We start from the raw sequence: 55,855 nt of genomic DNA, 5'->3' as shown, positions 1-55,855 counted from the left end.
CTCCCGCCCCGCGGTGACCCTCCGCGCCGGGCTGATGTCCGCGGCCTCCCGTCTGGGGCCGGGGCTCGTCCTGCGCGCGTTCGACGGCATCGCCGACTGGGAGCCGCCGCGGCGCACGTATGCTGCCGGGACCAGGGAAGGACAGCGGACACGGCCGTGACAAGGCCCTGGTCGAAGCGACAGGGAGAACCTCGTGAAGGTCGGCTGCATCGGACTCGGCGACATCGCGCAGAAGGCGTATCTGCCGGTACTGACGACCCTGCCCGGTGTGGAGCTGCACCTGCAGACCCGCACCCCGGCCACGCTGGCCGCCGTGGCCGGGGCCCACCGGATCCCCGCGGCGCAGTGCCACGAGGATCTCGACTCGCTCCTGGCCCAGGGTCTGGACGCCGCCTTCGTGCACGCGCCGACCGCCGCGCACGCGGAGATCGTCGGGCGGCTGCTGGAAGCGGGCGTCCCCACCTATGTCGACAAGCCGCTCTCCTACGAACTCGCCGAATCCGAGCGGCTGGTGGCCCTCGCCGAGGAGCGTGGGATCACCCTCGCGGTCGGCTTCAACCGCAGGCTCGCCCCGTCGTACGCGCAGTGCGCGGAGCACCCGCGCGAGCTGATCCTCCTGCAGAAGAACCGGGTGGGACTGCCCGAGGACCCGCGCACCATGGTCCTCGACGACTTCATCCACGTCGTCGACACTTTGCGCTTCCTCGTCCCCGGGCCCGTGTCGAACGTCGTCGTGCGCGCGCGGATCGTCGAAGGGCTGATGCACCACGTGGTGCTCCAGCTGTCGGGCGACGGGTTCACCGCCATCGGCATGATGAACCGGCTCAACGGGTCGACCGAGGAGATCCTCGAGGTCTCGGGGCAGGACAGCAAGCGGCAGGTGCTCAACCTCTCGGACGTCGTCGACCACAAGGGCCAGCCGACCCTGCGGCGACGCGGGGACTGGGTCCCGGTCGCCCGTCAGCGCGGGATCGAACAGAGCGTGCTGTCCTTCCTGGACGCGGTCCGGGCGGGAGAGGTGCTCAGCGCCCGGGACGCTCTGGAGACCCACCGGCTGTGCGAGCGGGTCCTCCGGGACGCGTCGGAGCAGGCGTCCTGAGGGCCCGCAGGCCTGCGGCCCCGAAGAAGACGGCCAGCACGGCCAACGCGCCGTACACCGGCCAGGCGCCCAGCCGGACGTAGAGGGTGGTCCCCCGGGCGAGCGGTACGTCGAAGACGGAGGCCTCACTCGCGTCCGTCCCGAGAGGCGCTCCCACCCGCTCGCCGTGCGGGCCGTACACCGCGCTGACGCCCGTGAGCGTGGCGTGCACCATCGGGCGGCCCGACTCGGCGGCCCGCAGCGCCCCCAGCGAGGCGTGCTGCTCCGGGGCCCAACTGTGCTGGAACGTCGAGGTGGACGACTGGGCGACGAGCACCTGGGCACCCTCCTTCGCCAGGTGCCTGCTCATGTCCGGGAACGCCGACTCGAAGCAGACCAGGGGGCCCACCCGCAGCCCGTCCGGGAGATCCATCACCACCGGGCTGCTGCCCCGCAGCCGGTCCTCGCCCGCCGCCTTGCCCACCGACGTCGCCCATCCGAGCAGGGATCGCGCCGGGACGTACTCACCGAACGGCACCAGGCGCATCTTGTCGTAGCGGTCACCGGTCGGGCCGTCCGGGCCCACCAGGACCGCCGACTTGAAGATCCCGGAGCGGTCAGGACCGTCCGTGCGCCGCGCGTCCATGTTGACCAGCACGTCGGCTCCGACCAGACGCGACAGCGCGGTGATCCGGTCCGCAGTCCGGGGGCTCCGGGACAGATCCACGCCCACACTGCTCTCGCCCCACACGACCAGGTCCACGTCCTGGCCCGCCAGACCTCGGGTCAGCTCCTCGCTCCGCGCGAAGCGGCGCTCGACGCTGCCGGGTCCGTCGACCACGCCGGGCTGCACGACGGCGATACGCACCGAGCCGGTCTCCTCGGGCCGCGGCGCCCACACCGCCGTCGCGCCGACACCCACCGCGCCCACCACCAGGCACACGGCCACGGCCCGGCGGGCCGCCGGTACGCCGATCAGCAGGGCTACCAGGGTGTTCACGGCCACCACACCGAGGCTGACCAGCCATACACCGCCGACGGAGGCGGTACGCAACGCGAGCGGGACGTCCCACTGGCTCGCCCCCAGCAGCCCCCAGGGCCCGCCGAGGCCTTCCCAGGAGCGGACGAGCTCGATCATCAGCCATCCGGACGGCACCACGGCGACGGCGACGACGGAGAGCGGGACGGACGGTGATCCGCCGAGCAGCCGGGCCACCAGGACGCCCCAGGGCGCCCACAGAAGTCCGAGGAGTGCCGCGAGCAGGAGGATGAACACGTGCAGACTCGGCATCAGCCAGTGGTGCACGGCGAGCATGAAGCCCGTTCCTCCGAGCCAGCCGTCGACGGCCGCGCGCCGCGCCGTGCCCGACGACCGGATCAGCAGAAGCCAGGGCACCAGGGCGACGTACGCGAACCACCGGAGCGACGGGGCGGGAAACGCGAGGGCCGGCAGCGCGCCCGCGCACAGCGCCGCTGCGCCGCGCCCGGTCCGGGATGCCAGCAGCCGTTCGTACGGCCGTGCGCCGCCGTCCTCGGCCGCGTCGTCGGGAATCCGCCCGCCCCGCATCGGCATGCGTGTCCTCCTCGCCGGTCGTCCGCCTGATCCCAGTGTGGTCCAGAAGATCAGGAGCGCACAGGGGGCGTGCCGCGGCCACCGGGCGCGTGCCTCCGGATCCGGCGCCGGCTCAACCGGCGTCCGTGGGCGCGCACCGCCAGGTCTCGTGCGCGATGAGCCTCCGGATCCGCCAGCCCGTGTCCGTCCGCCTCAGCTCGAACTCGTACCGGCCGCCGGTGAGGAAGACCGGAGCGGCCGCGCCGTCGTCGGCGGGCGCCGGGCCCGTGGGGCGCAGGTAGTCGGCCCGCACCCGCGCGTGGTCCCCCGGATAGCCGCCCAGGTCCTCGAGGTCCAGCCGCCGGTTGACGACCAGGTGCTGACGGACCGGGAGCAGCCGCAGGCTCTCCGCCAGCCACCGCACCCCCTCGGCGGCGGAGGACTCGGCCCCGCCCGCCCCGCGGTGGTCGGCACGTCCGTCGGGCGTGAACAGGGCGGTGCAGGCATCCCACGCGCCCTCGTCCACCGCCACGGCGTAGTCGGTGATCACTGCATCGATGGAGAGCCGGTCCATCACGGTCGCGAGAGCCACACGCTGTGTCATCGCCCAAGTCTCCGCCGGTGGAACCGGCACGCCAAGGGCCGCGCACGGTCCGCGGCTCCCGGTCCCGGCCTCAGGTGGGTACGACGGCCACCGGGCCGAGGGCGTGCGTCACCGTCGTCAGCGCGACGGGGGAGAGGCCGAGACCGAGGGACTCGCCGCCCCTGCGCCGGCCGACGACCGTCAGGGCGGCGGTGGCCGACGCCGTGACCAGCGTGCGTGACGCCGAGCCCCGGACCGGTTCGCGCACGACCTCGACCCCCGGATACGTCTCGCGCCGGCCCGCGGTGAGTTCGGCGAGGGCCCGGTCGGCCGCGTCCGCCGCCGCCCCGCTGTCGAACACCGGGCCGCCGGACAGCATCGACGAGAACATCGTCCATCCGTGCACGAGCCTCAGCCGCGCCCCCGGCCTGGAGGCCGCGGCCTCGAAGGCGAAATCGAGGACCTCTCCACCGCTGTCGTCGGCGGCCACCCCGACGACGACGTCCGGGAAGGCGTCCGCCCGCTCCGCCTCGCTCTCGTCCGTCCGGCCGGTGTGGACGACGACGACCGGACACCGCGCCATCGACGCCGTTGCCAGGCTGTTGGAGCCGATCATCAGCGAGCGGAATCCGCCGAGGCCGCGGGATCCGACGACCACCGTCGAGGCGTCACGGCTGAGGGAGGTCAGCGCCGCCGAGGGGAAGTCCAGCGGCGCCAGGGTCGAGGTGGGCAGCCCCGGGGCGGCCCGGGAGGCCCGGAGTACGGCCTGCGCGAGCAGCTCCTCGGACGAGCGCACCCCCTCCTGCTCGGCCCGCCGGGCCTGCGGCCGGACATGCACGACCAGCAGCGGCAGACCGCGGCGCACGGCCTCCCCGACGGCCCAGTCGAGCGCCTCCCAACTGTGCGCGGAACCGTCCACCCCGGCGATCACGGGAAGGTCTCGGGCGGTCATACGGGCCTCCAGGGCGGTCGGTGGACTTCCCCGGCCGGGGAAGGATGCCCGGAATGGCGATTATCGCCCGATTGCGCATCCGTGGCCCGCGGGCCTCACCGGCGTACGCAGGCCGCTGTGCAGGGGACGTAACCACGCTTGATCGTCCGGCGTGACACCCGGGAAACGGACGTTTCGTACCGTCGCGGTGTCAGCGTTCCCCCAGGAGAGGCCGTCCATGACCGTGCCGAATGCGCAGCCGGACACTCCCGACCGGGTGCGGACGGTCTGCTCGTACTGCGGTGTCGGCTGCGGCATGGTCCTCGACATCGGCGGGGGACCCGACGGGCGGCGCACCGTCCTGAAGGCCACGGGCGACAAGGAGCACCCCGCGAACCGCGGGAGGCTCTGCACCAAGGGGGCGACGAGCGCCGACATGCTCGCCGCTCCCGGCCGGCTGACGACGGCCCTGGTGCGGGCCGACCGCAGCGAGGAGCCGGTGCCGTCGCCCATGGACGCCGCCGTCAAGGAGACCGCGCGCAGGCTGCGGGCGGTCGTCGACGAGCACGGGCCCGACGCGCTCGCCCTCTACGTCTCGGGGCAGATGACGCTGGAGGCGCAGTACCTCGCCAACAAGCTGGCCAAGGGCTTCGTCCGCACCAGCTGGATCGAGTCGAACTCCCGGCTCTGCATGGCGAGCGCGGGCAGCGGCTACAAGCTCTCGCTCGGAGCGGACGGACCGCCCGGGTCGTACGAGGACTTCGAGCACGCCGACACCTTCTTCGTCGTCGGCTCGAACATGGCGGACTGCCACCCCATCCTCTTCCTCCGCCTCATGGAGCGGGTGAAGGCCGGTGCCAGGCTCATCGTGGTCGACCCCCGGCGCAACGCCACCGCGGAGAAGGCCGACCTCTTCCTGCAGATACGTCCCGGCACCGACCTGGCGTTGCTCAACGGCCTGATGCACCTCCTCGTGGAGAACGGCCACACCGACCCCGACTTCATCGCGGAGCACACCGAGGGCTGGGAGGCGATGCCCGACTTCCTGCGGGACTACACCCCCGCCGCGGTCGCCCGGACCACCGGCATCCCGGAGGCGGACATCCGCCTGGCCGCCCGCTGGATCGGTGAGGCCGGGGAGTGGATGAGCTGCTGGACCATGGGACTCAACCAGAGCACCCACGGCACGTGGAACACCAACGCCCTGATCAACCTCCACCTGGCCACCGGAGCCGTCTGCCGCCCGGGCAGCGGCCCCTTCTCGCTCACCGGCCAGCCCAACGCCATGGGTGGCCGCGAGATGGGCTACATGGGCCCTGGCCTGCCCGGCCAGCGCGGCCTGCAGTCCGACGACGACCGCGCCTTCGTCGAGGAGCTGTGGGACCTCGCGCCCGGGACCCTGCGCACGGACGCGGCGGGCGCCGGGACCGTCGACATGTTCCGGCGGATGTCCGAGGGCGAGATCAAGGCCTGCTGGATCATCTGCACCAACCCGGTGGCGTCCGTGGCCAACCGGCGCACCGTCATCGAGGGACTCGAGGCGGCGGAGTTCGTCGTCACCCAGGACGTGTTCGCCGACACCGAGACCAACGCGTACGCCGATGTCGCCCTGCCCGCCGCGCTCTGGGGCGAGGCCGAAGGCGTCATGATCAACTCGGAGCGGAACCTCACGCTGGCACGGCAGGCCGCCGATCCGCCGGGGGAGGCCTGGCCGGACTGGCGGATCATCGCGCGGATCGCCTGCGAGATGGGGTACGAAGAGGCCTTCGGCTACGGCAGCGCCGAGGAGATCTTCGAGGAGATCAAGCGGGCCCACAATCCCAAGACCGGCTACGACCTGCGCGGAGTCAGCTACGAGCGACTGCGGCGCACCCCCGTCCAGTGGCCCAGCGCCTCCCCCGAGGGTCCCGACCGCAACCCGGTGCGCTACCTCAACGACGGCGTCAGCCAGACCCTGACCGTGCGGCCCGACGGGAGCGTGCCCCGGCTGTCCTTCCCCACGGCGAGCGGCCGAGCGGTGTTCTTCGCCCGCCCGCACCTGCCGGCGGCCGAGATGCCCGACGAGGACTTCCCCTTCGTGCTCAACACCGGCCGGCTGCAGCACCAGTGGCACACCCTGACGAAGACCGGGAAGGTCGCCAAGCTCAACAAGCTGAACCCCGGCCCCTTCGTGGAGATCAACCCGCAGGACGCGGCGGCCCTCTCGATCGCGGAGGGCGACTCCGTCGAGGTCGCCTCACGCCGCGGCCGGGCCGTGCTCCCGGCCGTCGTGACCGACCGGGTGCGTGCCGGGGACTGCTTCGCTCCGTTCCACTGGAACGACCTCTTCGGTGAGTACCTGAGCGTGAACGCCGTCACCAACGACGCGGTCGACCCGGTCTCCTTCCAGCCCGAGTTCAAGGTCTGCGCCGTGACGCTGCAGAAGGTCGCCGCGGTCGTACCCGCACCGGCCCCGGCCGTCCCGGCGCTCTCCGGCGCCCCCGCCGTCCCGGCACTCGCGGTAGCGCCCGCCGCCCTCGCCGGGGTGTTCGGGATCGCGGACACCGCCCCGCCCGTCCTGGCGGAACACGAGCGGCGCTATCTGTCCGGCTTCCTCGCGGGGATCGGCACGGGGACCGGCGGCACGCCCGTACTCCCGGCACACGCGCCGTTCGCGCCGGACCACGCCCTCTGGGTCAACGGGGTACTGGCCGGCATGTTCTCCCGTCTTACGGCGGACGGGGTCGGGGAGCCGGCGGGGACCGCACCGGCCTCCGACGCGGCCTCCTCCGCGCCCGCCGGCCGGCAAGTCGTGGTCCTCTGGGCGTCCCAGACCGGCAACGCCGAGGAGGTCGCCGCGGCGGCGGCGCGCCGGCTGACCGACGAAGGGCGCACGGCGACGCTCCTAGGGATGGACGACAGCCCTCTGGAGAACATCCCGCGCACCGCCGACCTGCTCGTCGTCACCAGCACCTTCGGCGACGGGGACGCGCCGGACAACGGCTCCGGGTTCTGGGAGTCGCTCAACGCGCCCGACACGCCCCGGCTGGACGGCGTGCGGTACGCCGTGCTGGCCCTCGGCGACTCCTCGTACGACGACTTCTGCGGGCACGGCAGGCGGCTCGACGAACGCTTCGGGGAGCTGGGCGCCGTGCGGCTCGTCCCCCGTACGGACTGCGAACCGGACTACGAGGAGCCGGCCGGGCAGTGGCTCGACGAGGTGTTCGCGGCCCTGGGCACCACGGCCGGGCCGACGGCCCCGCCCGTCGCCGTCCCCGGACCCGTCCCACCGTCCGCCTCCGCCCCCTCCACCACGGGCCGTTCGGCCAGGACGGCGACCGGACGCCTCGTGGGCAACAAGCTGCTCAGTCTCCCCGGAGCGGCCAAGGAGGTGCGGCAGTTCACCTTCGACACGCGGGACAGTCCTGTGCCCCTCACCTACGAGGCGGGTGACGCACTCGGTGTGGAGGCCCTCAACTGCCCCGCACTCGTCGCGGAATGGCTGGCCGTCACAGGACTGGACCCCGCGGACCCCGTCGATGTGCCGAGCGCCGGCACCGTGCCCCTGGGCGAAGCCCTCCACCGCCACCTGGACATCGCCCGGATCACCCCCGCGCTCCTGCGCCTGGTCGCCGAGCGCACCCATGACCGGACCCTCAAGAAGCTGCTGCGCCCGGACAACAAGGGCGAACTCGCGCAGTGGACCTGGGGCAGGCAGGCGGTCGACGTCATCGCCGAACATTCCGCCCGGGCCACCGCCGCCGAGTGGACCGAGGCCCTCACCCGTCTCCGGCCCAGGCTCTACTCCATATCCTCCAGCCCTCGCACCGACCCCGGCCTCGTGCGGCTCACGGTCTCCGTCGTCCGCTACGAGAACCGTCACGGCGCCGTCCGTAAGGGGGTGGCCTCCACCTTCCTCGCCGACGCGGAGGAGGGCCACCCCGTCCCCGTCTTCGTCCAGCACGCCCCGCACTTCCGCCCGCCGGCCGATCCGTCGATCCCCATGGTGATGGTCGGCCCCGGCACCGGAGTCGCCCCGTTCGTCGGGTTCCTCGACGAACGGAGGGCTCTCGGCCACCGGGCAGCCAACTGGCTGTTCTTCGGCGAGCAGCGCAGGGCGAGCGACTTCTACTACCAGGAGGAGCTCGACTCACTGCGCCGTGAAGGCACCCTGACCCGCCTGGACACCGCGTTCTCCCGGGACCAGCGGGCCAAGGTCTACGTCCAGGACCGGATGCGGGAGCACGGAGCCCAGCTGTGGTCCTGGCTCCAGGAGGGCGCCCACTTCTACGTCTGCGGCGACGCCTCCCGGATGGCGAAGGACGTGGACCGGACCCTGCGCGACATCGCCGTGGCCCACGGAGGACTCCAGGAGGACGCCGCCGCCGCGTACGTCAAGCAGTTGGCCGCGGACAAGCGGTACGTACGCGACGTGTACTGAGCTCAGCTCCCGGAGACGGCGGAGGCGAAGGCCGGGAGGTACGCGGACGCGTGCCCCTCGGCCGTCGGATGGACGTTCGTGCTGCTGATCCAGGCGTCACCGGTGCAGATCTCGTGCCCGGCGAAGGCCGGCCGGCCGTCCGCGAAGGCGAATCCGGCCGCCCGGGCACGGTCCGCGATGGTCTCGTTGAGCAGGTCCGAGCCGTCGTTGATCGCCGAGCGCTTGGCGGAGCTGAGCCCGCCGAGGCAGAGGCCGCCCTCCTTGTAGAGGTGCGGGTAGCCGATGATCACGACCTCGGCACGGGGCGCGCGGGCGCGGACGGTCGCGTAGAGGCCGTCCAGCTCACCCGGCAGCTCGTTCACCACGTACTCCCCGGCCGTCTTCAGGGCCCGCTCGCAGGCCGACTGGGTGGAGTACTGACAGCTGAGCATGGTCGAGGCGAACCCGGAGTCGTTGCCCCCGATGCTCAGGCTCACCAGGGTGGTCTCCTCGCCCAGTTCCCCCACCTGGCTGCTCAGCACGTCGGGGATCTTCGCACCGCCGCACGCGGCGAAGGCGAACGAGGCCGGGTCGTTGGCATCGGCCCAGAGCGCGGGATAGGCGTTGCGGCTCCGCGTGCACGCGACGTCGGAGTAGCTGCCGGCGCCGGTGCCGGAGGCGTACGAGTCACCGAGGGCCACGTAGTTCACCTCGGACACCGCCGCGGCCGGAGCGGCGGAGGCGGGGACGGCGACCGAGGCGAGGGCGAGGGCCAGTACTGCGGCACAGGCCGTGCGGGGCAGGGACATGGGGTTCTCCGTGAGGTGGGAGCGAAGGGAGCGCGGGAGTGACGAGCGGTGGTCCACGGCCGTCGTGTGAGACCGACGGCCGTGGACCACGCCCAACCTCCCGCGCCCACGCCCGCACGTCATCGGCGAAATGACTGACTCCCGGACCAGGACGGTCCGGGAGTCAGGCGAGGCAGGGTCCTTCTCAGCCCGCGGACTCGCCCGCGTGGGGGCTCAGCACACCGGCGCCGACCAGGATGAACAGCACGATGCCCAGGATCACGCGGTAGATCACGAACGGCATGAAGCTCTTCGTGGTGATGAACTTCATGAACCACGCGATGACCGCGTACCCGACCCCGAACGCGATGACCGTGGCGAAGATCGTCGGGCCCCAGGAGACGTGTCCCTCGCCCGCGTCCTTCAGCTCGAACGCTCCCGATGCCAGCACCGCAGGGATCGCCAGGAGGAAGGAGTAGCGGGCCGCCGCCTCGCGGGTGTACCCCATGAGCAGACCACCGCTGATCGTGGCACCCGAGCGGGAGACACCCGGGATCAGGGCCATCGCCTGGCAGAACCCGAAGATCAGACCGTCCCTGACACCCAGTTCCTTGAGTGACTTGCGCTCCTTGATCGCCCGGTGCTTGCCGCCGGTCTCGTCGCGGGCGGCGAGCCGGTCCGCGACGCCGAGGACGATGCCCATGACGATCAGCGTCGTCGCGATCAGACGGAGGTCGCGGAAAGGACCCTCGATCTGGTCCTTGAAGGTCACACCGAGGACGCCGATGGGAATCGAGCCGATGATGACCAGCCACCCCATCTGGGCGTCGTGGTCGCCGCGCATCGAGGAATTGGTCAGCGACCGGAACCAGGCCGAGATGATCCGGGCGATGTCCTTGCGGAAGTAGATGAGGACCGCGGCCTCCGTGCCGATCTGCGTGATCGCGGTGAACGCGGCGCCCGGGTCGTGCCAGCCCGCGAACGCCGCGGTCAGCCGCAGATGCGCGCTGGAGGAGATCGGCAGGAACTCGGTCAGTCCCTGAACGAGGCCCAGGACGAATGATTCGAACCAGCTCATGGGGCTTAGGCCATCCCGGAGGTACTCATGCAACGGCCGACGGACGCGAAGGCCGTCGGCAGCGTGCGGATGCGGTCAGAAAGGGAGACGGGACGCCACGGCCCCGGACATCCTCTGTCGGTTGCGCGCAGCGTATCGCCTGCAGGTGAACGGGGTGCCGCCTGCCCCTGGCTACGCCGCGCCGCCCGCCCCGCCCAGCCGGTGCCGCCTGCGCCAGGCCACCAGGGCCGCTCCCGCGCCGGACAGCACGATGAAGCCCATCGCCGCCAGGAACACCGGCGAGGTCGGCGAGGAGGCCGAGCTCCCCGCGATGACGTACGCGGCCGTGTTCGGGATCGAGCCGAGCCCGGTGGCCAGGAGGAACGGCGGGTAGCCCATGCGGGAGGTCGCCGCGCAGTAGTTGGCCGCGGCGAACGGCACCCCGGGGAAGAGCCGCAGCGCGAGCATGGACCTGAAACCGTGCCGGCTCAGCAGTCCGTCCGCCGCTTTCAGGTACTTGCCGCGCAACAGCGTCCGGAGCGCGTCCTGCCCCAGCACCCTGCCGAGCAGGAAGGAGACACCCGCACCGAGGACGGTGCCGGCCAGCGCCGCCGCGAGACCGGCCTGGGCGCCGAACAGCGCACCGGCCGCCAGATTGAGCAGCGGGCGCGGCACGAAGGCCACGGTGCACACACCGTAGGCGAGCCCGAACAGCATCGCGGCGCCGGAACCCGTGAGTTGGGACGGCCAGCCGGAGGCGAGGAGCCGTTGTGGTTCGAACAGCAGCATGGTGACGGCGGCGGCCAGCAGGACCACCACGAGCAGGGAGAACCGGGACCAGGGGGAGAGCAGCGCCCTCGTACAGCGCACTGCGAGGCCACCGGAGGGCCGTGTTGCGGAGACGGGGTCGAACATCTGGGGAGCGTAACCGAAACAGGTGTGTGATCGCCGTAATGTGCGGGTTGGGGCGACGAGTCACTCGTCACGTGGCCGCTCCTGCGGCGAGCGGCGCAGAGCCAGTTGTTGTCACGGCCGCACACCCGTGCCCGTCCGTCGTGCTGCGATCGTCCGCGCCGCCACGGGAACAGGATGTGAGCAGCGGCGTGGCCCCCGAGTACCGCGAACAGGCCTGCTCGCAGGGCGGATCGATCGTTCGCCGGCCCTCCTCGTCGCCAACTGCTCCCCGGCGACGGTCGGCCGGTCCTGGGGTTTGCCGCCGCGTATCGACCGCGCCCGAATCCTCCCGTCCGCAGGCCGGTAGGCGCCGCCCGAAAACCATTCGACGCCGCCGCACCGCTCCGCCATGATCAGGGCATGTTCCGGTACGCCTTCCTCGCAGCGCAGTCCGCAGTCGCGGACACGCCGAAGGCTGCCGTGAGCCCTGCGACCGCACCCGCAGCAGCAGCTACCGACGCAGCGTTCACCGCTGCCGCGGCGCCCTTCGGCGGCGCCCGAAGCTGACCCTCCCCCGACAGTCCGGCGGACCCCGCAAGGGGAGGGTCGGCGGGGCCCTGGGGTCTTCTCTCTCAGCTTCGAACACCAAGGAACGAGCCATGCCCAAGACGGCATACGTGCGCACCAAGCCCCACCTGAACATCGGCACCATGGGCCACGTCGACCACGGCAAGACCACCCTGACCGCCGCCATCACCAAGGTGCTGAGCGACCGCGGCAGCGGCACCTTCGTGCCGTTCGACCGGATCGACCGGGCCCCCGAGGAGGCGCAGCGCGGCATCACCATCAACATCGCGCACGTCGAGTACGAGACCGACACCCGCCACTACGCGCACGTCGACATGCCCGGACACGCCGACTACATCAAGAACATGGTCACCGGGGCGGCGCAGCTCGACGGGGCGATCCTCGTCGTGTCCGCGCTCGACGGCATCATGCCGCAGACCGCGGAGCACGTCCTGCTGGCCCGTCAGGTCGGCGTCGACCACATCGTCGTCGCCCTCAACAAGGCCGACGCGGGTGACCCCGAGCTGACCGACCTGGTCGAGCTGGAGGTCCGCGAGCTGCTCACCGCGCACGGTTACGGAGGCGACACCGTCCCCGTCGTACGGGTCTCGGGGCTCGGCGCGCTGCAGGGCGACCCACGCTGGACCGCGTCCGTGGAGGGTCTGCTGGACGCCGTCGACACGTACGTACCGATGCCGGTGCGCTACACCGACGCGCCGTTCCTCCTGTCCGTGGAGAACGTGCTCACCATCACGGGCCGCGGGACCGTCGTCACCGGAGCCGTGGAGCGCGGCACCGTGCGCGTCGGGGACCGCGTCTCGGTGCTCGGCGCGGACGTCGAGACGGTCGTCACCGGCCTGGAGACCTTCGGGAAGCCGATGGAGTCCGCCGAGGCCGGCGACAACGTCGCGCTGCTGCTGCGAGGGGTCGAGCGCGACCGTGTCCGCCGCGGTCACGTGGTCGCGGCGCCCGGCAGCGTCACGCCGAGCAGGCGTTTCACCGCGCAGGTGTACGTCCTCCCGGCTCGGGAAGGGGGCCGGAGCACCCCGGTCACCACCGGGTACCGGCCGCAGTTCTACATCCGTACGGCGGACGTCGTCGGGGACGTCGACCTCGGCGAGGCGGCGGTGGCCCGGCCCGGCGACACGGTCACCATGACCGTCGAGCTCGGCCGTGACGTGCCGCTGGAGTCCGGCCTCGGCTTCGCGATCCGCGAAGGCGGCCGCACGGTCGGCGCCGGCACGGTCACCGGCCTGCTCTGACGGCGGTGCGCGGCCCGCCCTCCCGACCCCGGGAAGGCGGGCCGCGTCCTCTCGGGCAGACTGGTGCACATGGCAGACACAGCTCTCGTACTGGGTGCCGGAGGCATCACCGGCACCGCATGGGAAAGCGGCATCCTGCACGGACTCGCCAAGGCGGGCGTCGACCTCTCCACCGCGGATCTGATCGTCGGGAGCTCCGCGGGTGCCCTCGTCGGGGCGCGGCTCGCCTTCGGACCAGCAGGCATCAGTGACCTCTACGAGCGACAGCTCGCCACCCCGGAGAGCGAGAAGGGGACGGCGGGCCGACTCGGCCCCGTCACCATCCTCCGCTACGCCAGAGCGGTGCTCTCCTCCCGTACGCCCGACGAGTACGGCAGGAGACTGGGGGCCCTGGCCCGTGAGAGCCGGCCCGCCGCGACGGCGGAGGAACGCCGGGAAATGATCGCGAGCTGGCTTCCGTCGTCCGAATGGCCCGAACGGCACCTGCTGGTCACGGCCGTGGACGCGTCCACCGGCGCGCTGCACACCTTCGACAGGACGGGGACGGTCCCGCTCGCAGACGCGGTCACCGCCAGCTGCGCGGTTCCCGCGGTCTGGCCCGTCGTCAGCGCTGGCGGCGGCAGCTGGATCGACGGAGGTGTGCATTCCCCGGCCAACGCCCACCTCGCCTCCGGATACGGACGCGTCGTCGTGATCGCACCCACCGCCAGTGGCAACAAGGTCATCGCCTCGCCCCGTGCGCAGGCCGCCGAGCTGGAGGCGGCGGGCGCCCGCGTCGAGGTCATCACCCCGGACGCGGCCACCAGGAAGGCCATCGGCCGCAACTCTTTGGACCCGGCACGCCGGGCCGCGGCGGCCAGGGCGGGACTCGCGCAGTCCGCCGCGCACACCGAAGCCGTCGCCGCGGTGTGGAACGGCTGACCGGGCGGGAGGAGGGCCGGACGCCCGTCACAATGGGGGAGTGAACGAGCCGATACCCGTCATCCGCGACACCGACCGCGGCACCGCCAGGCTGCTGCCCGACGTGGACCGGGACCGGGCCTGGCTGCTCACGGTCGACGGCGCCCCGCAGTCGTACGTCGACCTCGACGAGCCCGGCCACCTCGAATTCGAGTACGTACGGCGCCTCGGCCACGTGGTGGACCGGGCGGGCGCCCCGGGGGAGCCGCTGGACGCGGTGCACCTCGGCGGAGGCGCGCTCACGCTGCCGCGTTACGTCGCGGCGACCCGCCCCGGCTCACGGCAGGACGTGGCGGAGGCGGACCGGGGGCTCGTCGAGCTCGTCGGCGAGCACCTGCCGCTGCCGGAGGGAGCCGGCATCACCGTGCACGCCATCGACGCCCGGGGATGGCTCGAAGAGGCACCGGAGGACTCCGCCGATCTCCTGATCGCCGATGTCTTCGGCGGCGCACGGGTGCCCGCGCACCTGGCCTCCGTCGAGTACGCGCGGGCCGCGGGGCGGGTCCTGCGGGCGGACGGCGTCTACGCGGCCAACCTGGCCGACGGTGCGCCCTTCACTTTCCTGCGGTCGCAACTGGCCAACTTCGCCGAGGTGTTCGACGAGGTCGCGCTCATCGCCGAACCGGCCGTCCTGCGCGGGCGGCGCTTCGGCAACGCCGTGCTGCTCGCCTCCCGTGCCCCGCTGGACATCGCGCCGCTGACCAGGCTGTGTGCCGCCGACGTGTTCCCCGCCCGGGTCGAGCACGGTCCGGCACTCGCCCGGCTCATCGGCGGTGCGAGGCCTGTCCGGGACAGCGAGGCCGTGGCCTCACCCGAGCCCCCCGACGGCGCCTTCAGCATCGGCTGACTCCCGCGACGGCTCCGGGACGCTGATCTTCTTCACCGCGGTGCGGCGCGTCAGATTGCGTACGTCGGGGACGAACAGCACGCCCGCCGTCACCAGGACGATCAGGGCCGCACAGCCCCACAGGGCCTCGCTGCGGCCGACGAGCGACTCGACAGGACCGGCCGCCGCCGTGGCCAGCGGCACCATCGCGACGGATCCGAACCAGTCGTACGCCGACACCCGCGACAGCTTCTCCTCGGGGATCTCCTGATGCAGGGCCGTCATCCAGGAGACGCCGAACACCTCGATGGCGATCCCCGTCACGAACATCACCGCGCAGAGACCGGCCACCGGCAGCGGGATCGCCAGTCCCGCCGACGGCAGGGCCAGCGGGAACACGCAGAGCGTCCCCGCCAACAGCAGTCGCCGCGGCTTCCACCGCATCATCAGCAGGGCCCCGCCCAGGGTGCCGACCCCGAACGCCGCCAGGGCGAAGCCCCAGGGGCGGGCACCTCCGAGCTCGTCCCGCGCCACCAGCGGCCCGTACACCGCCTCGGCGGCGCCGACGACGGCGACCACCACGGAGAACTGCAGCACGACGGCCCAGAGCCAGGGGCGCCCGACGACCTCGCGCCAGCCGTCCCGGAGATCGGCGAGCAGCCCGCCGCCCGGAAGGCGCGCAGGGATGTGGCCCACGTCGAGGAAGGCCCGGAGCGCGCCCGCGACGGCGAAGGCCGCCGCGTCGACCGCCAGCACCCAGCCCGGGTCCATGGCGGCGATCATGGCGCCGCCGAGCGCCGCGCCGCCGATGGCGGCGCCGTGCATGGACATGCGGAAGAAGGCGAAGGCGCGGGCAGCCTGCTCCCCGCTGACGCTGGACATCAGCATGCCTTCGGAGGCCGGGCCGAAGAAGGCCTGGCCGATGCCGCAGAGCCCCGTGAGCAGCATCATGTGCCACAGCCGGGCCTCGCCGGTCAGGACCAGCCAGGCGAACGCGGCCTGGGAGAGGCAGTTGAGCGTGTTCGCGGCCACCATCACCCGGTGACGCGGCAGCCGGTCCGCGACCGCGCCGCCGATCAGCAGGAAGAGCACGAGCGGGGCGGTTCGCGCGGCGGCGACGAGACCGACGTCGCCGCCGTCGCCCCCCGACTCCAGGACCGCGAACGCCGCCGCGATCAGGGCACCGTTGGTGCCCAGGCTGGTGATGATCGCGGCGGCGGTCAGCAGACCGAAATTACGGCCCGCCGGAAGGGAGCGGTGGCCGGGGGAGGAGGATGTGGAGGCGGAGGTCACCAAGGGACTATCCCCGCCGCGACCCCCTCCCGCCAAATGGGCGGTCCGGCCGCGTACGGCGCGGGCTCAGGAAGCGGTCTCCGTGCCCTCCGCCAGGCGTACCGTGCTGAGGATCTTCTGGATGGTGGCGTCCGGGAGTTCGTCGTCGACGCCGGCGTTGGCGTAGAGGATCCAGGACGCGTACTCGTCCTTGGCGTTCTTGAAGGTGAACGCGATGGACTTGCCGTCGGTGTCGCACTTGCCCTTGTTGGCGAGCCCCGTGGCGGTGGCCGTGACGACGCTGCCCGACAGACCCGACTCGGTCGTGTAGGCCTTGGGCTTGCCGACCTTGACCTTGTCCTTGGGGTCCTCCTGCGCATAGGCGGCCCAGACCCAGTTGGCGGCCTCGTTCGTGGCCGCCTCGTTGGTGTTCTTGGCGCCCTGACCGCCCTTCGTGCCGACACCGGCCAGGCCGGTGTCCTCCTTGGAGCCGTCCTTGTCCTCGTCGTCGACGCACCACTTGCTCTTGAGGTGCGCGGGTGCGGAGAAGCCGACGGCGGGAGGGCCCGTGGGGTCCTTCACGTCCTCGAAGCCCGAGAACACACCCGTTCCGGCGACCTCCCAGTCGCCGGGCACGTCGAACTGCGTGCCCCACTTGGGATTGGTGACGACCTTCCACCCCGGAACCGTCGGCGCGGCTTCCTCGCCGCCCCGCGGGTTGGCCGCGGGGGAGGAGGTGGTGCCGGACGGCTTCGCGGTGGGCGACGCGGACGACTTGTCGTCGGCCACGGTCGAGCCGCCCTTGTCGTCCTTGTTCATCACGACGACACCCGTGACGACGGCCGCCACGACCACGGCGGTGGCCGCGACGACGGCCACGATCGTCGTCTTCCTCTTGTCGTCCTGCGGACCGCCGGGCCCGCCCGGCACGGCGTACTGCGGCACGGTGGGCTGCTGGTACGGGTTGGGCTGCGGGTAACCCGGCTGGCCCTGCTGCTGGTATCCCGGCTGCTGGTAGGGATTGGGCTGTTGGTACCCCGGCTGCTGGTACGGGTTCTGGTTCTGGTCCTGCGGGTTCTGCTCGCCCCCGGGCGGCTGCTGTCCTGGCCACATGGCCAGTAACCATAGAGGGGCAGGGCGCCCGCTGCTACGGCCGCCCCTGTGAGGGGATGGTCAAGGACGGCTACTCGCTAGTAACATCGCCGCCATGAGCACTGAAGAGATGACAGTCGGCGACATCCTGTCCGCGAGCGTCCCGATGGTCCGGACCCTCGGCATCACGTACCTGGAGACGACCGCGGAGCGTGCCGTCCTCTCGCTCCCGGACCGGGCGGACTACCACAACCACCTCGGCGGACCCCACGCCGGAGCGATGTTCACGCTGGCCGAGTCGGCGAGCGGCGCGATCGTCGTCGCCGCGTTCGGCGACCAGATGGCCCGCGCCGTCCCCCTGCCCGTCACCACGGAGATGGCCTTCAAGAAGGTGGCCATGGGCGAGCTCACCGCGACCGCGGTGCTGGGCCGCCCGGCAGCCGAGGTCGTCGCGGAACTGGACGAGGGCAAGCGCCCGGAATTCCCCGTCGGCGTCGAGATCCGCCGCGCGGACGGAGCGGTCACCAGCGAGATGACCGTCGTCTGGACGCTGCGTCCGAACCGCTGACCCCCTCCGGCCCCGCGTGCCCCGGACGGGGCCGCGCCGGTCGCGCCGGCCACCCGGCCCGGTAGGCTGCCCGCCGTGCACCACTCGTGGTGCGCGGCGGCAGATTTCTTACGGGAGGGACCGGCGTTGCACGTCCAGGAGTGGCTCGAGACCGTACCCGCGGTCAGCATTTACCTCCTGGTGGGGGTCGTCATCGGGCTCGAGAGCCTCGGTATTCCGCTGCCGGGCGAGATCATCCTCGTGAGTTCGGCGCTCCTCGCCTCCCAGCACGGTGACATCGACCCCGTGGTGCTCGGCGCCTGCGCGTCCGCCGGTGCGATCATCGGCGACTCGATCGGCTACGCCATCGGCCGCAGAGGAGGGCGCCCGCTGCTCTCCTGGCTCGGCCGGAGGTTCCCCAAGCACTTCGGGGCGCCCCAGATCGCGCTGGCGGAGCGGTCGTTCGAGAAGTGGGGCGTGTGGGCGGTCTTCTTCGGCCGCTTCGTCGCCCTGCTGCGCATCTTCGCGGGCCCCCTGGCCGGGGTGCTGCGCATGCCGTACTGGAAGTTCCTGATCGCCAACGTGTTCGGCGGGATCGTCTGGGCCGGCGGCACCACCGCCGTCATCTACACCGTGGGGGTCGTCGCCGAGGCGTGGCTCAAGCGCTTCTCGTGGCTGGGCCTGCTGGCCGCCGTGCTGATCGGCGTGACCTCGATGCTGGTTCTGAAGAACCGGGCCAAGAAGGCCGCGGAGCAGGCCGAGAGCTCCGTGCCGGCGCCCGAGCCGGACGCGGTCCCCGCAGCCGACTGACCCCCGCGCGGCCACCGCCGCGTGGCCCCCCGTGCGGCCACCGCCGCGCGGGACCGCGCACGCCATGGACGGCCCGGGGGTCAGCCCTCCTGGTGCGCCGCGCGGTGCGCCTTCGCCAGCTCGACGTAGCCCGCCGCGTTGAAGGCGATGCCCTCGCGCTCCTCGGCGGTCAGCTCCCGCTTGACCTTGGCCGGTACGCCGGCGACGAGGGAGCCCGGCGGCACCCGCATCCCCTGGGGTACGAGCGCCTGCGCCGCGATCAGCGAACCCGCACCGATGTGCGCGCCGTTGAGCACGGTGGCGCCCATGCCCACGAGGACGTCGTCCTCGATGACGCAGCCGTGCAGCACGGCGTTGTGGCCGACCGAGACCCTCGCGCCCACCGTCAGCGGGAAGCCGGGGTCGGTGTGGACGCTGCAGTTGTCCTGGATGTTGCTGTCGGGGCCCAGGGAGATCGGGCCGCAGTCGGCACGCAGCACGGCCTGGTACCAGACACTGGAGCCCGCGGCCATCGACACCTCGCCGATGACGACGGAGGTCGGCGCGAGGAAGGCGTCCGGATCGATGTCCGGCTCCTTGCCGCCGATGCCGGTGACCAACGCCTGCTCTGCCATCGCCTGCTCCTCCGGTGGGGTGTGGTGCGCACGGCACCCCTCTGCTCCGCACGAACCGTAATGGACGCCCCCGGCCGTCAGAACGGGTGGGGTGAACATCACAGCCCGGAGCGCCGACCGCTCCGGGAGGGCCGACTACCGTGAGCGGGTGCCGACGAACCGTACGTTCCTCTCCTCCCTGACCCGCCGGCGGCGTGGTGTCACCTCCCGCGCCGTCCACCGCGTCTGGGCCTGGGTGCAGGAGACCGGAGCCGTCACCGCACAGCACCCCGGGCCGCTCCGCTTCGGCCGGATCGGTGCGGGAACACGACTCGCCTTCCCCCAGGGAACGGTCTTCGGTGAGCCGTGGATCGAGCTGGGCGACCACTGCATCATCGGTGAGCAGGTGACGCTCACCGCCGGCCTGATGCCCGATCTGGACCTCGGGTCCGAGCCCATCCTGACCCTGGGCGACGGTGTGGTGCTGGGCCGGGGGAGCCATGTCATCGCCGACACATCGGTCTCGATCGGCTCGGACACCTACTGCGGGCCGTACGTGTACATCACCTCGACCAATCACAGCTACGACGACCCGGACGAACCGGTCGGCCGGCAGTGGCCGCGCATGGAGCCGGTCGTGATCGGTCCCGGATGCTGGATCGGTACCGGAGCGGTGATCCTGCCGGGGGCCAGGCTCGGCCGGAACGTGGTGGTCGCCGCCGGAGCCGTCGTACGAGGAGAGGTCGCCGACCACGCGGTCGTGGCGGGGGCGCCGGCCCGTGTGGTGCGCAGCTGGGATCCGGAGAAGGGCTGGCAGCCGCCGCTGCGCACCCCCGCGCCGGTGCCGATCCCGGACGGGGTGACGTCCGAGCAGCTGGCCGCGGTCGCCCTGCTGCTGGAGGACCCGGCCGAAAGGGCCTGAGGCCCGGCGGTCCCGGGCTTCAGCCCGTCGCCAGCAGGACCGTTCCGATCAGGGCCAGGCCCGCGCCCGCCGCCTGGAGTCCGCGCAGCCGCTCACCCAGCACACCGCGCGCCGCCAGCGCGGTCACCACCGGATAGAGCGAGGCCAGGACGGCGGCCACGGTGACCGGCCCCTGCTGGGCGGCGATCGAGTAGGTGCCGTTGGCCGCGACGTCGGCGAGCCCGACGAAGGCCAGAGCGGGCAGGGCGGCCCGTACGGTCCCGAGTCCGCCCTCCTCGGGCAGCGCCCGGCCGCCGCGCCGCACGGAGACGAACAGGGCCGTTCCGCCGACCGCGAGGTTCGTGACGCGCTGGACGAAGAGTGCGAGGAAGAGACCGGTCACGGTGGTGGAGGCCTCCGCGATGAGGGTCATCACCGCCCCGAATCCGAAGGCGGCCAGCAGGGTCAGGGCGATCGCCTGGCGCTGCACCGGCGCACCGCGCAGCTGTGGGCCTCCGGCCAGGACGATGCCAACGACGGCGACGGCCACCCCGGCGAACTGCAGCAGGCCCGGCCGCTCACCGACGAGCAGGCCCACTCCCACGGGGACCGCCACTCCGACGGAACCGAGGGGGGAGACCACGCCCATCGGCCCCAGGGCCAGCGCCTTGTAGAAACTGAGCATCGCGACCGGCCCGACGACGCCCGCCGCGACCGCGAACCAGAGCAGGCTTCCGGCCTCGCTCCAGCCGCCGGTCGCGATCACCACGACCCCGAGGACGACGACCGCGATGGCCTGCGACACGACGACGACCGTCAGGGCGGGCGTGCGCCGGGTGAGTAGCCCGCCACCGAAATCGGCCAGCCCCCAGAGCAGGCTCGTGGCCAGGGCGAACAGTGCGGTCATCGGGGGGCCTCGCAGTACAGTGCGGTGGTCGGGTGGGTGCACCACACCGTAGTGCAGTATTTTTGACTCTGTCATCCAGAATATTGGACGGAATGTGTCTGACCTCGATCAGCTGACCCAGTCGCTCGCCCGCAATCTCAAGCGCTGGCGGGGCGAGCGCGGCTTCACCCTGGACGCCTTGGCGGCCCGAGCAGGGGTCAGCCGGGGCATGATCATCCAGATCGAGCAGGCGCGGACGAATCCGAGTGTCGGCACCACCGTCAAACTCGCCGACGCCCTGGGTGTCAGCATCACCACGCTGCTCGACTACGAGCAGGGAACCCAGGTGCGTCTGGTGCCCGCGAGTCAGGCGGTGCGCATGTGGTCGACGGAGGCCGGCAGCTCGACCACCCTGCTGGTGGGCGCTGAGGCCAGGGGACCGATCGAGCTCTGGTCCTGGCACCTGATGCCCGGCGAGGGCAGCGCCTCCGACCCGCACCCCGAAGGAACGGTGGAGCTGCTTCACGTCACGGAGGGCGAACTGACCCTCGTCGTCGACGGTGAGACCCACATCGTTCCGGCCGGCGCCTCCGCGACCTTCGAGGCCCACGTGCCGCACGGCTACCGCAACGACGGCTCCGAGCCCGCGGCCCTGACCATGGCGGTGACGATCCCGCCGGTCCGCCGAGAGGGCAAGTGAGCTGCTCACGGCGGCTGTCAGCGTGAGCCGTATGCGCGCACCCCTGGGTCCTTTCGACGATGCCTCTCCCGCCGCCGACCGCTGGACCTCCTCCCCTCCTCCGTCGCCGAGGCCGTAACAGCGGGGTGGGGCGGAATCCCGGCCGAGTCGATCGTCCACGTCGACACCGACCCCGAGGTCGCCGACACGGCCGCCTCCGTCAGCCCTCGGTCCTGTGGGCCCTCAGCCATCCCCCGGCGAAGTCCACAGCCGCGCGGAGGGGGAAGAGACGACTCGGTGCCGACCCCACGTGGCCGGTGCGGACCTCCCGGCTCCGTGCACGGGCGAAGTCGTCCCCCAGAGCGCCGAAGTCACTGTCGTCGAGGGCGATGTCCTCGTACTCCCACCAGCGGGGTCCGTCCTCCGACGCCACCACGCAGCGGTAGAGGCGGCGGGGCGGGGAGGGGCGGCGGTACTCCGCCAGGTGGAAAGCGGTGCAGCTGTCGAAGCCCGTGCCCAGCTGGAGGACCTGCGCATCGGCCTCGTAGAGGCGGGCCAGAGGGGAGTCCTCGCCCAGATGGCAGTCCCGGCGGTGGCCGGTGAGCAGCTTCCCGGCCGCCGGGCCCAGCGCGGCGAACGAGGTCTGCGGGTGGCCGCTGCGTATCGCTCCCGGAGCCTGCCGCACGGTCTCTGCGAGCGCTCCCATCCCTGGGGCGGGGGACGTCACCGGGTCGAAGGCGGGCATCGCCGCCCGCATCGCCGCACGGGCCTTCTCGCTGAGCCCCCGGACCCGCTCCAGGTAGGAGCGCGAGGTGTCCGAATTCTCCGGGGTGAAGGCGGGGACGACGACGGTCCCCTCCGGGCCCAGTGCACGGCGCAGGGCCTCCGTCATGCACCAGGTGGAGGCCCCCGTGGCGCGCATGGACGCGTGCACCAGCAGGACGCCACCCCGGCGCACGCCGAGCTCGCAGAGCTGGGTGGCGGCGCGTTCACCGCCGAGGAGGAGAGGGTGTGTCACAGCACACATTCTCCCCGCCGAGGGCCCTCCGCGACACCACGCCCGCACGGCGGCGCACCGCGCGGGCAGCGGCCGTCGGCAGAACTCAGCGGCGGGGATCCAGGCGGGGGATCTCGATCGCCGGGCAGCGGTCCATCACCATGGAGAGGCCCGCCGCGCGCGTACGCTCGTACGCCGCCTCGTCGACCACCCCGAGCTGGAACCAGACCGCCTTCGCGCCGGCCGCCACCGCTTCGTCGGCGACAGCGCCCGCCAGGTCGCTGTTGACGAAGACATCCACCACGTCGACGGGGAAGGGTATGTCCGCCAGCGAGGCGTACCCCTGTTCGCCGTGGACCTGCTCGGCCTTGGGGTGGACGGGCACCACTCGCTTGCCGAAGCGCTTGAGGACCTCCGCGACCCCGTAGGCCGCGCGGGACCGGTTGTTCGACAGGCCGACCACCGCCCAGGTGTCACCCGTGTCCTGAAGGATCCCGCGCACCGTCTCATCGTCTGCGTACATGCCCTGACAACGGACGGCCCCGGCGGGCCATTCCCCACGGGAGGGTGAATGCGCCGGTCGTACCGGCACATAAGCTGGACCGATGCAGGAGCAGTACCGGACAGTCGCCGGCGCGGGCGTGCACGAGACCGAGGTCAGCCGATCGCGCTTCCTCTGCGCGCTCGCCCCCGCCGCCACCGAGCAGGAGGCGCAGGACTTCGTCGCGCGCGTCCGCAAGGAGCACCCCACCGCCAACCACAACTGCTTCGCCTACGTCATCGGCGCCGACGCCTCGGTGCAGAAGGCGAGCGACGACGGGGAGCCGGGCGGGACGGCCGGCGTCCCCATGCTGCAGATGCTCATGCGCCGGGAGGTGCGGTACGCCGTCGCCGTCGTCACGCGCTACTTCGGCGGGGTCAAGCTCGGCGCGGGCGGGCTGATCCGGGCGTACGGAGGAGCGGTCGGTGAGGCGCTGGACGCCCTGGGTACGACCACCCGCCGGCGGTTCCGGCTCGCCACGGTCACCGTGGACCACCAGCGGGCGGGCAAGCTGGAGAACGATCTGCGCGCCACCGGGACCGCCGTCCACGACGTGACCTACGCGGAGTCGGTGACCATCGCGATCGGGCTGCCGGACGCCGAGGTCGAGGGCTTCAGGGCCTGGCTGGCCGATGCCACGGCGGGCTCCGCGACGCTCGAACTGGGTGGCGAGGCGTACGGGGACGTCGGGGCCGGATGAGGGGTCCGGGGCCGCGCGGCACTAGCGTGGTCGGGCCTGCCGGGGAAAACCGGGGCGGGTGGGGTGGTGGACCGGTTCGGTCCCGGGGCGGAGGAAGTGGACCATGCAGACCGGAACTGTCGGAGTGATGTCGTGAGGATCCTGCACACCTCGGACTGGCACCTGGGGCGGTCGTTCCACCGCGTCCCGATGCTCGACGCCCAGGCCGCGTTCCTCGACCACCTGGTGCGGACCGTGCGGGAACACGAGGCCGACGTGGTCGTCGTGGCGGGCGACGTCTACGACCGGGCCGTACCACCGCTCTCCGCCGTCCAGCTGTTCGACGACGCGCTCCACCGGCTGGCCGACGCCGGTGTGCCGACCGTCATGATCTCCGGGAACCACGACTCCGCCCGCAGGCTCGGCGTCGGCGCGGGACTGATCGCGCGGGCGGGCATCCACCTCCGGACCGATCCGGACGACTGCGCCACCCCGGTCGTGCTGCACGACGCGGGCGGCGACGTGGCGTTCTACGGCCTGCCCTACCTGGAACCCGCCCTCGTCCGCGACAGCCTGGGCGCGTCGAAGGCCGGGCACGAAGCGGTCCTCACGGCGGCCATGGACCGGGTACGGGCCGATCTCGCCACCCGGCAGGACGGCACACGCTCCGTTGTCCTCGCCCACGCCTTCGTGGCGGGCGGCGAACCCAGCGACAGCGAACGCGACATCACCGTCGGCGGTGTCGCGGCCGTCCCCGCGGGAGTCTTCGACGGCGTCGACTACGTGGCCCTCGGCCATCTCCACGGCTGCCAGACGGTCACGGAACGCGTCCGCTATTCGGGCTCGCCGCTCGCGTACTCGTTCTCGGAGCACGCCCACCGCAAGACGATGTGGCTGATCGACCTCGGCCCCGACGGAGCCCTCGGCGCCGAGCGCGTCGACTGCCCCGCCCCGCGCCCGCTCGCCCGGCTCCGGGGACGCCTCGACGCACTGCTCGACGACCCGGCCCTCGAACGGCACCGCGGGTCCTGGGTGGAAGCCACCCTCACCGACCCCGCGCGCCCGGAGGAGCCGATGGCCCGCCTGCTCGAACGGTTCCCGCACACCCTCAGCCTGGTCTTCGAGCCCGAGCGTGCTCCGCAGGACCCCCTCGCGTCGTACGCCCAGCGGCTCAAGGGGCGTGACGACCAGCAGGTGGCGGAGGACTTCGTGGCCCATGTGCGCGGCGGAAGCGGCCCCAGCGCACAGGAGCGGAAGGTGCTGCGCGCCGCCTTCGACGACGTACGGGTCGGCGACGCGATCGACGAGGTGTCCCGTTGAGGCTGCACACCCTCACCCTGACCGCGTTCGGACCCTTCGGTGCCACCCAGGAGGTCGATTTCGACGCACTCTCCTCGGCCGGCATCTTCCTGCTGCACGGCCCGACCGGTGCGGGCAAGACGTCCGTCCTCGACGCCGTCTGCTACGGCCTGTACGGAGCGGTGCCCGGAGCCCGGCAGAGCCCCGGCACCTCGCTGCGCAGCGACCACGCCCCGGTGGATTTGCCGACCGAGGTGCGGCTGGAGCTGACCGTCGGGGGGCGCCGCCTCGAAGTGACCCGGCGGCCCGCGCAGCCCCGCCCCAAGAAGAGGGGCGGCGGCTTCACGACGGAGAAGGCGCAGAGCTGGTTGCGCGAGCACGACCCCGAGCACGGCTGGAAGGCGCTCAGCCGGTCCCACCAGGAGATCGGTGAGGAGATCGGCGGCCTCCTCGGGATGAGCCGGGAGCAGTTCTGCCAGGTGGTGCTGCTGCCGCAGGGCGACTTCGCACGGTTCCTCCGCGCCGACGCGGAGGCACGCGGAAGGCTGCTCGGCAGGCTCTTCGACACCCGTCGCTTCGCGGCCGTCGAGGAACGGCTCGCCGAACAGCGACGGGCGGCCGAAGCCCGGGTCAAGGCCGGGGACGAGCAGGTCCTCGCGCTCGCCCAGCGCATCGCGCAGGCGGCCGGTCCGGCGGCGGACGAGGTGGAGCTGCCCGAGACGCGGCCCGGGGAGCCCGGTCTCGCGGAGGGCGTCCTGCAATGGGCCGCCGTCGCGCGCAGCGGCGCCCTGGAGCGGCTCGACATCGCCCGCTGTGTCCTGGCCGGGGCGGAGGAGCGGAGCGCCGCCGCACGCCGGAGGCTCGAGGCCGAGCGTGAACTCGACCGGCTCCAGCAGCGTTACGAGGAGACCCGCCGTCGTGCCGCCGGGCTGGAGGACCGCCGCGCGGAACGCGACCGCTGCCACGAACAGCTGACCCGCGCGCGCAAGGCGGACCTGGTCGCCCCCGCGCTCGACCTGCGCGACGAGGCCGAGCGGTCCCACCGAGCGGCTGCCGGGGCCCGCGAGCGGTCCTGTGCCGCGCTGCCCCCGGAACTGGCCCAGGCGGGCTTCGAACAGCTCGCCGCGAGAGAACGGGGGCTCCGGGCGGAACTGGGCGGACTCGGCGCGGCACGTCGCGCCGAACGGCGCAGCAGGGAGATCGACGCCGAGCGGGCCGGCCTGGAGAGGCAGTCCCGCTCCGACGACGAACTGATCCTGGAGGCGACGGAATGGCTGGCCGGATGGGACGCCACCCACCGCCGCCTCAGGGAGCACGTCGAGGCGGGACAGGACGCGGCGACCCGCGCGGAGCAACTGGCCGGCCGGCTCGCCCCCGCCCGCAGGAGGCTGGAGGCGGCCCGTCGGCGCGACGCGCTCGCCGCACAGGAGGAGACCGCGGCCGCGACCCTCACCGCCGCGCGTGAGTGTGCCGTGGAAGCGCACGAGACGTGGCTGGCACTCCGGGAGCAGCGGCTGCGCGGCATCGCGGCGGAGCTGGCCGGACGGCTCGTCGACGGCGAGGCCTGCACGGTGTGCGGCTCGGCCGAGCACCCGGAGCCCGCCCGCGCGGAAGCCGGCCATGTGGACCGGGCCACGGAGGAGCAGGCACTCGGTGCGCACCAGCGTGCCGACCGGGCCCGTGCCGACGCGGAGAACGAGCTCGGCGTCCTGCGAGAACGGCTCATGGCGGCGCGGGCGGAGTCGGCGGAGGACCCGGCGGACCCGGCGGCGGACGGACCCGGCGCTTCCGGCGCTCCCGGCACGTCCGGGCCGCCGGACCCGGCCCAGGTCTCCGTCGCCCGGCTCCAGGAGGCCGTCGACCGGTTGACCCGGGACCACGCGGACGCCCACCGCCTGGCCGCGGGAACGCACGCGGCCAGGGAGGCCCTCGCCACCGCCGAGCGTGAGCACCTCGGCCGTGTCGACGACCGGCAGCAGGCGGAACGGCGCGCGGCCGCCCGCACCTCGCAGCGGGAAGCGCTCGACCGTGAGCAGGCCGGGCTGGAGGCCGATCTGGCCACGGCCCGTGGCGCCTGTGCCTCCGTGGCCGAGCACGCCGCGCTGCTCGAACGCCGTGCCGGCCTGCTCGCGGCCGCCTCCGAGGCGCTGCGCGCCGAGCAGGACGCGGCGGAGCGGCTCAAGGAGGCCGACGGCAGGCTCGCCGACGCCGCCTTCCGGGCGGGGTTCGACACCCCGCGGGCAGCCGCCGCGAAGCTCCTCGGCGACACCGCGCAGCGGGAGCTCCAGCACCGTATCGATGCCTGGCAGACGGAGGCCGCGGCGGTCGCCGACCGGCTCGCGGAGGAGGACGCCCGCGCCGCCGCCGAGCGCCCGGCCGCCACGCCCGACGCGGCGCGGACGGCGTACGACCTGGCCGCGAGGGAGCTGAGGGACAGCGCCGCCGTGCACGACGCCGCGCGGGACCGTGGCGCGGAGCTCGGCAGGCTCTCGCGCCGCGCAGAGGACGAGGTGCGCGCCCTGGGGCCACGGCTCCAGGAGTACGAGAGGGTGGCCCGCCTCGCCGGCCTGACCGCGGGCACCTCCGCGGACAACGAGCGCAAGATGCGACTCGAGGCGTACGTCCTGGCCGCCCGCCTCGAACAGGTGGCGGCCGCGGCGACGGCCCGCCTGCAGCGGATGTCGTCGGGCCGCTACACGCTGGTCCACTCCGACGAGCGCAGTGGGGGCCGCAGGGCGGGGCTCGGCCTGCACGTCGTCGACTCCTGGACGGGCCGGGAGCGTGACACGGCCACGCTGTCCGGCGGGGAGACCTTCTTCGCCTCGCTCGCCCTGGCCCTCGGCCTCGCCGACGTGGTGACGGACGAGGCGGGCGGTGTACGGCTGGACACGCTCTTCATCGACGAGGGCTTCGGCAGCCTGGACGACCAGACGCTGGACGAGGTCCTCGACGTCCTCGACTCGCTGCGCGAACGCGACCGCAGCGTCGGCATCGTCAGCCACGTGGCCGACCTGCGCCGGCGCATCCCCGCCCAGCTCGAAGTGGTGAAGGAACGGCACGGATCGGCGGTGGTCCACCGGGCGGCCGGCACGCTCAGCGGCTGACCGCCCGACGGGGGAGGGGCGAGGAGTAGACGACGCTGGTGGTCACGGAACCGAGGGCGCCGATCCTCCCCGTGACCTCCTCCAGATGACGCATCGACCTGGCGTTCACCTTCAGGACGAAACAGTCGTCGCCGGTCACATGGTGGGCCTCCACGATCTCGGGCGTCGTGTCGGTCAGGTCGTGGAACGGCTTGTAGTTGCCGTTCGGATAGCGCAGCCGCACGAGGGCGAGGATCGGCAGCCCCAGCCGCTCCGGGTCCACCACCGCGGCGTACCCGCTGATCACCCCCGCCTCCTCGAGGCGGCGTACCCGCTCGGTGACGGCGCTCGGGGACATCGCCACGGCGCGGGCCAGCTCGGCGAAGGTCGCACGTCCGTCGCGCTGGAGGACATCGAGGATGCGCCAGTCCGTGGCGTCCGGGGAATACTCGGTCATGGGGTCACACAACAGGGGAAGCCCCCTGCCGATCAAGCGATGTGCCGGGGATCACTCCTTCTGGCGAGGGGGAGTCGACCGTAGATTTCTGGTCATGAACTCACAGAACGTCATCACGGCCAACTCGGTCCTCCGGGTGCCGCCCGCCCCTCCCGCAGCCGCCGCGGCGTACTTCGCTGCCTCACTCGCCGTCCACGCGGACGTGTCCGACGTGGCGGCTGCCCTGGAGGCCGACGGCGACCCCGGGTTCGTCGTGCTGGACTCCCGGTCCACCGCGTCCTGGGACCAGGGGCACGTCCCCGGTGCGGTGCACCTGCCGACCGCCCTCATCGCGGAGCAGGCGGCCGGACTCCTCGACCCGGCCCTGCCCGTGGTCACCTACTGCTGGGGGCCGGGATGCAACGGAGCGACCCGGGCCGCCCTGGCGCTCGCCGAACTCGGCTATCAGGTCAAGGAGATGCTCGGCGGATTCGAGTACTGGGTGCGGGAGGGGTTCGCCTTCGAGACCTGGGAGGGGCCCGCCCGGCGCACCGCCGACCCGCTCACGGTGCCCGCCGGCACCGACGACTGCGGCTGCTGAGCCCGGTCCGGTCCCGGTCCACGCGTCCGGGGCACGTCGTCGAAGAGCGTGGCGAAGGGCATCAGGTGCCGGGGCCGACCGCGTTCAGGATCGGCTCCTCAGCAGCGCGGCGAACAGGTCCTCGCCGTCGTCTCCGTCGGGCAGGCCGCTGACCTGGCCGTCCCCGACCTCCACCACCCGCCACTCCCCGTCCTCCCGGAGCGCCATGTCGGTGGTCACCCATCGGCAGCCGAGGGCGCGCACGGCCACGCCGACGGTGCCGAGTCCGGGCGCCGGGAGCCGGCCGGGCGTGTCCGGATGGGCGGTCACCCGCACGGCCTCGCCGCCCACCCACCACACCCGTGCCTCACCGCCCGGCACGAACCGCTCGTACGCGCGCAGCACCAGCCCGCCGTCCAGGAAGTCCCCCTGCAGTTCGACGAACCGGCCGACGACGTCCGCGAGACGGCCGGAGTCCCCGAGGTCCGGCACGAAGCACGCCTCGTGCCACTCGTGCTTACGGGACTTCACGTAGTCCTTGACGATGCCGGGCCCCGACCCGAGAACCGAGGCGAGGCCGACCGGGACGGCGGGATCCGGGAGGGCCGCTCCGGACGGCACGTCCCGCCAGACGCTGCGCGGGGTGAGACCGGCGAACGTCTCGTACCAACCGGGGAGTTCGTGCGCCGTGCGGTACGCGGAGGCATCGGTGAGGAGGGAGCAGCCACGGGCGAGGAGGGCCTGCTCCAGGTCCTCGTAGCGGGCGGACGGGATCATCCAGCCCCGGTACCAGTACGGCCCCGAGTCCCGCGCGGCCCGGCCGACGGCCGTCTCGGCGTCCCCGGCCAGCAGCGCGTCGTGGTCGACCAGGACGATCCGCGCGCCGGCCCGCCGGGCGGCGGCCGCCTCCTGGGCGAACTGGGGATCCGGTTGCCGCGGCCGCAGCGGGTCCTGGCAGAACAGGAATCCGGGGTCAGTCATGCGGAGTTCGTCCTTCGGGCCGCGGGAGGGGAAGAGGATGGCGCGGTGCCGGGGCGCGCGTCCGCGCACGCCCCGGCACCGACGGCATCAGAGCTTGGACAGCTCGTCCACCAGGTCGTCCAGACCGAGCGACCCCTGCGACAGGGCCGCCATGTGCCAGGCCTTCAGGTCGAACGCGTCGCCGTGCGCCTTCCGGGCGTTCTCCCGGCCCAGCAGCCAGGCACGCTCGCCCAGCTTGTAGCCGATGGCCTGGCCCGGCATCGACAGATAGCGGGTCAGCTCGCTCTCCACGAAGTCGGCCGGCCGGCCGCTGTGGCTGCCGAAGAACTCCTGGGCCAGGTCCGGCGTCCAGCGCTCGCCCGGATGGAACGGCGAGTCCGCCGGGATCTCCAGCTCCAGGTGCATGCCGATGTCCACGATCACCCGGCAGGCACGCATCATCTGCGCGTCCAGGTAACCGATCCGGCGCTCGGCGTCGGGCAGGAAGCCCAGCTCGTCCATGAGCCGCTCCGCGTACAGCGCCCAGCCCTCGGCATTGGCGCTGACGTGGCCGATCGACGCCTGGTACCGGGAGAGGCTGTCCGCCACGTGGGTCCACTGCGCGATCTGCAGATGGTGGCCCGGCACCCCCTCGTGGTACCAGGTGGACACCAGGTCGTACACCGGGAAACGGGTCTCGCCCATGGTGGGCAGCCAGGTACGGCCGGGGCGCGAGAAGTCCTCGGAGGGGCCGGAGTAGTACGGAGCGGCGGCACCGCCCGGGGGAGCGATCCGGGACTCCACCTTCCGTACCCGCTCGGCGAGCGCGAAGTGGGTGCCGTCGAGCGCCTCGATGGCTTCGTCCATCAGGCTCTGCAGCCACACCCGTACCTCCTCCACGCCCTCGATGTGCTTGCCGTGCACATCGAGGTGGGCGAGCGCCTCCCAGGGGCCCGCACCAGGAAGGACCTTGTCGGCCTCGGTCTTCATCTCGGCCAGCAGCCGGTGGTATTCGGACCAGCCGTAGGCGTACGCCTCGTCGAGATCCAGGTCCGTGCCGTTGAACTGGCGGGCCCAGCGGGCGTAGCGCTCGCGGCCCACGGTGTCGGGGGCGCCCTCGATCGCGGGGGCGTACACCTCCCTCATCCAGTCCCTCAGCGTGACCAGGGCCGCGGCGGCCTGCCCGGCCGCCTCGCCCAGCTCCGTGCGCAGTGCCGCGGGCCCACCGGCCGCGAAGTCCTGGAAGAATCCGGGGCCTTCGCCCTCCCCGGCCCAGGTGCCCAGCTGTCCGATGAACGTCGCGGCCGGGCGCGGACCGCCGTACAGCTTGCGCTCCAGACCGAGCGCGAGCGAGGCGCGATACCCCTCCAGCGCGGCCGGAACCGCGCGCAGGCGGTCCACGACGGCGGCCCAGTCCTCGTCCGTCGCCGTCGGCGTCGCCGAGAACACGTCACGGAGACTGTGCGCCGGGGAGTGGATGTTGGAGACGGCCCGCAGCCCCTCCTCGGCCTCGTGGACGGCGAGTTCGGCGTTCAGGCGTTCCCGCAGCAGTCGCGCGCAACGCCTTTCCTCGTCGGTGTCCGCACCCGGTACCCGCTCCGCGGCGTCGAGTTCGACGAGCGTCCTGCGGATGAGGCCGGCCACGGCCTCCTGACCTGCGGGCGAGAAATCGGGCAGCCGGCGAGAGCTTTCCGCGACACCGAGATAGGTACCGGTGATCGGGTCGAGTTCGATGTATGCGTCGACGTAGGCGTCGGCGACCTGGCGCGGCAGTGCGCTGCTCGATGTGTCTGACATGTGGACATCCTCGTACGGCGGAGGCCCTCACGTCACGGGGAAAAGGCTTTCTCCCCGGGGGAGAGGCTCAAGAAGCCGAGGGGCCGGGGCGGGCGTCCGGGGTGTCGGCGGGCTGCCGCGCGCCCGTCGTGGGCGGCATCAGCGGGCCGCACTCCCACTGCTGGAAGATCAGCCGGGTCTCGACGCGTGCCACCTCGCGGCGTGAGGTGAACTCGTCGAGCACCAGACGCTGCAGATCGGTCGGGTCACCGACGGCCACATGAACCAGGTAGTCGTCGGGCCCGGTGAGATGGAAGAACGCCCGCGACTCCGGCAGCGCCCTGATCCGTTCGACGAAGGGCCCGATGAGTTCCCTGCGGTGCGGCCGGACCTGCACCAGCAGCAGCGCCTCCAGGCCGCGGCCGAGCCGTGCCGGATCGAGCCGGAGCCGGTGCCCGAGGATCACGCCCGAGCGACGCAGCCGTGCCACGCGGTCCAGGCAGGTGGACGGTGCCACTCCGACTTCGGCGGCGAGCTCCCGGTACGTCGTCCGGGCATCGTTCTGCAGGAGGCGCAGAATATGCAGGTCGACCGGATCCAGTGCGACTGATTCAGGCATCGCGCGAACGTAGCACGGGACACGGGCGCCTCCGGCCGGTCACTGTTCAGTCTGGTGACATGGACACCGAAGCCTCCTCGCTGACATCCCAGCCCTCCTTCCGGTCCAGGGCCCTCGCCACCGAAGCCGTGCACGCCGGACGCGACGATCTCGCCTCTCTCGGTCTGCACGCCGCCCCGATCGACCTGTCCACCACCTACCCCTCGTACGACTCCCGGGGCGAGGCCGCGCGCATCGACGCCTTCGCCGCCACGGGGGCCAGGCCCGACGGCCCGCCCGTGTACGCACGGCTGGACAACCCGACGACCGCCCGCTTCGAGACGGCGCTGGCCCGGCTGGAGGGGGCCGGGAGCGCGGTGGCCTTCGCCAGCGGAATGGCGGCGTTCACCGCTGTCCTGCTGGCCCGCGCGAGCCTGGGGCTGCGCCACGTGGTCGCGGTGCGCCCCCTCTACGGCTGCAGCGACCACCTCCTGGGCGCCGGCCTGCTGGGCACCGAGGTGACGTGGACGGACCCGGCGGGCATCGCCGACGCGATCCGCCCGGACACGGGGCTGGTGATGGTCGAGACGCCCGCCAACCCGACACTGGCCGAGCTCGACATCAGGGCTGTGGCGCACTCCTGCGGTGCGGTACCCCTCCTCGTCGACAACACCTTCGCCACGCCCGTGCTCCAGCGGCCTCTCGAACACGGCGCGCGGATCGTCCTGCACAGCGCCACCAAGTACCTGGGCGGGCACGGCGATGTGATGGGCGGTGTCGTCGCCTGCGACGAGGAGTTCGCCGCGACCCTGCGGCAGGTGCGGTTCGCCACAGGGGGTGTGCTGCACCCGATGGCCGGCTACCTGCTGCTGCGCGGGCTGTCCACCCTGCCGGTACGCATCAGGGCCGCGTCCTCGTCCGCCGCGGAACTGGCCCGCAGGCTCTCGGCCGACCCCCGGGTCGCGCGGGTGCACTACCCGGAGATCGGCGGCGCCATGGTGTCGTTCGAGGTGTTCGGCGACCCCCACCGGATCATCGCCGGGGTCCGGCTGATCACCCCGGCCGTGAGTCTCGGCAGCGTGGACACGCTCATCCAGCATCCGGCCTCCATCAGCCACCGCATCGTGGGTGAGGGAGACCGGAGGGCCGCGGGTGTCGGCGACCGACTGCTGCGCATGTCGGTCGGTCTGGAGGACGTCGAGGACCTCTGGGCCGATCTCTGTCAGGCGCTCAGCGACCGAAGCGCTGTTCCGCCGGTGCGGTCCGGGGCAGCGGCCGGGACGTCGACGGCGCGCCCTACGGGGTCGCCGACTCCGTCGTCGTCGGCCGGTCGGACTGCCGGGCGGGTGCAGGGGCCAGCCGCGCCGTGATGACCAGGGTGCCTTCCTCGATCTGGTAGTCGAGGGGCAGCGAGAGCGCCCGCATGGCGGCCACCATCCCGGTGTTGTGGGCCTGCGTCACGGCGTACACGCTCTCGCAGCCCGCCTCGACGGCCAGGGCGACCAGTCGGCCGAGGAGTTCGGAACCGATACCGCGGCGCTGCCAGTCGTCCTCGACGAGGAGCGCCACCTCGGTCTCGTCCCCGTCCCAGAGCAGGTGGCCGAGGGCCACCATCCGGCCGGAGGCCGTCTGCACGGCGAGCGTGCGGCCGAACCGGGGGCTCAGCAGGTGGTCCAGATACCGGTCGGCGTCACGGACCGGACCGTGGTACCGCAGGCCGAGGGTGCGCTCGGAGCAGCGGCCGTGCAGGGCGAGGGCCGCGTCGAGGTCGTCACGGTCCGCACGGCGCACGGTGATCTCGTTGCCCTCGGGCAGGGTGAGGACGTCCTCGCTGCGCGGCACGCGCGGGCCGAGCCGGGCGTCCAGCTCGACGAGGGCCCGGGCACGGGCGAACTCGGTGGGTGTGAAGGCGAGGTAGGGGCGCTCGACGGTGATGACACCGCCCGACGGATCGCGCAGCCGCATCACCGTGTCCTCGAGGACGCCTTCCACCGGTGCGCTCTCCCCGGTGGGGCGTCCGGTGATCGACAGGGCGGGCAGCGAGTGGATGGTGCACCGGCCCAGGAGCTGGCGCAGCGCCAGGGGGAGTTCGGCGGCGTCCAGCGCGGTGCGCGTGGCGAGGCCGAGGACCCGAGTGGGTGTGTCCACCAGGTCGTGCGCGTCCGCGCGCTCGATCCAGGTGGAGGATCCGCCGGCGGCGGAGATCTCCCGGGTGAGCTGCTGGGCCGGCAGCGCCGCGGGAGCGCGCAGCAGGAACTCGTCGACGGTGCCCTCGGCCAGCGGGTGGGTCTGCAGGGTGAGGATGTCCACGCGGTGACGGGCGAGAGCGGTGCAGAGAGCCGCCAGGGTTCCAGGGGCGTCCCGCACGGTCGTCCGCATCCGCCAGAGCACGGTTTCGACGGCCGCGTCGGCATCGGCGTCCGCCTCGGTGGCGGGGAGCCCCGGACCGGCGCCGATGCCGGTATCGGGGCTCGGGGGCGGTGCGTGACTGTGCCGGCGTGCCCACCAGGTGTGGAACGCGGCCGTGGCGGCCAGGGCCACGGCCGAGGCGATGAGCAGATAGGGGCCGTCCGGCTGGTGCCCGATCAGGTTGGCGATCGCGTCGGCCACGGCGACGGCGGTGAAGAGGGCGGCCAGCTCGATCAGGTCCCGCCGCCAGTGGTGCGGACGGCGGGCACTCTTCGTGGATGTCACATCAGTCATGCATTCACTGTGACCGAACGGTGTTGCCTGGTCACGAACGCATTGTGACTGATGGGTTACGTGTGGATCTGATCGCCTTCCGCACCTTTCCTGTCCTCGTGCTGTGCTGCTCTGGCTGCTCTGGTGCTCTCGTGCCGAGGGGTACGCCCGGCGCGACGGCGAACGGCGTCCGCTCACTGCTCGATGCGTCCCGGCTGCAGCACCTTGCTGAACAGGACCGCCCCGCCCTGCGCCCGGAGTCGCACGGTCAGCTCCCCGCTCCCGCCGTCGATGTCGACCTCTCCGAAGAACTGCGGGGACTCCATGGGGGAGACGTTCGCCCTGCCCGGTGCCCGGACGAAGACCCGCTCGGGGCCGAACGTCGCGTCCAGCGCGTTGGCGGGGAAACCACCGGCCGCCAGCGGCCCCGAGACGAACTCCCAGAACGGCGCGAAGTCCTTGAAGGCAGCCCGCTCGGGCGAGTAGTGCTGTGCGGAGGTGTAGTGCACGTCGGCCGTCAGCCAGACGGTACCGGTGATACGCCGGTGCTTGATGTGACGCAGCAGCTCGGCGATCTGCAGCTCCCGGCCCAGCGGTGCGCCCGGGTCGCCCTGCGCGACCGCCTCGAAGTCCGTGGCCCCGTCCGGGACCACCAGCCCCAGCGGCATGTCGGCGGCGATCACCTTCCACACCGCACGCGACCGCGACAGCTCGCTCTTGAGCCAGCCCAGCTGCTCCGCGCCGAGGATGCCCGTGGTGTCGTCGGGCTGCCGGCCGGGCGAGTTGGCGTTGCGGAACGACCGCATGTCCAGCACGAACACGTCGAGCAGCGGGCCGTGCCGCACGACGCGGTGCATCCGCCGTTCGCCCGGCGACGCCCGCAGGGTGGGTACGGGGAAGTACTCGCGGAACGCCCGCATCGAGCGGGCGGCGAGGAGGTCCACGTTCTTCTCGGTGTAGCGCGCGTCGTCGAGGATCTGCCCGGGATACCAGTTGTTGCGCACCTCGTGGTCGTCCCACTGGACGATCCCGGGCACCTGCGCGTTGAACGCCCGCAGATTGTCGTCGAGCAGGTTGTAGCGGAAGTTCCCTCGGTACTCGTCCAGGGTCTCGGCGACCTTCGACTTCTCCGGGGTCGTGATGTTGCGCCAGATCCTGCCGTCGGGCAGCGTCACGCTGGGCTCGAGAACCCCGTCCGCGTAGATGTTGTCGCCACTGCACAGGAAGAAGTCCGGATCCAGGCGGCGCATCTCGTCGTAGACCCGGTAGCCGCCGATGTCGGGGTTGATGCCCCAGCCCTGTCCGGCGATGTCGCCCGACCAGAGGAACCGCACCCCGTCCCGGCGGTCGGCGGGGGCGGTGCGGAAGGTGCCGTACACCGGCTTTCCCGTGCGCCGGGGATCGTGCGGGTCGGCGAGCGTGACGCGGTAGTGGACCTGCCGGCCGGCCGGCAGCCCGTGCAGCGGGGTCGTCCCGGTGAAGTCGGTGCCGGGCCCGATCAGCGGGCCGTGCCAGGTCCGGGCGCGGCGGAAGGACTCGGTCGCGGACGTCTCGACCACCATCCGGGCCGGGCGGTCCGAGCGCACCCACACCAGCGCGGACGACGCCGTCACGTCACCTGCCTGGACCCCCCACGACGCGCTCGGGCGGCCGGACAGCGCCAGCGCGGGTGCCGTGGCGAACACCGCGGGGGCGGCGACCGCGGCCGAGGCGATGAGCGAGCCGCGCAGGACGGAGCGGCGGCCCGGGGCCGGGACGAGGGGACGGTTCGACATCGATGCGCCTCCAGGGCGGCGAGCGGGGCTGCCGGAACAGCGGATCCGTACAGGCAGGTTGCGGACCCCATACCTAGTCCCCGGCGGCAGCCGGTTCCCGAACCGCAGATGAACAACCGGGTCCGCCGGCCCCTACGCCCGGCCCGCCCGGCCCCTCCGGACCGCCTCGGCCAGCAGGCGGACGCCGGCTTCGACCGCGGTGGGAGCCAGATGCGCGTATCCGAGCACCAGGCGGACCGAGCCGTCGTCCGTACCGTCCCCACTGTCCGCCCTGTCCGCACCGGTCGCCGCGCAGTCGCTCAGCGGACGCAGTGCGATGTCGGCGGCGGCCGCACGCCGCAGCAACTCGTCCTGCGGGCCGAACCGTTCCGGCAGTCGGGCGATGATGTGCAGGCCCGCGGAGATCCCGCTGACCTCCGTCCCCGGGAAGTGCGTGGCCAGGGCTTCTGTCATGGCGTCCCGGCGCTCCCTGTAGGCGCGCTGGCAGCGGCGGAGCTGCCGGTCGTAGGCGCCGCCGGCGACGAAGTCCGCCAGGACCGCCTGGTCGACCGACGGATTGCCGAGGTCCATGGTGCGTTTGCGGGCGACGATCTCGTCGGTCATCGACGCCGGGGCGATCAGCCAGCCGAGCCGGAGGCCGGGGGCCAGGGACTTGCTGACCGAGCCGGTGTACACGACGTGCTCCGGGTCCAGCCCCTGCAGAGCCCCGACCGGCGCCCGGTCGTACCGGAAATCGCCGTCGTAGTCGTCCTCCATGATCACTCCTGAGGTGGCGCGCGCCCAGTCGAGCAGGGCCGCGCGCCGATCCGCGGAGTACGCGATGCCGGTGGGGAACTGATGGGCAGGGGTCGTGACCACGGCGCGCACGCCGGAGCGCACCAGCGGCCCGACCGCCAGGCCCTCGTCGTCGAGCGGCAGGCCGATCGTCGTCAGGCCGGTGGAGGCGAACAGCGAGGCGTGCTCGGGGCTCCCGGGGTCCTCGGTCCCCACCGTCGTCGCACCTCGTCCGCGCAGGACGAAGCCGAGCAGGGTCGTCGCCTGGGCCACGCCCGAGCACACCACCACCCGCTCCGGATCGGCCACCACACCACGTCGGCGGGCAAGCAGGGAGGCCAGCGCCACACGAAGCTCGGGCAGGCCGCGCGGATCCGGGTAGCCGAGGGCACTGTGCGGCAGCCGGTCCAGGACGGTGCGATGAGCCGCCGCCCAGGCACTCCGTGGGAAGAGCGCGAGATCAGGGGTGCCCGGGCGGAAGTCCACGCGTGCGCCGGGCGCGCGGGGTGACAGATCCCGCACCGTCCGGGCGGCGGGCCGTACCGTTCCGCTCACCCAGGTGCCCGCGCCCCGGCCGGAACGGAGATAACTCTCCGCCGTCAACTGCTCGTACGCCTCGGTCACCAGGCCGCGGGAGACCCCGAGATCGGCGGCGAGCTCACGACTGGCCGGCAGCCGTGTACCGGCCGCCAGACGGCCCGAGCGCACGGCTTCGCGCAGAGCCGACTGCAGGGCGCGGCCCCGCCCGCGGGCCGGGGCGGAGGCGGCGGGAAGCAGCAGTTCCCAGGCGGCGGAAGCACTCGACTCGCCTTCCATGGAGGCAGGTCCTGGCGCGTGATTGGTCCCGGAAGACGTCATGGAAGTGGACCTTAAACCGGACCGCGGCGGAATCTAGCGTCGCCCTCATGAACACGACTCCCCTGCGCGGGGCCCTGCTCGCGGCCTTCGCCTGCATGCTCGTCGGCGCCTCCTTCACGGCGAACAGCGTCCTCGGCGACTACCCGTACGCGGGCGGCCAGGCACTGCGGTACGGTCTCGCCGCCCTGCTCCTCCTGCCGCTCCTGCGCCGGGGCGGCGGCCCGGCGCCCACCGTCGCCCTGGCGATGCTCACCCGGCGGCAGTGGGTGCGTCTCGGGGCTCTCGCCGCTGTCGGAATGGTCGGCTTCAACCTCGCGGTCCTGGCAGCGGAACGGACGGCGGAACCCGCGGTGCCCGGGGTACTCGTCGGCTGTGCGCCCATCGTGGTCGGCGTCCTCGTCCCCGCCCTGGAACGGCGCCGTCCCACCCGGGCGGTCCTCTGCTCGGCGGGCCTCGTGGCCGTCGGGGCGTTCACCGTCCAGGGCTGGGGCAGGACCGACCTGGCGGGAATGCTGTTCTCGGTGGGCGCGCTGGGCGGGGAGGTCGGCTTCGCGGTCCTCGCCGTGCCGCTGCTGCGCCGGCTGGGACCGAAGCTGCTGTCGGCCGCCGTGTGCGCAGCCGCAGCCGGGGAGTCGGTGGTGCTCGGCGTCCTGCTCGACGGCGGGGGCTTTCTGAGGGTGCCCACTCCGGTGGAGACGCTCGCGCTGCTCTGGCAGGCGGTGGTGGTCACCGTCATCGGCTTCGTCTGCTGGTACAGCGGAATGCGGCGCATCGGTGCCGAACGCGCCACGCTCTTCTCCGGGCTGATCCCCGTGTCCGCCGCGCTGACGGCACCACTGGTCGGCACGGGGACGTACGGCGTGGGGCAGGGAGCGGGGAGCCTCCTGGTGGGCCTGGGGGTCGCGCTGGGCTCGGGTCTCCTGAGCCGCGGCGGGACCGGGTCGTCAGCGGCTCGTGTCGAGGATGACCCGCGCCACGGCGGCCGGGTCGTCGTTCATCGGGACGTGGCCGCAGCCCGGAAGGCGGACGAGCCGGGCACCCGGGATCACCTGCTTGGCCCTGACGCCCTGCCGGCGCAGGAGAAGGCGGTCCTTGACGCCCCACGCGACAGTGACGGGGATGTCCGGCACGTCGTCGGTGAACGCGACGGTCAAACCCGCTTCGAGAGTCTGACGGAAGCCGGTGGCCTCGCGCAGGGCGACGGTCTCGGACACCACCGCATCGGGCGAACGGCGGCCGGGGCGGGCGTAGATGGTGCTGGTCAACGCGGTGCGGCCGGGTGAGCTCTTCGCGAGCTGTTCGATCAGCGGCATCGGCATCGAGAGTGCGGCCCCGCGCATCGCCCGCAGCACTCCGAACGCGTACCGGCGCTCGCTCGGCGTCCAGAAGCCCGCGGGGGACAGAGTTGTCACCGAACGCACCCGCTTCTCGCGGCCCAGCTCCAGGGCCAGCAGGCCTCCCAAGGAGTTCCCGGCCACATGCGGGCGCTCCACACCGAGTGTGTCGAAGAGCGAGCCGAGGACCGGGGCCATGGTTCCGATGCCGTACGTGAGCCCGTCCGGCAGCGCGGGCGAAGCCCCGAAACCGGGCAGGTCGACGGCTATGACATCTCGCTCCGCCGCCAGGATGCGCAGCACCGGGTCCCAGGCCTGATGGTGATGGCCGATGCCGTGCAGCAGCACCAACGGTGCACCGCGGCCTGTCCGTTCGTAGGCCACTTCGACCTGACGGGGGCCCGCGGGGGAGTCGACTGCGAACGAGACCGTGGTGGCCATGCTGCTCCTCGGGACGGACCTGGCGGACTGGGCGTTGCTCAATGAGACGGGTCGTCAACAATGATTACCGTCGAGTAGCCGGCAGTTCAAGGGGGAGGGCGATTCCCCTGACGCGAGCGGAGGTTTCGTCGGACGCGTGCAGTTGGACGGGCGAGATCCGAAGGCGACGGTCGGGCCCACGCATGTTCTACCGGCTGCTTCCACCGGTTGTCTCTGTCGTCTGCTTCGACGGACCGAGGATCTGCGAGTTGGGTGCGAACCGAGTCCTGTCCTCGGGGTCGACGACGTCGTCGAGGTCGGTGAAGTAGGACGACGTCGTCGTACCGGCCACCACGTCGTGCAGGAATGGGCTGCCCGACACCGGATGTGCCTCCCGGAGGGGACCGCGGCCCTCGTTGAGGATGACGGTCCACTCCTCCGGCTCTACACCGGGCCGGACCAGTCAGTACAGGAAGCGTCCCGAACCTTCTGCATACCCCCAGGGCGCCAGCCGGGTGCCGCCCTCCAGGAGTTCGGGCGGCCTCTCCTCGCCTCCGGCCCAGAGCTCGGCAAGGATCTCCGCGCGTTCCGTGGTCCGGGCGACCACGTCGTACGTCGCGTCCGGGCAACCCGGCTCCAGCAGGTGGAGCACCCCCGCGAAGAGCCCGCCGCCGTGTGTGCGGACGAGCTGCTTGTAGTCGGCCGGCGGAGCGATGCCCAACGCCTCCTCCACGGCGGCCCACCGCACCGCCCGGCCGTCTCCGGAAGGCGGAGGACAGAGGCGGGCCAGTGGTTCGGTATGGCGCAGGCCGCGGGCCGTTCGTATGTCGCTCGGCAAGGCGCTGAACCGTGTCGGAGTCCTGGTGCCGTCCAGCACCACCGCACGCATCACGTCGCCGACCGCGGCGCGGGGCGTGTCCGACCACCACGAGGGGTGCTTGGTCCGGTCGATGAAATCGTCGTGGCCGTCCGCGTGGACTGCGGTTCCTGCCGGAGCCACGGCCGTGACGACCACGTCGCACTCCTGATGATCGGCAAGCATGGCACCCGGCTTGCACCATGCCGCAGGGAAGGGGCGGGTGGGCGGCCGGGCCGCGTCCACGCAGGACAGCGGGGGTGCGGAAAGGCGTCCCGGTTCCGCCGTTCCACGCCACTCCACGAGCGGCCCGGCGATCGGGGCGTTCCGTTGGTGAGCCTCCCGGGTGTCGACGAGCGGTCTTCGTACGAGGGCTTTCGTGTTGCGGTCTTTCACCGCCGTACGAACGTCCCGTGAACGCTCTGCGCCAGTGGGCTGTTCCGCTGCGTTACGGGACGAGGATTGGTCTTGACCAAGGTGGTTCGCCGCCCTAAGGTCTGAACGATAAGGCAGGAACCTTTAATAAATAACGTCGCGGAAAATGCCACCGGGCGGATGCGGAGGACAGGGTGGGGACCACGCAGCTGGAATCGGTGCAGGAGCCGAAGTACTGGCACCTCAAGACCGTGCTCAGTGAGGCGCTCGACTCGGACTTCGCGGTGGGAGAGGTGCTGCCCAACGAGCGGGATCTCGCGGCGCGTTTCGGTGTCGCGAGGGCGACACTCCGACAGGCGCTCGAGCAGCTCGAGCTCGAAGGAAGGCTGCAGCGACGCCGCGGCGTCGGTACGACCGTCGCCCCGCCCCGGGTGGGCGTCGCCGTCGCCACCGCCCAGCACGGCTGGGCTGACGGTGACACGGACGGGGCATGGCAGCCCGTCGAGTGCGTCACCGCCACCGCTCCTGCCGCCGTAGCCGCCGTTCTCGACGCCGAGGCAGGGGAGGCCGTGCACGTGGTGCGCCGCATCCGTGTCGCCCATGGGCAGGCAGTGGCGGCGGAACTCCTGTACATCCCGACGTCGTCCGTCCCTGAGCTCTCCGCCATCGAGGCGCCGTCCGGGCCCGCCCGGGCCCGGAGCGTCCTGCGGGAACTGCACCGTGCCGGCCTCGACGGGCAGGACCGCTCTGTCGAGCTGGGGTCCGCGCGTGCGGACGACGCCAAGGAGCTCGACCGGCTTCCGGGCGCTCCGGTCCTCGTGGTCACGACGCGGTACTTCACGACCGTCGGTACGGCGGCCGTCTCCGTCGCCACCTACCGGGCCGACACGTGCCGGCTCACCTTCGGTGATTCCGGGGCGCTGGAGATCAGCCACGACGAGCAGGAGCGCAAGGCCTCCTGAGGCCGTCGGGACGCTCGTCGGTCAGCGGGAGGCTCGCGTGGCCGTCGGGATGCTCGTCGGCTGCGTGGCCTGGGGTCGGCCCGGGTGGCCTTGGCTGTGTGGGCGGCCTGCGTGACCTGTGTCGGAGCAGAGGTTCCTGCCCTCCTGGTGCCGGCGCCGTGGCGGTGCCCCGCGCTGTGGCCGCGCCGCGGTTCGTTCCACCTACGGCCCGTCGCTGTCAGCGGCGGGCCGTCACCGTTCCCTCCACGGCGAAGAGCTGCTCCTCCACGTGGTCGAGGGCGAGGCGCAGCGCGCCGGTGGCGACCGCTGCCTCCCCGAGGAGGGAGAGGGTGACCCGGGGCGGCCGCAGACAGTAGCGGGCGAGCTCGTCCCGGAGCGGATCGAGGACACCGTCGAGGCCGGCTGCCCACCCGCCGATCACCACGAGCTCCGGATCGAGCGCCAGAACCAGAGCCGCGACATCGTGCACCAGCCGTTGTATGAACCGGGCCACCGCCGCTTGTGCACCCGCGTCACCGTCCTTGGCCTTGGCGAAGACGGCGGCGACGGCATGCTCGTCCAAGGGGTCGAGAGGGGTGTCCGTCGTGGAGAGCAGATGTTCCGGTGTGACATCGCGGCCCAGCAGGTGCAGTGCGCCGATCTCCCCGGCCGCACCCCCGAAGCCGCGGTGCAGCCGCCCGCCGATCAAGGAGCCCGCGCCCGGGCTCAAGCCCGCCAGGACGAAGACGATGTCGTCGGAGTCGGTCGCCGCGCCCTTCCAATGCTCGGCCACCGCAGCGGCGTTGGCATCGTTCTCGACCAGGACAGGGCACTTGAACGAACGCCGCAGCCTCTCGCCGAGCGCGAGACCGGTCCAATCCGGCAGCGCCGTCCCCAGCCGCACCGTGCCGTCGGCCTCGACGATGCCCGGACTTCCCACCCCGACGGCCCGCAGACTGCTCCGCGCCACCCCCGTACGCCTCAGCACATCGGCGATGACGGCCCGCACCTGATCGATCCTGTCGTCCGCGCTCAGGCTCTCGGAGACATCGCGTGATCCCGCGCCGACGATACGGCCGTCGAGGCCGGACAGCAGGGCGGACACGCGGTGCGAGCCGATCTCCACGCCGAGCAGATATCCGGCCTCTGCGCGGAACCGGAACCTCCTGGCGGGGCGGCCCTGCCGCCGGGTCCCGCTCTCGTCCGGGGTCGCCTCCATGACGAGGCCCGCCCCGAAGAGCCCCTCGACGACGCCTTCGACCGTGGGGCGCGACAGGCCCGTGATCCGGGTGAGGTCCGTGAGCGTGGGCGAATCCGCCCCTCGCAGGGCGTGCAGCACCACCGCGGAGTTGATCCTCCGCAGCAGAGACGGGTCCCCTCCGGTCAGCCTGCCCACCGTGTGTCCTCCCAGGTCGAGCGCATGTCTGCCGGATCGTACTCGCTGACCCCGCCTACGGCGACCAGCGCCCGGAGAGAGGTAACCGGAACCGTACGACGACCGCTGGGAGCCCCCGGTGGGGAACCCGTACCCGCGCGGATGCCGGAGCGGATCAGGCCGCACGTGACGGCGTCAGCGGGGAGCCACGAACCCGGACTCGTACGCGGCGATCACCGCTTGGGTCCGGTCCCTGGCACCCAACTTGGCGAGGACCGCGCTGACATGTGTCTTCACGGTCTCCACTCCGACGACGAGATCGGCGGCGATCTCCGCGTTGGACAGGCCTCGTGCCATCAGCCGCAGCACCGCCGCCTCGCGGTCCGTGAGCGCCGCCCGGGCCATCGCGTCCCGTGCCGCGCTCGTGCCGTACTCCGCGGCGAGCTGCCGTACCGCGGAGGGGAAGAGCAGCGACTCCCCCTCCGCGACCAGCCGCACCGCGTGCACGATCTCGGCCGGCCGGGCCCGCTTGAGCAGGAACCCGTCCGCCCCGGCCCGCAAGGCCTCGTACACGTACTCGTCGTTCTCGAACGTGGTCACCACGAGGATCTTCGGCGGATCCGTGACAGTGCGCAGCACCACGCGCGTCGCCTCGATCCCGTCCATCAGGGGCATCCGCACGTCCATGGCGACGACGTCCGGTCGCAGTCGGCGCACCAGCGGGATCACCGCGGCGCCGTCGGCCGCCTCACCCACCACCTCGATGTCGGGCTGAGCTTCCAGAACGGCGCGGAGCCCCGCGCGCACCAGGGGTTCGTCGTCGACCAGAAGAACGGTTACCGGCATCCGATCAGCGTATGCGGTCCAGCGGGAGACTCGCGTGCACCTTCCACTCGCCCTCGTGCGGTCCGGTTCTGGCCTTCCCGCCCAGAAGCGCGGCCCGCTCCCGTATGCCCCGCAGCCCGCTGCCGCCGCCAGGCCCGTGCGGCGATGCCGGGAGCGGGTTGGCCACCTCCAGCTCCAGCCGTTCCTCCGCCACCGCGATCCTCACCCGTACGGGAACGGAGCCGGCGTGACGCAGCACGTTGGTGAGCGACTCCTGCAGAATCCGGTAGCCCTCGCGGGACACCGGGCCGGGGACCAGATCCAGGGGGCCGGTCGTCTCCAGGTCGATCTCCGCCCCGGAACCGCGGGCCGATTCCACCAGCTGATCGGCTTCGGCCATGGTGGGACGTGCGCCGACAGGAAGGTCCGATTCCCGCAGCACCCGCAGGACACGTTCCAGATCTTCCAGCGCCTTGCGCCCGGTCTCCTCGATGGCGACGAGCGCCCGCTCGGTGAACTCAGGGCTGCCCGCCGTCCTGGCCGCGCCCGCTTGAATGACGGCGACTGTCAGCGCGTGCCCGATCGAGTCATGCAGTTCGCGGGCGATCCGATTACGCTCCAGCAGTTGTTCGGTGCGCTCCTCCAGGGCGGTCATCCGCTCGGTCGATGACGGTCCGAGCAGCCCACGGGCGGCAGCCGCGGCCACCTCACCGCACAGCACGACCAGCCCGAGAAGTATCAGGATCGGCAACGGCGCGAACAGCGCGCACAGCCAACGGACTTCGAGGAATCCCGTCAGCCAGTCCATGCTCGGTCTCGCACCGACCGACACGCTGACCAGGTCGAAGGTCGTCGCCGACAGCCAGACGGTGGAGAAGCCCGCAGCCGCCGCGAGCAACAGTCTGACCTCGAGCCAGGCGACCGTTCGCCAGCGTTCGCCCCAGGTGGCCGCCGGTGCGGCGGCGATCGAAGCGTCCGGTCGGCCACGCTCTCCGGGCGTGAGCAGAAGCTGAGCCTGTACCCCTTCGGCGAGGCGGATGGCGGGCAGCAGACCGATCGGCACGGCGAAGACGCAGGGCATCCACGGGGTGTCGATGGAGATGAACATCCAGATGCTGACGGCCGCGGACGGAATCAGCAGATGAAGCCAGCGGCTGTATGTGACAGGAGTGGCCAGCGGTCCGAGAAGGTGGCGCATGTCGCCATCGTGTCAGCGCCCGGCGCCGAGCGGCTCCCCCGAGCGAGGGAGACGGTCCACCCCGGCGGGGGAGGCCGCAGCCGGGGCCCGCGGGCCAGGCTTTTCCTCATGACCAGCATCGACGTGCACGAACTCACGAAGGACTACGGCCCTACGCGTGCCGTGGACCGGCTCACGTTCAGCGTGGGACCAGGCCGTGTGACAGGCTTTCTCGGCCCCAACGGCGCGGGAAAGTCCACCACCATGCGCCTCGTTCTCGGGCTGGACCGTCCGACCGCCGGCACCGCCACCTTGGACGGACGACCTTACGCCGCGCTCCGAAACCCGCTGAGCAGAGTGGGAGTTCTGCTCGACGCCCAGGCGGCGCACGGTTCGCGCACCGCCCGCAATCACTTGCTCGCCCTTGCCACGAGCAACGGCATAGCCGAGAGCAGGGTGGAGAAGGTGCTCGAGGAGACCGGCCTGGCAGCGGTCGCGAAACGGCGGATCAAGACGTTCTCACTCGGGATGCGGCAGCGGCTCGGTATCGCAGCAGCGCTGCTGGGCGATCCGGACGTGGTGATGCTGGACGAACCGTCGAACGGACTCGACCCCGAAGGAATCATCTGGATCCGCGACCTGATGCGGAGCATGGCCCGTGAGGGCCGCACTGTGCTCGTCTCCAGCCACCTGATGAACGAGACCTCTTCCTTCGCCGACCACCTGATCATCCTCGGCAGAGGCCGGCTCCTCGCGGATCTGCCCATGCGGGAGTTCATCGACTCCCGCAGCCGGCGCGGAGCTCGATTCCGTACCACAGGAGAGCACCGCCTCCGCGACGCCCTGATCCGCAGGGGATACATGCCCGTGCGGGGTGACGGCGGGTGCTGGACGGTCGACGGGGCCGGGGCCGAGGAGATCGGCCTGGTGGCCGCTGCAGAAGCCGTCCCCCTGCTCGAACTCGCCGATGAGCGGACGACCTTGGAAGAGGCGTATCTCGACCTGACCACACACGAGTCCGAGTTCTCCGTTGCAGCGTCCACCACCGCCGGACGGGAGGCCTGAACGCCATGAACATGTCGACGACTTCGGTGCTGCGCTCGGAATGGATCAAGATCAGATCGGTGAGGTCCGTCGCGGGATCGCTGATCGCGGTCTTCGCCGCCACGCTCACTGTCACGGTGCTCGTGTTCGCCACCGTGGGACAGACGGAGGCCGACAGCCCCGGTTACGAGCCGCTGTTCTCCGCCTTCTACGCGCTGAACTTCGGCCAGATCGCGGCGATCAGCTTCGGGGCGACCGCCCTGTCCTCGGAGTTCCTGAACGGAGCGCTGCGCATATCGCTCTCTGCCGTCCCACGACGAGGCCTTCTCTACAGTGCCAAGATGTCGGTCATAGGCGGACTCGCCCTCATCGTGGGGCTGCTCACCAGCCTTGCCACGTTTCTCGTCGGGCAGACCTTCATGGGTGAGTACGCGATAGGGCTGGGAGACCCCGGTGCGATGCGTGCCACGGTCGGAGGCGGCATCTATCTCATGCTGATGGCGCTGTTCGCCGGGGGCCTGGCGGCGGTCATGCGCAGCGCCGTCGCGGTGCTCGCCGTGCTGATTCCCTTCATCCTGATCGTCTCCTTCGTGCTCGGAGGCATCGCGGGAGACATCGCCCAGTACCTCCCCTCCCAGGCGGGGCAGTTGGTGCTCCATCAGAGCCCGGAAGGAGATCTCGGCCCCTGGGCAGGGCTCGCGGTGACTGCGGGATGGGCCGGAACGGCACTGTGCGCCGGCTGGTGGAGCATATGGACGAGAGACGCCTGAGACGCTCGGCAGGAAGCGAGTGGCGGGGCGGCCGACAGCCCGCCCGGACGCGCGCTTCGGGAACTCGGGGAAGGCGGGCGGCTGGTCCGAGGCCATGTGTCAGTGCGGGGCGCTTTACTGACGGTATGACCACCGCACATCACCTCCGCCTCATCGACGGGATGCGCACCAGGGACTTCCCCTCGGAGCGGGTTGCGTCAGGCTCGGGAACCAGCGGGCCGGGCTATCACACGATGCTCCTCCTCGGCGAGGACGACCACGGGGACGGAGAGGAGGCAGACCGCCTCGAACACCAGGCACAGTGCATGGCGGAACGCGACACTCTGCACGCTCTCCTCACCTTGCGCTGGGGTGAGCCCCAACTGGTCAGTTTGTGGAGCGCTCAGGAGCGGATGATGGCGGGCGAGGTGATAGCCGAACCCTGGGCCGATCCGGTCGCGAGCTGTGAGTACCTTCCGCTGTGGCGAGCGGATGACCGATGGATCGCCGTCGTGCTCCATCTGGAGGACGGCGGACCGGGCTGCGAGTTGGGGGTCCTGGTCACCGTGGTCGACCCGCCCTGAGGATGCATGGCGGCATCACCACCCCGGACTACTCGGATGAATTCCGGTGGACCGCCGCCAGCAGGCGGGCGTATTCCTCAGCCATGGTGCTCACGGTCCAGTGTGCGTTCAGACCGCTGGGGTTGGGCAGTGCCCAGACGCGGGCGCCGCCGATCGTCCGCTCCTGAGGGCCGATTCGGGCGGCGCGTTCACCGAAGGCCGTGCGGTAGGCGGTGACCCCGACGACGGCCAGCCACTGCGGGCCCAGCTTCTCCACCTTGGCCGAGAGCACCCTTCCGCCCTCGCGGAATTCCTCGGCGTCCAGTTCGTCCGCCCGGGCCGTGGCTCTGGCGACCACATTGGTGATGCCCAGGCCATATCCCGGCAGCAGACCTTGTTCCGAAGGCTTCAGCTGCCTGGGCGTGAAGCCTGACCGATGAAGGACCGGCCAGAACCGATTACCAGGATGGGCGAAGTGATGACCCGTGGCAGCCGTCATGAGGCTCGGATTGATGCCGCAGAACAGCACACGCAGACCGCCCGCGACCACGTCGGGGACGACGCGGTCGCGGGCGGCGCGGACTTCTTCGGGAGTCATCCGGCAGTGGATCCGGCGGTCAGAGGATCGATCCGGGGGCGTACGCGGCAGCCTCCGGGTGCTGCTTGGCGATCTCCTCGATCCTCGACACCAGAGCGGCGACCTGATCGCCCGCGGCACCGGTGAACGAGAGCTTGTCCGCCATCAGGGCGTCGAGCTGCTCGCGGTCCAGCGGGATCCGGTCGTCGGCGGCCAGCTTGTCCAGCAGCTCGTTGCGCTCCGCCCCCTGCTCCCGCATGGCGAGAGCGGAGGCGACCGCGTTCTCCTTGATGGCCTCGTGGGCGACCTCACGGCCGACGCCGGCGCGTACCGCGGCCATCAGCACCTTGGTCGTGGCGAGGAAGGGGAGGTAGCGGTCCAGCTCACGGGCCACGACCGCGGGGAACGCACCGAACTCGTCGAGCACGGTGAGGAAGGTCTCCAGCAGGCCGTCGAAGGCGAAGAATGCATCCGGCAGTGCGACCCGGCGGACCACGGAGCAGGACACGTCGCCCTCGTTCCACTGGTCACCCGCCAGCTCACCCGTCATCGACGCGTAGCCGCGCAGGATCACCATCAGGCCGTTGACGCGCTCGCAGGAGCGGGTGTTCATCTTGTGCGGCATCGCCGACGAGCCGACCTGGCCCGGCTTGAAGCCCTCGGTCACCAGCTCGTGGCCCGCCATCAGCCGGACGGTCTTGGCGACCGACGAGGGCGCCGCCGCCAGCTGCACCAGCGCGGTCACCACGTCGTAGTCGAGGGAACGGGGGTAGACCTGTCCGACCGAGGTGAAGGCGTGCGCGAAGCCGAGGTGGCCGGCGATGCGCTGCTCCAGGTCGGCGAGCTTGCCCGCGTCGCCGCCGAGCAGGTCCAGCATGTCCTGCGCCGTGCCGACGGGGCCCTTGATACCGCGCAGCGGGTAGCGCCCCAGCAGGTCCTCCAGCCGCCCGTAGGCGACCAGCAGCTCGTCGGCGGCGGTGGCGAAGCGCTTGCCCAGCGTCGTCGCCTGTGCGGCGACGTTGTGGGAACGGCCCGCGAGGACCAGCTCGCCGTACTCCGCGGCGAGCTTGCCCAGTCGCGCCAGAACGGCCACCGTGCGGTCGCGCATCAGCTCCAGCGAGAGCCGGATCTGCAGCTGCTCGACGTTCTCGGTGAGGTCACGGGAGGTCATGCCCTTGTGGACCTGCTCATGGCCGGCGAGGGCGTTGAACTCCTCGATCCGGGCCTTCACGTCGTGCCGGGTGACCTTCTCGCGCTCGGCGATCGAGGCGAGGTCGACCTGGTCGATCACACGCTCGTAGTCGGCAACCGCCGCGTCGGGCACCTCGATCCCGAGGTCCTTCTGAGCGCGCAGCACCGCCAGCCACAGCTGACGTTCCAGCTTCACCTTCTGCTCGGGGGACCAGAGGACGGCCAGCTCCGTAGAGGCATAGCGGCCGGCCAGGACATTGGGGATGCGAGGCTTCGCAGACACAGCAGTCACGTGTCCGGATTCTACTGGCGGTTTCTGCAGGTCCGCGCCGCGGGCCGGTATGTGGATTCCTACGAGCCCGCGCGCGCCCGGCCCCTACCGCTTCGCTCCCACGAAGCCCCACTGGTCGACCGGTGCACCGACCGCGGGTTCCTCCGGGCGCCACAGGCTGATCGACCCGAATCCGGGCTCCACGAGATCGAGCCCGTCCGCGAAGGAACGCACGGTCTCCCGGGGCCGCGAGACGTACGGCATGGCGCCGCCGTCGGCGTACTCGTCGGATGCCGCCCTGGTCTCGTCCGTCTCGATGGTGTCGCACAGCATCAGGAAACTTCCGGCGGGTACCGCGTCGAGATAGGTGCGCAGCAGCGCGGCCGCCTCAGCCGAGTCCACGACGTGTCCGAGGGTGGAGAGCAGCATCAGCGCGACCGGTCGCTGAAGATCCAGTGTGCGGGCAGCCTCCTTGAGCACCGTTCCGGCGTCCCGCAGATCGGCGTGCACGTAGTCGGTGGCGCCCTCGGGGGTGCTGGTGAGCAGGGTCCGGGCGTGAGCCAGCACGATCGGGTCGTGGTCCACGTACACGACGCGGGCATCGGGGGCGACTGCCTGTGCGACCTCATGCGTCGCGTCGGCGGTCGGGAGGCCTGTCCCGAGGTCGAGGAACTGCCGAATCCCCGCTTGCTGGGCCAGGTGGCGCACGGCCCTGGCCTGGAAGCGGCGGGAGGCGCGGGCTATGTCGATGATCTGCGGGTACAGCTCCGCCATCGTCGCGCCCAGTCGGCGGTCTACCTCGTAGTTGTCCTTGCCGCCCAGCCAGTAGTTCCAGACACGCGCCGAGTGCGGGGTGCTGGTGTCGATCAGGTCCGTCCGGACCTGTGGTTCGTCGCTCATGGGGCCGTCCCTGCCCGGTGCCCAGGACGCCCCTGCGCGGTGAGCACCCATGCTGACCCACCCGGCACACGCGTAACAGCTGAAAAGCCGCCACGTCCGGGGAGGGCCCTTGGGGCCGGCACGAGGTCAGCCGTCCAGCCGCCGCCAGCCCGCTACCGGTCCGGGGGGCGACACGTCCTCGGGAGTGATCCAGAAGGCCTTTCCCAGACCCGCGTCGAACTGTGCGCCGGCCCGGCCGTCACCGGACGAGCGCCCGCTCAGACGCCGCCCGATCCAGGGGATCAGATGCTGACGGGCGAAGCGGACGTCGTCGATCCGCCGCTGCGCCCACCGCGCCGGCGCGGACGCCGCCATCGGGGTCTGCCAGTCGCTCTCCGCGGGGAGCCCCAGTGTCTGCCAGACCGCCTCCGCGACCCTGCGATGTCCCCCGGCCGTCAGATGCAGCCGGTCGACGTCCCACATCCGCGGATCGCCCAGCGACGGAGCGCCGTACAGGTCGGTCACCAGGGCGCCATGGCGTTCGGCCAAGTCGTCGACCAGCGAGAACAGCTCCTCCATGCGTGGCCGGAAGCGTTCCATCACCGGGCCGTTCCGGCCGGGGCTGCGCATCAGTACCAAGGTCTTGCAGGACGGCGCGAGACGCTCCACCGCTTCCTCCAGCCGGCCGCGCACCATGCCCATGTCGCACTTGGGCCGCAGGGTGTCGTTGAGCCCGCCGACGAGCGTGATCACATCCGGCTGCAGCGCCGCAGCGACGGCTACCTGCTCGTCCACGATCTGGCTGATGAGCTTTCCCCGCACCGCGAGGTTGGCGTACCGGAAGTCCGGTGTGCGGGCAGCGAGACGGCCGGCGAGAACGTCGGCCCAGCCGCGGTAGGAGCCGTCGGGCAGCAGATCCGACATGCCCTCGGTGAACGAGTCGCCGACCGCGACAAAACTGGTGTAGGAGGCATTCAATTCCATGGCGTTGCCGATCGTACCGCGACGACGGCCGGCAGTCGGGCCTTGCCGGAAGGGCGACAGCGGCAACGGCCGGGAGCGGCCGCCGGGGGAGAGCGCGGAAGAGGGGCGCGGCCACGGCCGCGCCCCTCCTGTCGTCACCCGGCGGCGAGATCAGCGGGCCTGAGGCCTGCCGACCAACTCACGCAGGACGTCCTCCATCGTGATCATGCCGGCCAGACGGCCGTCGTCGTCGAGCACGGCCGCCAGATGCGTACGGCTCCGCCTCAGTGCGGTCAGCACGTCGTCCAGCGGGGTCGCCGCCCGCACCCTCGCGATGGGACGGAGAGCCGTCACCGGGAAGGGCACGTCGCGAGGCGCGGCGTCCAGGGCGTCCTTCACATGGAGGTACCCGATGATGCGCTGCTCGCTGTCCATCACCGGAAAACGCGAGAAGCCGGACTCGTGCGAGAGCCGCTCCAGCTCCTCCGGGGTCGTCCCCACCCTGGTGTAGAGCACCCGGTCGACCGGAAGGAGCACGTCCTGGACCGGGCGGCGGCCCAGTTCCAGGGCGTGGCGGAGGCGTTCCGCGGAACGGTCGTCGACGAGCCCGGAGTCCTCGGCGTCCTTGACGAGGCGTGCCAGCTCGTCGTCGGAGAAGGTCGCCGAGACCTCGTCCTTCGTCTCCACCCGCAGCAGCTTGAGCAGCGCGTTCGCGAAGGCGTTGATGGCGAAGATCACCGGCTTCAGCGCCCGGGCGAGGGTCACCAGGGGAGGCCCGAGCAGCAGCGCGGTGCGCGCGGGTTCGGCCAGCGCGATGTTCTTCGGCACCATCTCGCCGAGCAGCATGTGCAGATACGTCGCCACGGTCAGGGCGATGACGAACGAGATCGGGTGCACCAGGCCGTGCGGCACCCCCACCGCGTCGAAGACGGGCTCCAGCAGGTGGGCGATGGCGGGCTCGGCGACGATGCCCAGCACCAGCGTGCAGAGCGTGATGCCCAGCTGCGCCGCCGCGAGGAGCGCCGACACGTGCTCGAGCCCCCAGATGACGCTGCGTGCGCGCCGGTTCCCGGCCTCGGCCTCGGGCTCGATCTGACTGCGGCGTACGGAGATCAGAGCGAACTCCGCCCCGACGAAGAAGGCGTTGACCACCAGGGTCAGCAAACCGATGAAGAGCTGGACGGCGATCATCGTTCGTCCTCCGCCGGCTCGTCGGTACCGGGGAGCGGCGCGTGCAGCAGCGCACGCGCGGCGCGATGCCCGGAGGCGTCCACCACGTCGATCCGCCAGCCCGTGAGCTCGACGGTGTCGCCGACCACCGGGATGCGGCCGACCTCCGTGGCGATCAGCCCGGCCAGCGTCTCGTACGGTCCGTCCGGCACCCGCAGCCCGATGGTGCGGAGCTGGTCCGTCCGGGCCGCTCCGTCGGCGGACCACAGGGTCCGTCCGTCCGCGTCCTCGCCCGCGGCCGCCAGATCGGGGGTCTCGTGCGGGTCGTGCTCGTCCCGCACCTCGCCGACGACTTCCTCCACGATGTCCTCCAGCGTGACGACTCCCGCCGTCCCGCCGTACTCGTCGATGACGACGGCCATGGCCAGCTTCCCGGAGAGCCGGTCGAGCAGACGGTCGACGGTGAGCGTCTCCGGTACGAGCAGTGGTTCGCGCAGCATGTCCGACACCCGCTTACGGGGGCGCTGGTCCGCGGGAACGGCCAGCACGTCCTTGATGTGCGCCACGCCCACGACCGTGTCCAGGCTGCCCCGGTAGACGGGGAACCGGGAGAGGCCGGTGGCCCGGGTGGCGTTCGCGACGTCCTCGGCGGTCGCCTGGACCTCGAGGGCGGTGACCTGGACGCGGGGCGTCATCACGTTCTCCGCGGTCAGTTCGGACAGGTTGAGGGTGCGTACGAAGAGTTCGGCGGTGTCGGCCTCGAGCGCGCCCTCCTTGGCGGAATGGCGTGCCAGGGCCACCAGCTCCTGCGGACTGCGCGCCGAGGCCAGCTCCTCGGCCGGTTCGAGGCCGAAAAGCCGCACGATCCGGTTGGCGGTGTTGTTGAGATGGCTGATGAAGGGCCGGAAGACAGCGGTGAACGCGCGCTGGGGCGTGGCGACCGCCCTGGCGACGGTCAGGGGGGAGGAGATCGCCCAGTTCTTCGGGACGAGCTCACCGACCACCATCAGGACCACGGTGGACAGCGCCGTGCCGATCACGAGAGCCAGTGAGGAGGACACGCCGGGCGACAGCCCCGTCGCCTCCACCGGTCCCTTGATCAGCTTGGAGATGGACGGCTCGGAGAGCATGCCGACGACCAGATTGGTGACGGTGATACCGAGCTGCGCGCCGGAGAGCTGGTAGGTGAGGCTGCGGACGGCCTTGAGGGCGCCCGCCGCACCGCGGTCCCCTCGCTCGACGGACCGTTCGAGCTCGCCGCGCTCCACGGTGGTCAGAGAGAACTCGGCCGCCACGAACACACCGCAGAGGAGGGAGAGCAGGATCGCCACGAGGAGCAGGAGCACTTCGGTCATCGGTTCACCTCCGTCCCATGGTCGGGCAGGGGCGGAAGGATCGCGCGACGTCGGTGGTGTCGGTGGTATCGACTACTGGGGGGCTCGCCCATGGGCGGACGCTCACACCTTTCGGAAGATTCGGACGGTCGAGGATCCATAGTAAAGGATCGGCAAAATGTCATGGTCGGTGGCGAACGTGCGGCCGGCCGTACGGCTCCGGTGGGCGCGCGGTGGCCTTCAGAGGGACTTGACCCAGCGCCGCCAGTGCTCCTCGCGATGGTAGCCAGTCGCCCCCCATGTGTGGTGGGCCCGCGTGTTGGACTCCAGTACCATCGCGTCGACCCGTCGCCCGCCGAGGGCCGCGAACCGCCGCTCCGCGGCGTCCATCAGTGCGGTGGCGATGCCCTGCCTCCGGCAGTCGGGGTGCACGGCGAGCCGGTACGCGGAGCATCGCCATCCGTCGAAGCCGGCTATGACGGTGCCGGTGATCCGGCCGTCGCGTTCTGCCAGGAGCAGCGCCTCCGGGTCCCGTGAGATCAGGCGGGCGACGCCGTCATGGTCGTCGGTGATGCTGGTTCCTTCCGCCGCCTCGCGCCAGAACCGCAGCACGGCGTCGATGTCCGAGAGCGTGGCGCGGCGGATATCAAGATCAGTCATGGTGCGAGCCAACCAGAGAGCCTCGGGTGAAAGGGAAGTATTTCTGCCGTAGCCGTAGCCACCCGCCTCGTGTGTCCCGCATCCGGACCTCTCATTCCCCTCCGCGCCGGCGGCATGCCGTCCCGTTCCCCTTGCGGGTGCTAGCGCACACGCGCTAGCGTGATGTCGTGCCCAAGACTCAGCTGAACGTTCGAGTGGACGAGGCGACCGCCGAGGCGGCGCGACAGCGCGCCCTGCAGCGGGGGATGAGCGTGAACCGCTACATAGAGGAGCTCGTCAAACAGGATGCGGGCGAGGTAGGACACACCTTCGTCGAGGCAGCGGCCGACTTCATGAAGCAGTACGAGTCGGTCTTCGCCGAGGAGTTCGGCACGGAGCGCAAAGGCACCCGTTGAACCTGCAGATCGACCTTTCCTGGCTGCTCATGGTCGCCGAG

At 71.9% G+C, this 55,855-nt stretch carries 53 protein-coding genes and 2 pseudogenes (2 of these 55 cut by a window edge); 23 read left to right on the top strand and 32 right to left on the bottom strand.

The annotated features are described in order from the left end of the window. Positions 1-160: the end of an FAD-dependent oxidoreductase gene (locus OG488_RS05315; protein WP_329226385.1), read on the top strand. Its footprint begins 1,052 nt before the window's first position; the window shows 160 of its 1,212 coding nt (coding positions 1,053-1,212); the start codon falls outside the window, past its left edge; its stop codon occupies positions 158-160. A gap of 33 nt (positions 161-193) precedes the next feature. After that, positions 194-1,099, top strand: coding sequence for a Gfo/Idh/MocA family protein (locus OG488_RS05310; protein ID WP_329226383.1), 906 nt, complete (start codon positions 194-196; stop codon positions 1,097-1,099). On the opposite strand, the gene lnt is transcribed toward OG488_RS05310, so the two are convergent. The 3 genes from lnt to OG488_RS05295 all read right to left on the bottom strand — a co-directional run bounded on the left by lnt (position 1,023) and on the right by OG488_RS05295 (position 4,165). Further along, a complete protein-coding gene (gene lnt, locus OG488_RS05305) occupies positions 1,023-2,651 on the bottom strand; it encodes an apolipoprotein N-acyltransferase (RefSeq protein ID WP_329226381.1) in 1,629 nt (542 codons plus the stop codon). The two genes, OG488_RS05310 and lnt, sit on opposite strands and share 77 nt — an antisense overlap. Before the next feature lie 112 nt (positions 2,652-2,763). Then, entirely contained in the window at positions 2,764-3,234 is a 471-nt protein-coding gene (locus OG488_RS05300) for a nuclear transport factor 2 family protein (RefSeq protein ID WP_329226379.1), read from the bottom strand. A 70-nt stretch (positions 3,235-3,304) separates the two neighbouring features. Then, complete coding sequence (locus OG488_RS05295; protein ID WP_329226377.1) at positions 3,305-4,165, bottom strand: universal stress protein; 861 nt, start codon at positions 4,163-4,165, stop codon at positions 3,305-3,307. Positions 4,166-4,382: 217 nt separating this feature from the next. On the opposite strand from OG488_RS05295, the gene OG488_RS05290 reads away from it, so the two are divergent. Beyond that, positions 4,383-8,564, top strand: coding sequence for a bifunctional nitrate reductase/sulfite reductase flavoprotein subunit alpha (locus tag OG488_RS05290; protein WP_329226375.1), 4,182 nt, complete (start codon positions 4,383-4,385; stop codon positions 8,562-8,564). 2 nt (positions 8,565-8,566) lie between these two features. Here the strand turns inward: OG488_RS05290 and OG488_RS05285 are convergent, their stop codons facing one another. The 3 genes from OG488_RS05285 to OG488_RS05275 all read right to left on the bottom strand — a co-directional run bounded on the left by OG488_RS05285 (position 8,567) and on the right by OG488_RS05275 (position 11,303). Further along, positions 8,567-9,352 carry an SGNH/GDSL hydrolase family protein gene (locus tag OG488_RS05285; RefSeq protein WP_329226373.1) on the bottom strand — a complete coding sequence of 262 codons (786 nt, stop codon included), beginning with the start codon at positions 9,350-9,352 and terminating at the stop codon, positions 8,567-8,569. A gap of 184 nt (positions 9,353-9,536) precedes the next feature. Further along, on the bottom strand, positions 9,537-10,409 hold the full coding sequence (locus tag OG488_RS05280; protein ID WP_329226372.1) for an undecaprenyl-diphosphate phosphatase: 873 nt from the start codon (positions 10,407-10,409) through the stop codon (positions 9,537-9,539). A 171-nt stretch (positions 10,410-10,580) separates the two neighbouring features. Next, on the bottom strand, positions 10,581-11,303 hold the full coding sequence (locus OG488_RS05275) for a TVP38/TMEM64 family protein (protein WP_329226370.1): 723 nt from the start codon (positions 11,301-11,303) through the stop codon (positions 10,581-10,583). Positions 11,304-11,941: 638 nt separating this feature from the next. Here OG488_RS05275 and tuf point away from each other — a divergent pair. The 3 genes from tuf (at position 11,942) to OG488_RS05260 (ending at position 14,918) form a co-directional block, all read left to right on the top strand. Next, on the top strand, positions 11,942-13,111 hold the full coding sequence (gene tuf / locus OG488_RS05270; RefSeq protein ID WP_329226368.1) for an elongation factor Tu: 1,170 nt from the start codon (positions 11,942-11,944) through the stop codon (positions 13,109-13,111). A 69-nt stretch (positions 13,112-13,180) separates the two neighbouring features. Further along, positions 13,181-14,032: a patatin-like phospholipase family protein gene (locus OG488_RS05265; RefSeq protein ID WP_329226366.1), complete on the top strand. Its 852-nt coding sequence runs from the start codon at positions 13,181-13,183 to the stop codon at positions 14,030-14,032. Between the two features lie 40 nt (positions 14,033-14,072). Beyond that, positions 14,073-14,918 (top strand): spermidine synthase, encoded by an 846-nt coding sequence (locus OG488_RS05260; protein WP_329226364.1) that lies wholly within the window; start codon positions 14,073-14,075, stop codon positions 14,916-14,918. On the opposite strand, the gene OG488_RS05255 is transcribed toward OG488_RS05260, so the two are convergent. Both OG488_RS05255 and OG488_RS05250 read right to left on the bottom strand, forming a co-directional pair. Then, complete coding sequence (locus tag OG488_RS05255; protein ID WP_329226362.1) at positions 14,880-16,190, bottom strand: MFS transporter; 1,311 nt, start codon at positions 16,188-16,190, stop codon at positions 14,880-14,882. The two genes, OG488_RS05260 and OG488_RS05255, sit on opposite strands and share 39 nt — an antisense overlap. 66 nt (positions 16,191-16,256) lie before the next feature. Continuing rightward, complete coding sequence (locus OG488_RS05250; protein WP_329226360.1) at positions 16,257-17,282, bottom strand: hypothetical protein; 1,026 nt, start codon at positions 17,280-17,282, stop codon at positions 16,257-16,259. A 109-nt stretch (positions 17,283-17,391) separates the two neighbouring features. On the opposite strand from OG488_RS05250, the gene OG488_RS05245 reads away from it, so the two are divergent. Both OG488_RS05245 and OG488_RS05240 read left to right on the top strand, forming a co-directional pair. Further along, positions 17,392-17,829, top strand: a complete 438-nt coding sequence (locus OG488_RS05245; protein ID WP_329238447.1) for a DUF4442 domain-containing protein — start codon at positions 17,392-17,394, stop codon at positions 17,827-17,829. A 126-nt stretch (positions 17,830-17,955) separates the two neighbouring features. Next, on the top strand, positions 17,956-18,618 hold the full coding sequence (locus tag OG488_RS05240) for a DedA family protein (RefSeq protein ID WP_329226359.1): 663 nt from the start codon (positions 17,956-17,958) through the stop codon (positions 18,616-18,618). A gap of 80 nt (positions 18,619-18,698) precedes the next feature. On the opposite strand, the gene OG488_RS05235 is transcribed toward OG488_RS05240, so the two are convergent. Continuing rightward, positions 18,699-19,232, bottom strand: a complete 534-nt coding sequence (locus OG488_RS05235; RefSeq protein WP_329226357.1) for a gamma carbonic anhydrase family protein — start codon at positions 19,230-19,232, stop codon at positions 18,699-18,701. Positions 19,233-19,380: 148 nt separating this feature from the next. Here OG488_RS05235 and OG488_RS05230 point away from each other — a divergent pair, with 148 nt between their 5' ends. Further along, positions 19,381-20,133, top strand: a complete 753-nt coding sequence (locus OG488_RS05230) for an acyltransferase (protein WP_329238445.1) — start codon at positions 19,381-19,383, stop codon at positions 20,131-20,133. A gap of 19 nt (positions 20,134-20,152) precedes the next feature. Here the strand turns inward: OG488_RS05230 and OG488_RS05225 are convergent, their stop codons facing one another. After that, entirely contained in the window at positions 20,153-21,019 is an 867-nt protein-coding gene (locus OG488_RS05225; RefSeq protein ID WP_329226356.1) for an EamA family transporter, read from the bottom strand. A 94-nt stretch (positions 21,020-21,113) separates the two neighbouring features. Here OG488_RS05225 and OG488_RS05220 point away from each other — a divergent pair, with 94 nt between their 5' ends. After that, the gene (locus tag OG488_RS05220; RefSeq protein ID WP_329226355.1) at positions 21,114-21,698 is read left to right on the top strand and encodes a helix-turn-helix domain-containing protein; all 585 of its coding nucleotides are present in this window, start codon (positions 21,114-21,116) and stop codon (positions 21,696-21,698) included. Positions 21,699-21,729: 31 nt separating this feature from the next. After that, positions 21,730-21,890 (top strand): annotated as a pseudogene (locus OG488_RS39225) (YbaK/EbsC family protein); the annotation flags it as partial. Positions 21,891-21,897: 7 nt separating this feature from the next. Here OG488_RS39225 and OG488_RS05215 read toward each other — a convergent pair. Further along, positions 21,898-22,704 (bottom strand): aminoglycoside N(3)-acetyltransferase, encoded by an 807-nt coding sequence (locus OG488_RS05215; RefSeq protein WP_329226354.1) that lies wholly within the window; start codon positions 22,702-22,704, stop codon positions 21,898-21,900. Positions 22,705-22,780: 76 nt separating this feature from the next. Then, positions 22,781-23,197 (bottom strand): CoA-binding protein, encoded by a 417-nt coding sequence (locus OG488_RS05210; RefSeq protein ID WP_329226352.1) that lies wholly within the window; start codon positions 23,195-23,197, stop codon positions 22,781-22,783. An 82-nt stretch (positions 23,198-23,279) separates the two neighbouring features. On the opposite strand from OG488_RS05210, the gene OG488_RS05205 reads away from it, so the two are divergent. The 3 genes from OG488_RS05205 to OG488_RS05195 all read left to right on the top strand — a co-directional run bounded on the left by OG488_RS05205 (position 23,280) and on the right by OG488_RS05195 (position 28,297). Then, entirely contained in the window at positions 23,280-23,915 is a 636-nt protein-coding gene (locus tag OG488_RS05205; RefSeq protein ID WP_329226350.1) for a YigZ family protein, read from the top strand. 132 nt (positions 23,916-24,047) lie between these two features. Further along, positions 24,048-25,214: an exonuclease SbcCD subunit D gene (locus OG488_RS05200; protein ID WP_329226348.1), complete on the top strand. Its 1,167-nt coding sequence runs from the start codon at positions 24,048-24,050 to the stop codon at positions 25,212-25,214. Continuing rightward, positions 25,211-28,297 (top strand): SMC family ATPase, encoded by a 3,087-nt coding sequence (locus tag OG488_RS05195; RefSeq protein WP_329226347.1) that lies wholly within the window; start codon positions 25,211-25,213, stop codon positions 28,295-28,297. Before OG488_RS05200 ends, OG488_RS05195 begins: the two co-directional genes overlap by 4 nt. On the opposite strand, the gene OG488_RS05190 is transcribed toward OG488_RS05195, so the two are convergent. After that, the gene (locus OG488_RS05190; RefSeq protein WP_329226345.1) at positions 28,287-28,733 is read right to left on the bottom strand and encodes an Lrp/AsnC family transcriptional regulator; all 447 of its coding nucleotides are present in this window, start codon (positions 28,731-28,733) and stop codon (positions 28,287-28,289) included. The genes OG488_RS05195 and OG488_RS05190 overlap by 11 nt on opposite strands. Positions 28,734-28,827: 94 nt before the next feature. Between OG488_RS05190 and OG488_RS05185 the strand changes: the two genes are divergently transcribed. Continuing rightward, a complete protein-coding gene (locus tag OG488_RS05185) occupies positions 28,828-29,313 on the top strand; it encodes a rhodanese-like domain-containing protein (RefSeq protein WP_329226344.1) in 486 nt (161 codons plus the stop codon). Between the two features lie 84 nt (positions 29,314-29,397). Here the strand turns inward: OG488_RS05185 and OG488_RS05180 are convergent, their stop codons facing one another. The 3 genes from OG488_RS05180 to OG488_RS05170 form a co-directional block, all read right to left on the bottom strand. Further along, positions 29,398-30,273 (bottom strand): ATP-grasp domain-containing protein, encoded by an 876-nt coding sequence (locus OG488_RS05180; RefSeq protein WP_329226342.1) that lies wholly within the window; start codon positions 30,271-30,273, stop codon positions 29,398-29,400. Positions 30,274-30,360: 87 nt separating this feature from the next. Further along, complete coding sequence (locus tag OG488_RS05175) at positions 30,361-32,049, bottom strand: DUF885 domain-containing protein (protein WP_329226341.1); 1,689 nt, start codon at positions 32,047-32,049, stop codon at positions 30,361-30,363. A 67-nt stretch (positions 32,050-32,116) separates the two neighbouring features. Beyond that, complete coding sequence (locus OG488_RS05170; protein ID WP_329226339.1) at positions 32,117-32,647, bottom strand: Lrp/AsnC family transcriptional regulator; 531 nt, start codon at positions 32,645-32,647, stop codon at positions 32,117-32,119. 59 nt (positions 32,648-32,706) lie between these two features. On the opposite strand from OG488_RS05170, the gene OG488_RS05165 reads away from it, so the two are divergent. Further along, positions 32,707-33,996 (top strand): trans-sulfuration enzyme family protein, encoded by a 1,290-nt coding sequence (locus OG488_RS05165; protein ID WP_329226337.1) that lies wholly within the window; start codon positions 32,707-32,709, stop codon positions 33,994-33,996. Here the strand turns inward: OG488_RS05165 and OG488_RS05160 are convergent. The 3 genes from OG488_RS05160 to pdxR form a co-directional block, all read right to left on the bottom strand. Continuing rightward, positions 33,923-35,320, bottom strand: a complete 1,398-nt coding sequence (locus tag OG488_RS05160) for a GNAT family N-acetyltransferase (protein WP_329238442.1) — start codon at positions 35,318-35,320, stop codon at positions 33,923-33,925. The genes OG488_RS05165 and OG488_RS05160 overlap by 74 nt on opposite strands. A 182-nt stretch (positions 35,321-35,502) precedes the next feature. Further along, complete coding sequence (locus tag OG488_RS05155) at positions 35,503-37,083, bottom strand: alkaline phosphatase D family protein (RefSeq protein ID WP_329226335.1); 1,581 nt, start codon at positions 37,081-37,083, stop codon at positions 35,503-35,505. Positions 37,084-37,215: 132 nt separating this feature from the next. Beyond that, entirely contained in the window at positions 37,216-38,715 is a 1,500-nt protein-coding gene (gene pdxR / locus OG488_RS05150) for a MocR-like pyridoxine biosynthesis transcription factor PdxR (RefSeq protein ID WP_329226333.1), read from the bottom strand. 47 nt (positions 38,716-38,762) lie between these two features. On the opposite strand from pdxR, the pseudogene OG488_RS05145 reads away from it, so the two are divergent. Then, positions 38,763-39,611 (top strand): annotated as a pseudogene (locus tag OG488_RS05145) (DMT family transporter); the annotation flags it as partial. Between the two features lie 48 nt (positions 39,612-39,659). Here OG488_RS05145 and OG488_RS05140 read toward each other — a convergent pair. The 3 genes from OG488_RS05140 to OG488_RS05130 all read right to left on the bottom strand — a co-directional run bounded on the left by OG488_RS05140 (position 39,660) and on the right by OG488_RS05130 (position 41,511). Then, a complete protein-coding gene (locus OG488_RS05140; RefSeq protein ID WP_329226331.1) occupies positions 39,660-40,490 on the bottom strand; it encodes an alpha/beta fold hydrolase in 831 nt (276 codons plus the stop codon). A 187-nt stretch (positions 40,491-40,677) separates the two neighbouring features. After that, positions 40,678-40,851, bottom strand: a complete 174-nt coding sequence (locus OG488_RS05135) for a hypothetical protein (RefSeq protein WP_329226329.1) — start codon at positions 40,849-40,851, stop codon at positions 40,678-40,680. An 81-nt stretch (positions 40,852-40,932) separates the two neighbouring features. Continuing rightward, on the bottom strand, positions 40,933-41,511 hold the full coding sequence (locus OG488_RS05130; protein ID WP_329226327.1) for an SMI1/KNR4 family protein: 579 nt from the start codon (positions 41,509-41,511) through the stop codon (positions 40,933-40,935). Between the two features lie 383 nt (positions 41,512-41,894). On the opposite strand from OG488_RS05130, the gene OG488_RS05125 reads away from it, so the two are divergent. Then, positions 41,895-42,662 (top strand): GntR family transcriptional regulator, encoded by a 768-nt coding sequence (locus OG488_RS05125; RefSeq protein ID WP_329226325.1) that lies wholly within the window; start codon positions 41,895-41,897, stop codon positions 42,660-42,662. 217 nt (positions 42,663-42,879) lie between these two features. Here the strand turns inward: OG488_RS05125 and OG488_RS05120 are convergent, their stop codons facing one another. The 3 genes from OG488_RS05120 to OG488_RS05110 form a co-directional block, all read right to left on the bottom strand. Further along, positions 42,880-44,037, bottom strand: coding sequence for an ROK family protein (locus OG488_RS05120; RefSeq protein WP_329226324.1), 1,158 nt, complete (start codon positions 44,035-44,037; stop codon positions 42,880-42,882). A gap of 174 nt (positions 44,038-44,211) precedes the next feature. Beyond that, positions 44,212-44,862, bottom strand: coding sequence for a response regulator transcription factor (locus tag OG488_RS05115; protein ID WP_329226322.1), 651 nt, complete (start codon positions 44,860-44,862; stop codon positions 44,212-44,214). 4 nt (positions 44,863-44,866) lie between these two features. Next, the gene (locus tag OG488_RS05110) at positions 44,867-46,039 is read right to left on the bottom strand and encodes a sensor histidine kinase (protein WP_329226320.1); all 1,173 of its coding nucleotides are present in this window, start codon (positions 46,037-46,039) and stop codon (positions 44,867-44,869) included. 108 nt (positions 46,040-46,147) lie between these two features. Between OG488_RS05110 and OG488_RS05105 the strand changes: the two genes are divergently transcribed. From OG488_RS05105 to OG488_RS05095, 3 genes are all read left to right on the top strand, one after another. Continuing rightward, positions 46,148-47,083 carry an ABC transporter ATP-binding protein gene (locus OG488_RS05105; protein WP_329226319.1) on the top strand — a complete coding sequence of 312 codons (936 nt, stop codon included), beginning with the start codon at positions 46,148-46,150 and terminating at the stop codon, positions 47,081-47,083. Between the two features lie 5 nt (positions 47,084-47,088). Beyond that, on the top strand, positions 47,089-47,832 hold the full coding sequence (locus OG488_RS05100; protein WP_329226317.1) for an ABC transporter permease: 744 nt from the start codon (positions 47,089-47,091) through the stop codon (positions 47,830-47,832). A 125-nt stretch (positions 47,833-47,957) separates the two neighbouring features. Next, entirely contained in the window at positions 47,958-48,395 is a 438-nt protein-coding gene (locus tag OG488_RS05095) for a hypothetical protein (protein ID WP_329226315.1), read from the top strand. A 28-nt stretch (positions 48,396-48,423) separates the two neighbouring features. On the opposite strand, the gene mug is transcribed toward OG488_RS05095, so the two are convergent. The 7 genes from mug to OG488_RS05060 form a co-directional block, all read right to left on the bottom strand. After that, positions 48,424-48,972 carry a G/U mismatch-specific DNA glycosylase gene (mug, locus tag OG488_RS05090; RefSeq protein WP_329226313.1) on the bottom strand — a complete coding sequence of 183 codons (549 nt, stop codon included), beginning with the start codon at positions 48,970-48,972 and terminating at the stop codon, positions 48,424-48,426. Between the two features lie 19 nt (positions 48,973-48,991). Further along, positions 48,992-50,434 carry an adenylosuccinate lyase gene (purB, locus tag OG488_RS05085; protein WP_329226311.1) on the bottom strand — a complete coding sequence of 481 codons (1,443 nt, stop codon included), beginning with the start codon at positions 50,432-50,434 and terminating at the stop codon, positions 48,992-48,994. Positions 50,435-50,518: 84 nt separating this feature from the next. Then, positions 50,519-51,313, bottom strand: a complete 795-nt coding sequence (locus OG488_RS05080) for an SAM-dependent methyltransferase (protein WP_329226309.1) — start codon at positions 51,311-51,313, stop codon at positions 50,519-50,521. 126 nt (positions 51,314-51,439) lie between these two features. After that, the gene (locus tag OG488_RS05075) at positions 51,440-52,276 is read right to left on the bottom strand and encodes an SGNH/GDSL hydrolase family protein (protein WP_329226308.1); all 837 of its coding nucleotides are present in this window, start codon (positions 52,274-52,276) and stop codon (positions 51,440-51,442) included. A gap of 150 nt (positions 52,277-52,426) precedes the next feature. Beyond that, positions 52,427-53,446, bottom strand: coding sequence for a hemolysin family protein (locus OG488_RS05070; RefSeq protein WP_329226306.1), 1,020 nt, complete (start codon positions 53,444-53,446; stop codon positions 52,427-52,429). After that, on the bottom strand, positions 53,443-54,780 hold the full coding sequence (locus OG488_RS05065) for a hemolysin family protein (protein WP_329226304.1): 1,338 nt from the start codon (positions 54,778-54,780) through the stop codon (positions 53,443-53,445). The genes OG488_RS05070 and OG488_RS05065 overlap by 4 nt, the downstream gene beginning before the upstream one ends. 219 nt (positions 54,781-54,999) lie before the next feature. Beyond that, positions 55,000-55,419 carry a GNAT family N-acetyltransferase gene (locus OG488_RS05060; protein WP_329226302.1) on the bottom strand — a complete coding sequence of 140 codons (420 nt, stop codon included), beginning with the start codon at positions 55,417-55,419 and terminating at the stop codon, positions 55,000-55,002. A 167-nt stretch (positions 55,420-55,586) separates the two neighbouring features. Here OG488_RS05060 and OG488_RS05055 point away from each other — a divergent pair, with 167 nt between their 5' ends. Beyond that, entirely contained in the window at positions 55,587-55,814 is a 228-nt protein-coding gene (locus tag OG488_RS05055) for an antitoxin (protein WP_073750044.1), read from the top strand. After that, positions 55,811-55,855 carry the start of a fic family toxin-antitoxin system, toxin component gene (locus OG488_RS05050; RefSeq protein WP_103759995.1) on the top strand. 327 nt of this gene lie beyond the right edge of the window, so 45 of the gene's 372 nt are visible here — the first part of the coding sequence; it begins with the start codon at positions 55,811-55,813; its stop codon lies beyond the right edge, outside the window. Before OG488_RS05055 ends, OG488_RS05050 begins: the two co-directional genes overlap by 4 nt.

The organism is Streptomyces sp. NBC_01460 (assembly GCF_036227405.1).
Classification (GTDB): domain Bacteria; phylum Actinomycetota; class Actinomycetes; order Streptomycetales; family Streptomycetaceae; genus Streptomyces.
Note: the sequence above shows the minus strand (reverse complement) of the source record. Positions and strands in the feature narration are given on the sequence as shown.

Bases quoted from the DNA above. Each gene is read 5' to 3' on its own strand.
- OG488_RS05175 (WP_329226341.1), bottom strand. From the start codon at position 32,049: ATGTCAGACACATCGAGCAGCGCACTGCCGCGCCAGGTCGCCGACGCC.
- OG488_RS05095 (WP_329226315.1), top strand. From the start codon at position 47,958: ATGACCACCGCACATCACCTCCGCCTCATCGACGGGATGCGCACCAGG.
- OG488_RS05115 (WP_329226322.1), bottom strand. From the start codon at position 44,862: ATGCCGGTAACCGTTCTTCTGGTCGACGACGAACCCCTGGTGCGCGCG.
- OG488_RS05225 (WP_329226356.1), bottom strand. From the start codon at position 21,019: ATGACCGCACTGTTCGCCCTGGCCACGAGCCTGCTCTGGGGGCTGGCC.
- tuf (WP_329226368.1), top strand. From the start codon at position 11,942: ATGCCCAAGACGGCATACGTGCGCACCAAGCCCCACCTGAACATCGGC.
- OG488_RS05215 (WP_329226354.1), bottom strand. From the start codon at position 22,704: ATGTGTGCTGTGACACACCCTCTCCTCCTCGGCGGTGAACGCGCCGCC.
- OG488_RS05290 (WP_329226375.1), top strand. From the start codon at position 4,383: ATGACCGTGCCGAATGCGCAGCCGGACACTCCCGACCGGGTGCGGACG.
- OG488_RS05180 (WP_329226342.1), bottom strand. From the start codon at position 30,273: ATGACTGACCCCGGATTCCTGTTCTGCCAGGACCCGCTGCGGCCGCGG.
- mug (WP_329226313.1), bottom strand. From the start codon at position 48,972: ATGACTCCCGAAGAAGTCCGCGCCGCCCGCGACCGCGTCGTCCCCGAC.
- OG488_RS05185 (WP_329226344.1), top strand. From the start codon at position 28,828: ATGAACTCACAGAACGTCATCACGGCCAACTCGGTCCTCCGGGTGCCG.
- OG488_RS05080 (WP_329226309.1), bottom strand. From the start codon at position 51,313: ATGAGCGACGAACCACAGGTCCGGACGGACCTGATCGACACCAGCACC.
- OG488_RS05110 (WP_329226320.1), bottom strand. From the start codon at position 46,039: ATGCGCCACCTTCTCGGACCGCTGGCCACTCCTGTCACATACAGCCGC.
- OG488_RS05235 (WP_329226357.1), bottom strand. From the start codon at position 19,232: ATGGCAGAGCAGGCGTTGGTCACCGGCATCGGCGGCAAGGAGCCGGAC.
- pdxR (WP_329226333.1), bottom strand. From the start codon at position 38,715: ATGACGTCTTCCGGGACCAATCACGCGCCAGGACCTGCCTCCATGGAA.
- OG488_RS05280 (WP_329226372.1), bottom strand. From the start codon at position 10,409: ATGAGCTGGTTCGAATCATTCGTCCTGGGCCTCGTTCAGGGACTGACC.
- OG488_RS05170 (WP_329226339.1), bottom strand. From the start codon at position 32,647: ATGCCTGAATCAGTCGCACTGGATCCGGTCGACCTGCATATTCTGCGC.
- lnt (WP_329226381.1), bottom strand. From the start codon at position 2,651: ATGCCGATGCGGGGCGGGCGGATTCCCGACGACGCGGCCGAGGACGGC.
- OG488_RS05295 (WP_329226377.1), bottom strand. From the start codon at position 4,165: ATGACCGCCCGAGACCTTCCCGTGATCGCCGGGGTGGACGGTTCCGCG.
- OG488_RS05105 (WP_329226319.1), top strand. From the start codon at position 46,148: ATGACCAGCATCGACGTGCACGAACTCACGAAGGACTACGGCCCTACG.
- OG488_RS05165 (WP_329226337.1), top strand. From the start codon at position 32,707: ATGGACACCGAAGCCTCCTCGCTGACATCCCAGCCCTCCTTCCGGTCC.
- OG488_RS05285 (WP_329226373.1), bottom strand. From the start codon at position 9,352: ATGTCCCTGCCCCGCACGGCCTGTGCCGCAGTACTGGCCCTCGCCCTC.
- OG488_RS05190 (WP_329226345.1), bottom strand. From the start codon at position 28,733: ATGACCGAGTATTCCCCGGACGCCACGGACTGGCGCATCCTCGATGTC.
- OG488_RS05075 (WP_329226308.1), bottom strand. From the start codon at position 52,276: ATGGAATTGAATGCCTCCTACACCAGTTTTGTCGCGGTCGGCGACTCG.
- OG488_RS05130 (WP_329226327.1), bottom strand. From the start codon at position 41,511: ATGCTTGCCGATCATCAGGAGTGCGACGTGGTCGTCACGGCCGTGGCT.
- OG488_RS05210 (WP_329226352.1), bottom strand. From the start codon at position 23,197: ATGTACGCAGACGATGAGACGGTGCGCGGGATCCTTCAGGACACGGGT.
- OG488_RS05275 (WP_329226370.1), bottom strand. From the start codon at position 11,303: ATGTTCGACCCCGTCTCCGCAACACGGCCCTCCGGTGGCCTCGCAGTG.
- OG488_RS05265 (WP_329226366.1), top strand. From the start codon at position 13,181: ATGGCAGACACAGCTCTCGTACTGGGTGCCGGAGGCATCACCGGCACC.
- OG488_RS05205 (WP_329226350.1), top strand. From the start codon at position 23,280: ATGCAGGAGCAGTACCGGACAGTCGCCGGCGCGGGCGTGCACGAGACC.
- OG488_RS05155 (WP_329226335.1), bottom strand. From the start codon at position 37,083: ATGTCGAACCGTCCCCTCGTCCCGGCCCCGGGCCGCCGCTCCGTCCTG.
- OG488_RS05245 (WP_329238447.1), top strand. From the start codon at position 17,392: ATGACAGTCGGCGACATCCTGTCCGCGAGCGTCCCGATGGTCCGGACC.
- OG488_RS05070 (WP_329226306.1), bottom strand. From the start codon at position 53,446: ATGATCGCCGTCCAGCTCTTCATCGGTTTGCTGACCCTGGTGGTCAAC.
- OG488_RS05060 (WP_329226302.1), bottom strand. From the start codon at position 55,419: ATGACTGATCTTGATATCCGCCGCGCCACGCTCTCGGACATCGACGCC.
- OG488_RS05300 (WP_329226379.1), bottom strand. From the start codon at position 3,234: ATGACACAGCGTGTGGCTCTCGCGACCGTGATGGACCGGCTCTCCATC.
- OG488_RS05100 (WP_329226317.1), top strand. From the start codon at position 47,089: ATGAACATGTCGACGACTTCGGTGCTGCGCTCGGAATGGATCAAGATC.
- OG488_RS05140 (WP_329226331.1), bottom strand. From the start codon at position 40,490: ATGGCCACCACGGTCTCGTTCGCAGTCGACTCCCCCGCGGGCCCCCGT.
- OG488_RS05065 (WP_329226304.1), bottom strand. From the start codon at position 54,780: ATGACCGAAGTGCTCCTGCTCCTCGTGGCGATCCTGCTCTCCCTCCTC.
- OG488_RS05250 (WP_329226360.1), bottom strand. From the start codon at position 17,282: ATGTGGCCAGGACAGCAGCCGCCCGGGGGCGAGCAGAACCCGCAGGAC.